The organism is Stenotrophomonas aracearum (genome assembly GCF_031834615.1).
Classification (GTDB): domain Bacteria; phylum Pseudomonadota; class Gammaproteobacteria; order Xanthomonadales; family Xanthomonadaceae; genus Stenotrophomonas; species Stenotrophomonas aracearum.
In genome coordinates, this window is the sequence record NZ_CP115543.1 from 1 (window position 1) to 57,069 (window position 57,069).

53 protein-coding genes and 2 pseudogenes (1 of these 55 only partly in view) are annotated in these 57,069 nt (G+C 62.1%); 36 read left to right on the forward strand and 19 right to left on the reverse strand.

Annotation, left to right across the window (positions count from 1 at the left end; translation table 11 throughout):
* From dnaA to PDM28_RS00075, 15 genes and pseudogenes are all read left to right on the forward strand, one after another.
* Positions 1–1,335, forward strand: coding sequence for a chromosomal replication initiator protein DnaA (gene dnaA, locus PDM28_RS00005; protein WP_311183290.1), 1,335 nt, complete (start codon positions 1–3; stop codon positions 1,333–1,335).
* Positions 1,336–1,611: 276 nt separating this feature from the next.
* The gene (dnaN, locus tag PDM28_RS00010) at positions 1,612–2,712 is read left to right on the forward strand and encodes a DNA polymerase III subunit beta (RefSeq protein ID WP_070208036.1); all 1,101 of its coding nucleotides are present in this window, start codon (positions 1,612–1,614) and stop codon (positions 2,710–2,712) included.
* Between the two features lie 832 nt (positions 2,713–3,544).
* Positions 3,545–4,642, forward strand: a complete 1,098-nt coding sequence (gene recF / locus PDM28_RS00015; RefSeq protein ID WP_311184737.1) for a DNA replication/repair protein RecF — start codon at positions 3,545–3,547, stop codon at positions 4,640–4,642.
* Between the two features lie 112 nt (positions 4,643–4,754).
* Complete coding sequence (gene gyrB, locus PDM28_RS00020) at positions 4,755–7,214, forward strand: DNA topoisomerase (ATP-hydrolyzing) subunit B (RefSeq protein ID WP_311183291.1); 2,460 nt, start codon at positions 4,755–4,757, stop codon at positions 7,212–7,214.
* A 73-nt stretch (positions 7,215–7,287) separates the two neighbouring features.
* Positions 7,288–8,127: a CPBP family intramembrane glutamic endopeptidase gene (locus PDM28_RS00025; protein ID WP_102947112.1), complete on the forward strand. Its 840-nt coding sequence runs from the start codon at positions 7,288–7,290 to the stop codon at positions 8,125–8,127.
* A 71-nt stretch (positions 8,128–8,198) separates the two neighbouring features.
* Entirely contained in the window at positions 8,199–9,005 is an 807-nt protein-coding gene (locus tag PDM28_RS00030) for a M48 family metallopeptidase (protein WP_312327355.1), read from the forward strand.
* 132 nt (positions 9,006–9,137) lie between these two features.
* Positions 9,138–10,340: a heme biosynthesis protein HemY gene (locus tag PDM28_RS00035; protein WP_311183293.1), complete on the forward strand. Its 1,203-nt coding sequence runs from the start codon at positions 9,138–9,140 to the stop codon at positions 10,338–10,340.
* 144 nt (positions 10,341–10,484) lie between these two features.
* Positions 10,485–11,153, forward strand: a complete 669-nt coding sequence (locus PDM28_RS00040) for an energy transducer TonB (RefSeq protein WP_102947115.1) — start codon at positions 10,485–10,487, stop codon at positions 11,151–11,153.
* Between the two features lie 82 nt (positions 11,154–11,235).
* Positions 11,236–11,997, forward strand: a complete 762-nt coding sequence (gene exbB / locus PDM28_RS00045) for a TonB-system energizer ExbB (protein ID WP_068848033.1) — start codon at positions 11,236–11,238, stop codon at positions 11,995–11,997.
* Positions 11,998–12,054: 57 nt separating this feature from the next.
* On the forward strand, positions 12,055–12,480 hold the full coding sequence (locus PDM28_RS00050; RefSeq protein ID WP_102947116.1) for an ExbD/TolR family protein: 426 nt from the start codon (positions 12,055–12,057) through the stop codon (positions 12,478–12,480).
* A gap of 3 nt (positions 12,481–12,483) precedes the next feature.
* Positions 12,484–12,900: an ExbD/TolR family protein gene (locus PDM28_RS00055; protein ID WP_102947117.1), complete on the forward strand. Its 417-nt coding sequence runs from the start codon at positions 12,484–12,486 to the stop codon at positions 12,898–12,900.
* A 101-nt stretch (positions 12,901–13,001) separates the two neighbouring features.
* On the forward strand, positions 13,002–14,471 hold the full coding sequence (cls, locus tag PDM28_RS00060) for a cardiolipin synthase (RefSeq protein ID WP_311183294.1): 1,470 nt from the start codon (positions 13,002–13,004) through the stop codon (positions 14,469–14,471).
* Between the two features lie 67 nt (positions 14,472–14,538).
* Positions 14,539–14,817 carry a hypothetical protein gene (locus tag PDM28_RS00065; protein ID WP_070209677.1) on the forward strand — a complete coding sequence of 93 codons (279 nt, stop codon included), beginning with the start codon at positions 14,539–14,541 and terminating at the stop codon, positions 14,815–14,817.
* The gene (locus PDM28_RS00070) at positions 14,814–15,557 is read left to right on the forward strand and encodes a pyridoxine 5'-phosphate synthase (protein ID WP_311183295.1); all 744 of its coding nucleotides are present in this window, start codon (positions 14,814–14,816) and stop codon (positions 15,555–15,557) included. Before PDM28_RS00065 ends, PDM28_RS00070 begins: the two co-directional genes overlap by 4 nt.
* Before the next feature lie 196 nt (positions 15,558–15,753).
* Positions 15,754–15,990: pseudogene (locus PDM28_RS00075) on the forward strand (PA0069 family radical SAM protein); the annotation flags it as partial.
* 159 nt (positions 15,991–16,149) lie between these two features.
* On the opposite strand, the gene PDM28_RS00080 reads toward PDM28_RS00075, so the two are convergent.
* On the reverse strand, positions 16,150–16,374 hold the full coding sequence (locus PDM28_RS00080) for a helix-turn-helix domain-containing protein (RefSeq protein WP_012478633.1): 225 nt from the start codon (positions 16,372–16,374) through the stop codon (positions 16,150–16,152).
* A gap of 80 nt (positions 16,375–16,454) precedes the next feature.
* On the opposite strand from PDM28_RS00080, the gene PDM28_RS00085 reads away from it, so the two are divergent.
* The 7 genes from PDM28_RS00085 to PDM28_RS00115 all read left to right on the forward strand — a co-directional run bounded on the left by PDM28_RS00085 (position 16,455) and on the right by PDM28_RS00115 (position 25,676).
* Positions 16,455–16,790 carry a hypothetical protein gene (locus PDM28_RS00085; protein WP_012478634.1) on the forward strand — a complete coding sequence of 112 codons (336 nt, stop codon included), beginning with the start codon at positions 16,455–16,457 and terminating at the stop codon, positions 16,788–16,790.
* 150 nt (positions 16,791–16,940) lie between these two features.
* A complete protein-coding gene (locus PDM28_RS00090) occupies positions 16,941–18,032 on the forward strand; it encodes a PA0069 family radical SAM protein (RefSeq protein ID WP_021204599.1) in 1,092 nt (363 codons plus the stop codon).
* Positions 18,033–18,229: 197 nt separating this feature from the next.
* A complete protein-coding gene (locus PDM28_RS00095) occupies positions 18,230–19,120 on the forward strand; it encodes a hypothetical protein (protein WP_012478636.1) in 891 nt (296 codons plus the stop codon).
* 118 nt (positions 19,121–19,238) lie between these two features.
* Positions 19,239–19,712: an NIF family HAD-type phosphatase gene (locus PDM28_RS00100; RefSeq protein WP_021204601.1), complete on the forward strand. Its 474-nt coding sequence runs from the start codon at positions 19,239–19,241 to the stop codon at positions 19,710–19,712.
* A 619-nt stretch (positions 19,713–20,331) separates the two neighbouring features.
* The gene (locus tag PDM28_RS00105; protein WP_012478638.1) at positions 20,332–21,633 is read left to right on the forward strand and encodes a tyrosine-type recombinase/integrase; all 1,302 of its coding nucleotides are present in this window, start codon (positions 20,332–20,334) and stop codon (positions 21,631–21,633) included.
* 90 nt (positions 21,634–21,723) lie between these two features.
* Positions 21,724–23,565 carry a hypothetical protein gene (locus PDM28_RS00110; protein ID WP_021204602.1) on the forward strand — a complete coding sequence of 614 codons (1,842 nt, stop codon included), beginning with the start codon at positions 21,724–21,726 and terminating at the stop codon, positions 23,563–23,565.
* 44 nt (positions 23,566–23,609) lie between these two features.
* Positions 23,610–25,676 carry an integrase gene (locus PDM28_RS00115; protein ID WP_311183298.1) on the forward strand — a complete coding sequence of 689 codons (2,067 nt, stop codon included), beginning with the start codon at positions 23,610–23,612 and terminating at the stop codon, positions 25,674–25,676.
* On the opposite strand, the gene PDM28_RS00120 is transcribed toward PDM28_RS00115, so the two are convergent.
* The 11 genes from PDM28_RS00120 to PDM28_RS00170 form a co-directional block, all read right to left on the reverse strand.
* Complete coding sequence (locus PDM28_RS00120) at positions 25,639–26,064, reverse strand: hypothetical protein (protein WP_125892599.1); 426 nt, start codon at positions 26,062–26,064, stop codon at positions 25,639–25,641. The genes PDM28_RS00115 and PDM28_RS00120 overlap by 38 nt on opposite strands.
* Before the next feature lie 244 nt (positions 26,065–26,308).
* Positions 26,309–27,730: a UvrD-helicase domain-containing protein gene (locus PDM28_RS00125; protein WP_012478642.1), complete on the reverse strand. Its 1,422-nt coding sequence runs from the start codon at positions 27,728–27,730 to the stop codon at positions 26,309–26,311.
* Positions 27,720–29,447 carry an ATP-dependent nuclease gene (locus PDM28_RS00130; RefSeq protein WP_005414983.1) on the reverse strand — a complete coding sequence of 576 codons (1,728 nt, stop codon included), beginning with the start codon at positions 29,445–29,447 and terminating at the stop codon, positions 27,720–27,722. Before PDM28_RS00130 ends, PDM28_RS00125 begins: the two co-directional genes overlap by 11 nt.
* 686 nt (positions 29,448–30,133) lie before the next feature.
* Positions 30,134–31,468: an MFS transporter gene (locus tag PDM28_RS00135; protein WP_005414984.1), complete on the reverse strand. Its 1,335-nt coding sequence runs from the start codon at positions 31,466–31,468 to the stop codon at positions 30,134–30,136.
* A 165-nt stretch (positions 31,469–31,633) separates the two neighbouring features.
* A complete protein-coding gene (locus PDM28_RS00140) occupies positions 31,634–31,873 on the reverse strand; it encodes a hypothetical protein (protein ID WP_005414985.1) in 240 nt (79 codons plus the stop codon).
* Positions 31,874–31,912: 39 nt separating this feature from the next.
* Positions 31,913–32,551 (reverse strand): hypothetical protein, encoded by a 639-nt coding sequence (locus PDM28_RS00145; RefSeq protein WP_046272255.1) that lies wholly within the window; start codon positions 32,549–32,551, stop codon positions 31,913–31,915.
* 19 nt (positions 32,552–32,570) lie between these two features.
* Complete coding sequence (locus tag PDM28_RS00150) at positions 32,571–33,302, reverse strand: HupE/UreJ family protein (protein ID WP_012478644.1); 732 nt, start codon at positions 33,300–33,302, stop codon at positions 32,571–32,573.
* Positions 33,299–36,436: an efflux RND transporter permease subunit gene (locus PDM28_RS00155; protein WP_012478645.1), complete on the reverse strand. Its 3,138-nt coding sequence runs from the start codon at positions 36,434–36,436 to the stop codon at positions 33,299–33,301. Before PDM28_RS00155 ends, PDM28_RS00150 begins: the two co-directional genes overlap by 4 nt.
* 9 nt (positions 36,437–36,445) lie before the next feature.
* The gene (locus PDM28_RS00160; RefSeq protein WP_005411786.1) at positions 36,446–37,681 is read right to left on the reverse strand and encodes an efflux RND transporter periplasmic adaptor subunit; all 1,236 of its coding nucleotides are present in this window, start codon (positions 37,679–37,681) and stop codon (positions 36,446–36,448) included.
* Entirely contained in the window at positions 37,678–38,928 is a 1,251-nt protein-coding gene (locus PDM28_RS00165; RefSeq protein WP_311183300.1) for a TolC family protein, read from the reverse strand. Before PDM28_RS00165 ends, PDM28_RS00160 begins: the two co-directional genes overlap by 4 nt.
* A gap of 90 nt (positions 38,929–39,018) precedes the next feature.
* Positions 39,019–39,411, reverse strand: coding sequence for a hypothetical protein (locus PDM28_RS00170; RefSeq protein WP_229298500.1), 393 nt, complete (start codon positions 39,409–39,411; stop codon positions 39,019–39,021).
* 397 nt (positions 39,412–39,808) lie between these two features.
* Here PDM28_RS00170 and PDM28_RS00175 point away from each other — a divergent pair, with 397 nt between their 5' ends.
* Both PDM28_RS00175 and PDM28_RS00180 read left to right on the forward strand, forming a co-directional pair.
* A complete protein-coding gene (locus PDM28_RS00175; RefSeq protein WP_012478648.1) occupies positions 39,809–40,396 on the forward strand; it encodes a cyclin-dependent kinase inhibitor 3 family protein in 588 nt (195 codons plus the stop codon).
* A gap of 120 nt (positions 40,397–40,516) precedes the next feature.
* Positions 40,517–41,371: pseudogene (locus PDM28_RS00180) on the forward strand (PA0069 family radical SAM protein); the annotation flags it as partial.
* A gap of 12 nt (positions 41,372–41,383) precedes the next feature.
* On the opposite strand, the gene PDM28_RS00185 reads toward PDM28_RS00180, so the two are convergent.
* Positions 41,384–41,641 carry a putative hemolysin gene (locus PDM28_RS00185; RefSeq protein ID WP_311183301.1) on the reverse strand — a complete coding sequence of 86 codons (258 nt, stop codon included), beginning with the start codon at positions 41,639–41,641 and terminating at the stop codon, positions 41,384–41,386.
* Positions 41,642–41,807: 166 nt separating this feature from the next.
* Here PDM28_RS00185 and PDM28_RS00190 point away from each other — a divergent pair, with 166 nt between their 5' ends.
* The 3 genes from PDM28_RS00190 to PDM28_RS00200 are packed head-to-tail and all read left to right on the forward strand — an operon-like array spanning position 41,808 to position 44,574.
* The gene (locus tag PDM28_RS00190; protein ID WP_311183302.1) at positions 41,808–43,247 is read left to right on the forward strand and encodes a GntP family permease; all 1,440 of its coding nucleotides are present in this window, start codon (positions 41,808–41,810) and stop codon (positions 43,245–43,247) included.
* A gap of 34 nt (positions 43,248–43,281) precedes the next feature.
* Positions 43,282–43,875 (forward strand): HupE/UreJ family protein, encoded by a 594-nt coding sequence (locus PDM28_RS00195; RefSeq protein WP_102946897.1) that lies wholly within the window; start codon positions 43,282–43,284, stop codon positions 43,873–43,875.
* A 15-nt stretch (positions 43,876–43,890) separates the two neighbouring features.
* Positions 43,891–44,574, forward strand: a complete 684-nt coding sequence (locus PDM28_RS00200) for an urease accessory protein UreF (RefSeq protein ID WP_102946898.1) — start codon at positions 43,891–43,893, stop codon at positions 44,572–44,574.
* Here PDM28_RS00200 and PDM28_RS00205 read toward each other — a convergent pair whose 3' ends face one another.
* From PDM28_RS00205 to PDM28_RS00225, 5 genes are read right to left on the reverse strand one after another with little or no spacing between them, the layout of a single operon-like run.
* Positions 44,575–45,576 carry an urea transporter gene (locus tag PDM28_RS00205; protein WP_311183304.1) on the reverse strand — a complete coding sequence of 334 codons (1,002 nt, stop codon included), beginning with the start codon at positions 45,574–45,576 and terminating at the stop codon, positions 44,575–44,577. It lies immediately after the preceding gene.
* 9 nt (positions 45,577–45,585) lie between these two features.
* Positions 45,586–47,289 carry an urease subunit alpha gene (gene ureC / locus PDM28_RS00210; protein ID WP_311183305.1) on the reverse strand — a complete coding sequence of 568 codons (1,704 nt, stop codon included), beginning with the start codon at positions 47,287–47,289 and terminating at the stop codon, positions 45,586–45,588.
* A 10-nt stretch (positions 47,290–47,299) separates the two neighbouring features.
* Entirely contained in the window at positions 47,300–47,605 is a 306-nt protein-coding gene (locus tag PDM28_RS00215) for an urease subunit beta (RefSeq protein WP_102946981.1), read from the reverse strand.
* 10 nt (positions 47,606–47,615) lie between these two features.
* Entirely contained in the window at positions 47,616–47,918 is a 303-nt protein-coding gene (ureA, locus tag PDM28_RS00220; RefSeq protein WP_311183307.1) for an urease subunit gamma, read from the reverse strand.
* A 22-nt stretch (positions 47,919–47,940) separates the two neighbouring features.
* Positions 47,941–48,768: an urease accessory protein UreD gene (locus PDM28_RS00225; RefSeq protein WP_311183309.1), complete on the reverse strand. Its 828-nt coding sequence runs from the start codon at positions 48,766–48,768 to the stop codon at positions 47,941–47,943.
* Positions 48,769–48,865: 97 nt separating this feature from the next.
* Between PDM28_RS00225 and PDM28_RS00230 the strand changes: the two genes are divergently transcribed.
* From PDM28_RS00230 to PDM28_RS00245, 4 genes are read left to right on the forward strand one after another with little or no spacing between them, the layout of a single operon-like run.
* The gene (locus PDM28_RS00230) at positions 48,866–49,345 is read left to right on the forward strand and encodes an urease accessory protein UreE (RefSeq protein ID WP_311183310.1); all 480 of its coding nucleotides are present in this window, start codon (positions 48,866–48,868) and stop codon (positions 49,343–49,345) included.
* Positions 49,342–49,959: an urease accessory protein UreG gene (gene ureG / locus PDM28_RS00235; protein ID WP_311183311.1), complete on the forward strand. Its 618-nt coding sequence runs from the start codon at positions 49,342–49,344 to the stop codon at positions 49,957–49,959. The genes PDM28_RS00230 and ureG overlap by 4 nt, the downstream gene beginning before the upstream one ends.
* On the forward strand, positions 49,913–50,950 hold the full coding sequence (gene cobS / locus PDM28_RS00240) for a cobaltochelatase subunit CobS (protein WP_311183312.1): 1,038 nt from the start codon (positions 49,913–49,915) through the stop codon (positions 50,948–50,950). The genes ureG and cobS overlap by 47 nt, the downstream gene beginning before the upstream one ends.
* Positions 50,947–52,713, forward strand: a complete 1,767-nt coding sequence (locus PDM28_RS00245; protein WP_311183313.1) for a cobaltochelatase CobT-related protein — start codon at positions 50,947–50,949, stop codon at positions 52,711–52,713. Before cobS ends, PDM28_RS00245 begins: the two co-directional genes overlap by 4 nt.
* Here the strand turns inward: PDM28_RS00245 and yczE are convergent.
* A complete protein-coding gene (gene yczE / locus PDM28_RS00250) occupies positions 52,668–53,336 on the reverse strand; it encodes a membrane protein YczE (RefSeq protein WP_311183314.1) in 669 nt (222 codons plus the stop codon). The genes PDM28_RS00245 and yczE overlap by 46 nt on opposite strands.
* A gap of 60 nt (positions 53,337–53,396) precedes the next feature.
* Between yczE and yczR the strand changes: the two genes are divergently transcribed.
* The 5 genes from yczR to PDM28_RS00275 form a co-directional block, all read left to right on the forward strand.
* Positions 53,397–54,851, forward strand: coding sequence for a MocR-like transcription factor YczR (yczR, locus tag PDM28_RS00255; protein WP_311183316.1), 1,455 nt, complete (start codon positions 53,397–53,399; stop codon positions 54,849–54,851).
* Positions 54,852–54,949: 98 nt separating this feature from the next.
* Positions 54,950–55,699, forward strand: a complete 750-nt coding sequence (locus PDM28_RS00260) for an SDR family NAD(P)-dependent oxidoreductase (RefSeq protein WP_311183317.1) — start codon at positions 54,950–54,952, stop codon at positions 55,697–55,699.
* A gap of 50 nt (positions 55,700–55,749) precedes the next feature.
* The gene (locus PDM28_RS00265) at positions 55,750–56,115 is read left to right on the forward strand and encodes a DUF6404 family protein (protein WP_311183318.1); all 366 of its coding nucleotides are present in this window, start codon (positions 55,750–55,752) and stop codon (positions 56,113–56,115) included.
* 67 nt (positions 56,116–56,182) lie between these two features.
* Positions 56,183–56,560, forward strand: a complete 378-nt coding sequence (locus PDM28_RS00270; protein ID WP_343236714.1) for a DMT family transporter — start codon at positions 56,183–56,185, stop codon at positions 56,558–56,560.
* A gap of 96 nt (positions 56,561–56,656) precedes the next feature.
* On the forward strand, positions 56,657–57,069 hold the 5' portion of the coding sequence (locus PDM28_RS00275) for a response regulator (protein WP_311183320.1). The gene runs 10 nt beyond the window's last position; 413 of the gene's 423 nt are visible here — the first part of the coding sequence; the start codon lies at positions 56,657–56,659; its stop codon lies beyond the right edge, outside the window.

The following is a 57,069-nucleotide window of genomic DNA, read 5'->3' on the forward strand; positions in this document are numbered from 1 at the left end:
ATGGATGCCTGGTCACGTTGTCTCGAACGCCTTGAGGCGGAGTTCCCGCCCGAAGATGTTCACACCTGGTTGAAGCCGCTGCAGGCCGATCTGCGCGCGGACAGCCTGGTGCTGTATGCCCCGAATGCCTTCATCGTGGACCAGGTCCGGTCGCTGTACCTGCCCCGGATCAAGGAACTGATGTTGCATTTCTCCGGTTCGGGCGACGTTTTTCTTGATATCGGCTCGCGTCCGCGCGCCGTGGAGGCGCAGATCGCGCCAATTTCGACCGTTTCCGCGCCTGCCGCGGCGGCCGAGCCGCTGGTGCCGTTCGCCGGCAACCTGGATTCCCACTACACCTTCTCCAACTTCGTGGAAGGCCGCAGCAACCAGCTGGGCCTGGCCGCGGCGTTCCAGGCGGCGCAGAAGCCCGGCGACCGTGCGCACAACCCGCTGCTGCTGTACGGGGGAACCGGCCTGGGCAAGACCCACCTGATGTTCGCCGCCGGCAACGCCATGCGCCAGGCCAATCCGGCCGCCAAGGTGCTGTACCTGCGCTCGGAGCAGTTCTTCAGCGCGATGATCCGGGCCTTGCAGGAAAAGACCATGGATCAGTTCAAACGCCAGTTCCAGCAGGTGGACGCGCTGCTGATCGACGACATCCAGTTCTTCGCCGGCAAGGACCGCACGCAGGAAGAGTTCTTCCACACCTTCAACGCCCTGTTCGACGGCAAGCAGCAGATCATCCTGACCTGCGACCGGTATCCGCGCGAAGTGGAAGGCCTGGAAGCGCGCCTGAAGTCGCGGCTGGCCTGGGGCCTGTCGGTGGCGATCGAGCCACCGGACTTCGAGACGCGCGCGGCGATCGTGCTGGCCAAGGCCCGCGAGCGTGGTGCGGAGATTCCCGACGATGTGGCGTTTCTGATTGCCAAGAAGATGCGCTCCAACGTTCGCGACCTCGAGGGCGCGCTGAATACCCTGACCGCCCGCGCCAACTTCACCGGCCGCGCGATCACCACCGACTTCGCCCAGGAAACCCTGCGCGACCTGCTGCGCGCCCAGCAGCAGGCGATCAGCATTCCCAACATCCAGAAGACCGTGGCCGACTACTACGGGCTGCAGATCAAGGATCTGCTGTCCAAGCGTCGAACCCGCTCACTGGCCCGTCCGCGACAGGTCGCCATGGCCCTGACCAAGGAACTGACCGAGCACAGCCTGCCTGAGATCGGCGATGCCTTTGCCGGTCGCGACCACACCACGGTGCTGCATGCGTGCCGGCAGATCCGGACGTTGATGGAGACCGACGGCAAGTTGCGGGAAGACTGGGACAAGCTGATCCGGAAGTTGAGCGAATGATGCACGCACGCCACCCAAGCGTCATCGCATAAAACGGTGCAAAATCCGGGTGTAAGCGAGGGACAGGTTGTGGATAAAAACGCCGTTTGAGTCGGGCCGGTTTTTATCCACAGCTTTCCCCACCCCTTGGGGGGCAGTAGTGCAGAGGGTTTCAAGGCTATAAAGTTCTTTATTTACAAAGACTTAGCTATGTTTTCCAGCGATTCTGGCGCTACCAGCACCACCAAGCTTTTGATTTATTCCACATTTTTTTAAAGCATAGGGGCACGGAACCACATGCGTTTCACACTGCAGCGCGAAGCCTTTCTCAAGCCGTTGGCACAAGTCGTCAACGTGGTCGAACGCCGCCAGACCTTGCCGGTTCTGGCTAATTTCCTGGTCCAGGTCCAGAACGGCCAGCTTTCGCTGACCGGTACCGACCTGGAAGTGGAGATGGTGTCGCGGATCGCGGTGGAAGATGCCCAGGACGGCGAGACCACCATCCCGGCACGCAAGCTGTTCGAGATCATCCGCGCCCTGCCCGATGGCAGCCGGATCACCGTCTCGCAGAGCGGCGACAAGATCACCGTCCAGGCCGGGCGCAGCCGTTTCACCCTGGCAACCCTGCCGGCCAACGACTTCCCGTCGGTGGACGAAGTGGAAGCCACCGAGCGCGTTGCGATTGGCGAGGCGACCCTGAAGGAGCTGATCGAACGCACCGCGTTTGCGATGGCCCAGCAGGACGTCCGCTACTACCTCAACGGTCTGCTGTTCGACCTGCGCGGTGATGCCCTGCGCACCGTGGCCACCGACGGCCATCGCCTGGCGCTGTGCGAAACCGACCTGGAGAAGGCCAGTGGCGCCAAGCGTCAGATCATCGTGCCGCGCAAGGGCGTGACCGAGCTGCAGCGCCTGCTGGAAAGCGGCGATCGCGAGATCGAACTGGAAGTCGGCCGCAGCCACGTGCGGGTCAAGCGCGACGATGTGACCTTTACCTCCAAGCTGATCGACGGCCGTTTCCCGGATTACGAGGCGGTGATCCCGATCGGCGCCGACCGCGAAGTGAAGGTGGATCGCGAAGCCCTGCGCGCCTCGCTGCAGCGCGCCGCGATCCTGTCCAACGAGAAGTACCGCGGCATCCGCGTGGAAGTCTCGCCGGGCAACCTCAAGATCAGCGCGCACAACCCGGAGCAGGAAGAAGCCCAGGAAGAGATCGAAGCGGACACCACCGTCAGCGATCTGGCCATCGGCTTCAACGTGAACTACCTGCTGGACGCCCTGTCTGCCCTGCGCGACGAACATGTGGTCATCCAGCTGCGCGATTCGAACTCCTCGGCCCTGGTGCGTGAAGCCAGCAGCGAGAAGTCGCGTCACGTGGTGATGCCGCTGCGCCTCTGACCTGTTCCACGTGGAACAGCGTTGAAAGAAACCCGGCCGAGTGCCGGGTTTTTTTTTTGCCAGCACGTTCCACGTGGAGCATCGCCGCCCAGGCACGAGCCACGAGCCATCTAGCGTAGAGCCACGCCACGCGTGTCCGGCTCTCAACGTCAGAAACCGCACCCCGGTAGAGCCACGCCCTGCGTGGCTGCCCTTCCCGCTTTGGGTTGCCTGGTCCAACGCAGACACGCACGGCGTGTCCCTACGCGTGGTCTCGGCGGTGCGGGTTTTTCAAACCCTTGGATCACAGCTCTATGCTTTAAAAACTGTATATAAATCTAAAGCTAGGTGGTGATGGTAGGCCCAGATTTGGTTGAAAACTACCTTATCTTGTTGAATGTAAAGGAAAATGTAGGGCTGAAACCCCTGTAAAAAGGCCCCTGAAGGTGGGGGTCAGCCTGTGGATATGTTTCAGGCGCGGATTTGGCGGACTTTTTATCCACAACCTGCCCAGCGCTTGTGCATAAGTCATACAGGCCGCGTGTGGGTAAGTCGAACCGCATTTCGCTGGATGTTTCACGATCTCTGGAACCTGGCCGGGGCGTGGCTCGCAGATTTCAAAGAATGTGGTCCTTGGATAAACCGATGTCCTTCCCAGCGGCCTGGTAGAGCCTCAAATTCTTTGAAATCTGCAAGGCAGAGGCCCTGCCCGTCCTCCAGATTTCAAAGAATTCCGGGTCGGTGCACGCCATGCGTGTCCGGTGAAGAGCAGCCACGCAGGGCGTGGCTCTACCGGTCGGTTTCGATTTGGGCGGGAAGGCAGACACGCATGGCGTGCCTCTACAATGGCGGGATGCATATTCGCCGTCTTTCCCTCCACAACGTTCGTCGCTTCGACAGCGTGGAATTTGCTCCACAACCCGGCATCAACCTGATTACGGGCGACAACGGCGCCGGGAAGACCAGCGTCCTGGAGGCTTTGCACGTGATGGCCTATGGGCGGAGTTTCCGCGGACGAGTGCGCGATGGCCTGGTGCGACACGGGCTGGAGGCGCTGGATGTGTTCGTCGAGTGGGACGAACAACGCGCTGGCGCCGAGTCCCCCACCCGCCGCAAGGCCGGCCTTCGGCATAGCGGCCAGGACTGGAAAGGCCGATTGGATGGCGAAGACGTCGCCCAGCTGGGAAATCTGTGCGCAGCGCTGGCAGTAGTAACCTTCGAGCCTGGGAGCCACGCATTGGTGAGTGGCGGCGGTGAACCACGTCGCCGTTTCCTCGATTGGGGACTGTTCCACGTGGAACCAGACTTCCTGGCGTTGTGGCGGCGCTACTCGCGCGCGCTCAAACAGCGCAACGCCCTGCTCAAGCAAGGTGGGCACCCGCACGCGCTCGATGCCTGGGACCACGAGCTCGCCGAGGCGGGCGAACCGCTCACCAGCCGCCGCCAGCACTATCTGGACAAACTGCAGGACCGTGCGGTCAGCCTGGCGCAGGATCTGGCGCCGAATCTGGGCATGCAGTCGCTTAACCTCAGCCCGGGCTGGCGCAAGCAGGACCTATCCCTGTCCGACGCACTGCTGCTGGCCCGGGACCGCGATCGCCTGGCGGGTTACACCTCCGTCGGTCCGCACCGCGCTGACTGGAGCGTGGGCTTCGCGAGCATTCCCGGCCGGGACGCGCTCTCGCGCGGGCAGGCCAAACTGACCGCCCTCACCTGCCTGCTGGCCCAGGCGGAGGACTACGCCGAGCAGCGCGGGGAATGGCCGGTGATCGCACTGGACGACATCGCGTCCGAGCTCGACCGCACCCACCAGGCCCGGGTACTGGACCGTCTGCGGACGGGCCCGGCGCAGATCTTCATCACCGCCACCGAAACCCCGACGGCACTCGAAGGCCGCTCCGACATCACCCGGTTCCACGTGGAACATGGGCAGGTTCAGCCTGTGCCATAGTGCGGGCAGGGGCGGAAGCGCCCGGCTGGTATAATTGCTGTTGCAACCCCTAAACCCATCGGCGCCCTGCCCCACGGCGGTGGCCCGACCTGCGGAGCCTATGGCAAGCGCGATGACTGAAGAACAGAACACTCCGGCACCTACCGGCAATTACGACGCCAACAGCATCACCGCACTGGAAGGCCTGGAGGCGGTCCGCAAGCGCCCCGGCATGTACATCGGCGACGTCCATGACGGCACCGGTCTGCACCACATGGTGTTCGAAGTCGTCGACAACTCGATCGACGAAGCGCTGGCCGGCCATGCCGACCACGTCGCGGTGACGATCCACGCCGACGGCTCGGTCTCGGTGTCCGACAACGGCCGCGGCATTCCCACCGGCAAGCACGCGCAGATGAGCCAGAAGCTCGGTCGCGAAGTGTCCGCTGCCGAAGTGGTCATGACCGTGCTGCACGCTGGCGGCAAGTTCGACGACAACAGCTACAAGGTCTCCGGCGGCCTGCACGGCGTGGGTGTCAGCGTGGTCAACGCGCTGTCGCAGAAGCTCACCCTGGATATCTTCCAGGGCGGCTTCCACTACCATCAGGAATACGCCGATGGCGCGGCGGTCAGCCCGCTTGCCCAGGTGGAAGCCAGCACCAAGCGTGGCACCACCCTGCGATTCTGGCCGTCGGTGACCGCGTTCCACGACAACGTCGAGTTCCACTACGAGATCCTGGCGCGTCGCCTGCGCGAACTCTCGTTCCTGAATTCCGGGGTCAAGATCGTGCTGGTTGACGAGCGCGGCGATGGCCGTCGCGACGATTTCCACTACGAAGGCGGCATCCGCAGCTTCGTGGAGCATCTGGCCCAGCTGAAGACCCCGCTGCATCCGAACGTGATCTCGGTGACCGGCGAGTCCAACGGCATCACCGTGGAAGTGGCGCTGCAGTGGACCGATTCCTACCAGGAAACGATGTACTGCTTCACCAACAACATCCCGCAGAAGGACGGCGGTACCCACCTTGCCGGTTTCCGCGGCGCGCTGACCCGCGTGCTCAACAACTACATCGAGCAGAACGGCATCGCCAAGCAGGCCAAGATCAACCTGACCGGCGATGACATGCGCGAAGGCATGATCGCGGTGCTGTCGGTGAAGGTGCCCGATCCCAGCTTCTCCAGCCAGACCAAGGAAAAGCTGGTCAGCTCGGACGTGCGTCCGGCGGTGGAAAGCGCCTTCGGCGCGCGCCTGGAAGAGTTCCTGCAGGAAAACCCGAACGAAGCCAAGGCCATTGCCGGCAAGATCGTCGACGCTGCCCGTGCCCGCGAAGCCGCGCGCAAGGCGCGCGACCTGACCCGCCGCAAGGGCGCGCTGGATATTGCCGGCCTGCCCGGCAAGCTGGCCGACTGCCAGGAGAAGGATCCGGCGCTGTCCGAACTGTTCATCGTCGAGGGTGACTCGGCAGGTGGTTCGGCCAAGCAGGGTCGTAACCGCAAGAACCAGGCGGTGCTGCCGCTGCGCGGCAAGATCCTCAACGTGGAACGCGCACGCTTCGACCGCATGCTCGCCTCCGACCAGGTCGGTACCCTGATCACCGCGCTGGGCACCGGCATCGGGCGTGACGAGTACAACCCGGACAAGCTGCGTTACCACCGCATCATCATCATGACCGACGCCGACGTCGACGGCGCGCACATCCGTACGCTGCTGTTGACCTTCTTCTACCGGCAGATGCCGGAGCTGATCGAGCGTGGCCACGTCTACATCGGCCTGCCGCCGCTGTACAAGATCAAGCAGGGCAAGCAGGAGCTGTACCTGAAGGACGACCCCGCGCTGGACGCTTACCTGGCCAGCAACGCGGTGGAAAACGCCTCGCTGATTCCGGCCGAGAACGAGCCGGCCATCGAAGGCGTTGCACTGGAGAAGCTGCTGCTGGCCTACGCCTCGGCGCAGGAAGCGATCGGCCGCAACGCCCATCGCTACGACCGCCAGCTGCTCGAAGCGCTGGTCGACTTCACCCCGATGGACCTGGAGCACCTGCGCAAGGCGGGCGAAGGCGAAGGTCTGACCGCATTGGCCGCGCGTCTCAACCAGGGCAGCCTGGGCTCGCCGCGCTTCAGCCTGGAACTGCAGGAACCGACCGAGCAGCGCCCGGCCGCAGTGCTGGTCACGCGTCGCCACATGGGCGAGGAACTGGTCCAGGTGTTGCCGCTGGCCGCCTTCGAAACCGGCGAACTGCGTGCCCTGCACCAGTCGTCGCTGCTGCTGCACGGCCTGATCCGCAGCGGTGCGAAGATCGTGCGTGGCGCCAAGTCGTCGGAGATCACCGGCTTTGCCGAGGCGCGCAACTGGCTGCTGGACGAAGCCAAGAAGGGTCGCCAGATCCAGCGCTTCAAGGGCCTGGGCGAAATGAATCCGGAACAGCTGTGGGACACCACGGTGAATCCGGATACGCGTCGCCTGCTGCAGGTACGCATCGAAGATGCCGTGGCTGCCGACCAGATCTTCAGCACCCTGATGGGCGATGTGGTGGAGCCGCGCCGCGACTTCATCGAAGACAACGCCCTGCGGGTCGCCAACCTGGATATCTGACACAATCGGGCCAGGGCCGGCCGGTTGCGACCTGCAACCGGGCCGGCTGCCGCCTCTTGCTGCCAGGAACCCGATGTCCGCTACCGCCCCGGCGTCCACGACGCCTCCGCTGCCCCCCGCCGTTCCCAAGGCGCCTCAACGGAAGCCCGGTTCCCCGATCGCGGGGTTCCTGATCGATCTCGGCATCGGCACGCTCGCCCTGCTCGGGTTGAGCATGGCCAGCGGCCTGCTGTGGGGCATGTACCGCGCGATCATCGTAGTGCGCGACACCGGCGCGCAGCCGGCCGAAGCGCTCGCCCAGCACGTGGGCCAGCCGGGCGCACTCGCGCAGATCCTGATGGCCCTGTTCGCCACCGGTGGCGCTGCGGTATTCCTGTACTTCCTGCGCCGGCGCGCCGATGCCGCCGAACGCAGCGCCTCGTTCCAGGCCGCGCGCCGTCCTTCGACCTGGGGCTGGACCCTGCTGGTAGCGGCGTGCGTGGTGATCGGCAGCAATGGCATTGCCTGGCTGGCCCGGCAGGCGGGCATCGAACCGGTGCCCACCAACCTGGCCCTGATGGAACAGGCGCTCGCCCGATTCCCCTGGTTCCTGGCCCTGTTCGCCATCGTGCTGGCACCGGCCTACGAAGAGCTGCTGTTCCGCCGCGTGCTGTTCGGCCGTCTGTGGAAGGCCGGCCGGCCATGGCTGGGCATGCTGCTCAGCAGCCTGGCTTTCGCATTGGTCCATGAAGTGCCCGGCACCAGCGCCAACGGCCCGTGGGAAATTGCCCAGCTGTGGCTGGTGTACGGCGGCATGGGCGCGGCATTTGCCTGGCTTTACCAGCGCACCGGCACCTTGTGGGCGCCGATCGTCGCGCACGCGCTGAACAACGCGATCGCCCTGGCGGCATTGGTTTTCCTGGGCATCCACTGACCTCTCGCCGGCTTGACGAAACCTTACGTACAGTCGGCCACACTGCTGACATGAACACGGGAGTCCCCGCTTTGAAACCCCTGCTGCTCGGACTTGTCATCACCCTGCTGGTCAGTGCCTGCGCCACCACCACCTCGCCCACCGGGCGACGCCAGATGGTGGGCGGCGTTTCGCAGGCCGAGCTCGACCAACTCGGTGCCAAGGCATTCGCCGAAACCAAGCAGAAAGAAAAGATCAGCAGCGACGGCCGCCAGAACGCGTACGTGCAGTGCGTGGTCAACGCGCTGGTTGCGCAGTTGCCGCCTCAATACCAGGGCGTACGGTGGGAAACCGCCGTGTTCGTCGATGCCGAGCCGAATGCCTTCGCGCTGCCCGGCGGCAAGGTCGGGGTGAACACCGGCATCTTCACCGTGGCCAAGAACCAGGACCAGCTCGCGGCCGTGATCGGGCATGAGATCGGCCATGTCATCTCGCGCCACCACGAAGAGCGCCTGACCCGCCAGATGGGTGCGCAGACCGGCTTGGCCGTGCTCGGCGCGCTGGCCGGCGCCGCCTACGGCGACGGCGCCGCGAGCACCGTCAACCAGCTCGGCGGTGCGGGCGCCCAGGCGGCGTTCCTGCTGCCCGGCTCGCGCACCCAGGAAAGCGAGGCAGACGTGGTCGGCCAGCGGCTGATGGCCGAGGCGGGCTTCGACCCGGCGCAGGCGGTCAACCTGTGGCAGAACATGATGGCGGCCAGCGCGGGGCGCTCCCCGCAGTGGCTGTCGACCCACCCCGACCCGGCCAACCGGATCCGCGAACTCCAGCGCGATGCACCTGCCTTGACCGGTGTCTTCCAGCAGGCCCAAGCCGCCGGACGGCGCCCGAAGTGCGGGTGATTCGACTAAAGGATGCTGTGCTGCAGCATCGGAAACGATTTCTCACGCTGTCGGTTTCTGATACGTTTGGCGGCTCAGATTTTTCTGACAGTCCGTTTTGATGCCGCCACGGCGGTTTGACCGAGGTGAAAGATGATTTTCCGCAACCACAAGCAAGCCGTGCTTACCGTACTCATCGCGACCGCCCTCGGTGGCGTCGTGGTCACCGACGCCGTTGCCCAGAGTCGCAGCAGCGACCGCAGCAGCGATCGTCGTGGCAGCAAGAACGAGGCCAAGGCTGAAGCGTTGTACCCCAACGCCACCCGCCAGGAGCCGACCGTCAAGGCTTCGCCGAAGCTGGGCAAGCAGCTGCAGAAGCTGATCGACAGCTACAACGATCAGAAGTTCCCGGAAACCCTCGCCGCGGCCAATGAAATCCTGGCCAACAGCGCTGCCAACACCTACGACAAGTCGCTGGCCGCGCAGCTCGCCTCGCAGGCGTCCTACCAGTCCGACGACAACGCCGCTGCCATCGGCTACCTGAAGCAGGTGCTGGAATTCAACGGCCTGGACAACAACGGCCACTTCCAGTCGATGCTGATGCTGGGCCAGCTGCAGATCCAGGACGACAAGACCGCCGAAGGCCTGGCCACCCTGGACAAGTACTTCGCCGAGTCCAAGTCGACCAAGCCGGAAGAGCTGATCATCAAGGGCCAGGCCCTGTACCAGCTCGAGCGCTACCAGGAGGCCATTCCGGTGATCAAGGCGGCCATCGCCGGCAGCACCGCGCCCAAGGACAACTGGAACCAGCTGCTGATGGCGGCCATGTCCGAAGCCGGCCAGACCGGTGAGGCAGTCAAGGAAGCCGAAGCGCTGGCGGCCAAGAACCCGAACGACAAGAAGGCCCAGATGAACCTGGCCAGCATGTACCTGCAGGCCGACCAGATGGCCCAGGCCGCTACGGTCATGGACAAGCTGCTGGCGGCCGGTCAGCTCAGCGAAGAACGTGAGTACAAGCACGCCTACTCGATCTACGCCAACACCGAAAACCAGGAAAAGAAAGTCATCCAGGTCATCGATGACGGCCTGGCCAAGGGTGTGCTGAAGCCGGATTACCAGGTGTACCTGGCCCTGGCCCAGGCGAACTATTATCTGGACCCGCCGCAGGTGGACAAGGCGATCGACGCGTGGCAGAAGGCTGCCCCGCTTTCCAAGGACGGTGAAACCTACTTGAACCTGGCACGCGTCTTGCATTCTGAAGGGCGTATCGCAGAGGCCAAGCAGGCCGCCCAGCAGGCGCTGGCGAAGGGTGTGAAGAATCAGGCCGATGCGAAGAAAATCATCAACCTGAAGTAAGTAGGAATAACGCCTGAACGCCTGCGCCAGTGATGCGCAGGCGCTCAGGATTGGTATAAGCTTGGAGGTTCCTGCGGTGTCATGCACCGCTGATCATGGGTTACCTGCCCCGGGTACCCGGCCCCACTAATGAGCTCTTGGCGCATGACGGAACAACTAGTCGTTCACAGGTACGAACAACGCGATGACACCGGCCTCAGCTGGCCGCGCATCGTGGGTATCGCCTTTGTAATCGCATTGCATCTCGCCGCCCTGATGCTGCTCCTCATTCCTGCCGTGGCCCCCAAGGCCGTCGCGGAAAAGGAACGCAACATCATGGTGACCCTGGTCGACGCTCCGCCGCCGCCCCCACCGCCGCCGCCGCCGCCGCCGCCGACCGAACAGCCGCCGCCGCCGGTGAAGAACCTGTCGCCGCCGAAGCCCTCGCCGGTGCCGCCGCCGCCGCAGGCGCCGGTGATCGACGTGCCGGAGCCGCGTCCGAACGACATCGTCACGCCGCCGAGCCCGCCGAGCCCGCCGCAGCCGCCCAGCTCCATCGAGGCCAGCGTCGATATCTCGTCGAAGGCCATGAATCCCCCGCGTTACCCGCCGGCCGCGTTCCGCGCAGGTATCCAGGGTGAAGTCATCCTGATCATTGATGTCGATGCCAATGGCAACGTCACCAATGTGACGGTCGAAAAGTCCAGCCGTAACCGCGATCTGGACCGTGCCGCGATGGAAGCCGCCCGCAAATGGCGCTTTAACGCTGCCGAATCGGGCGGGAAGAAAGCTGCAGGTCGCGTCCGCGTCCCGGTCAACTTTGCGCTGAATTGATGGGTCGGGTGGCCAATGCCACCCACCCCTCACTCGAAACTAGCTACAACATTCATCACCACACACAACAAAGGTAAGCGTCATGCTGCAGGAACTCTTCATCGCCGCTGCTGCCGGGGGCAACCCGTCGAATGCCCTCTCGCAGATGGGCTTCGAGCATCTGATCCACGAAATGACCTCCAAGCCGGGCGACTTCGCCGTCTCCTGGGTCGTGCTTCTGACCCTGGTGATCATGTCGGCCATGTCCTGGTACTGGACCGTCATCAACATCTTCCGCGCCACCCGTCTGAAGAGCGCTGCTGACAAGGTCGTGAGCCTGTTCTGGGATACCCCGAACGCCCAGGACGCCATCCGTGCGATGGAAGAGCAGCCGGCTTCCGAGCCGTTCTCGAAGATCGCCCTGGACGCTGCGCAGGCTGCTGCCCACCACCAGCGTGCCGAAGGCGGCGCCACCGGTGGCCTGGGTGAAAACCTGAGCCGTTCGGAGTTCGTCGACCGCGCCCTGCGCCAGGCCGTGACCCGCGAAAGCAACAACCTGCAGTCGGGCATGACCCTGCTGGCCACCGTCGGCGCAACCGCTCCGTTCGTCGGTCTGCTCGGCACCGTGTGGGGCATCTACGGCGCGCTGATCAAGATCGGTGCAACCGGTTCCGCCTCGATCGACGCCGTTGCCGGCCCGGTGGGTGAAGCCCTGATCATGACCGCCATCGGTCTGTTCGTGGCAATCCCGGCCGTGTTCGCCTTCAACTTCTTCAGCAAGATCAACAGCGCCACGATCAGCAAGTTCGATACGTTCGCTCACGACCTGCACGACTTCTTCGCCACCGGTTCGCGCGTCCGCTAATTGCGACGCGCTGTACCCAGCGAGAACGTAGTCAACACGATCTAGACGGAGCCCGTTATGGCTTTCAGTAGTGGTAACAGCGGCGGCCCCATGGCCGACATCAACGTGACGCCCCTCGTGGACGTGATGCTGGTGCTGCTGATCATTTTCATCATCACGGCGCCCCTGATGTCCCACAAGGTCAAGGTCGAACTGCCCGAGGCCAACCTGGTGCAGAATCCGGAAGATGCGGCCGACCGCAAGGGTCCGATCACCCTGGCAGTCAAGGAAGACGGCTCGATCTACTGGAACGACGAAGAGATCGACAAGCAGACTCTCGAGTCGCGCCTGGCGACCGCCGCCCAGCAGACCCCCCAGCCCCCGCTCAATCTGCGTGGTGACCGCACCACCAAGATGCGTGTCATCAACGAGATGACCAAGATCGCGCAGGAGCAGGGCATGCTCGACGTTGGCTTCGTTGCCACCAAAGAGAAGGGGCAGTAAGCCATGGCATTCAGTTCTGGTGGTGGCAAGGGCCCAATGGCCGACATCAACGTTACGCCCCTCGTGGACGTGATGCTGGTGCTGTTGATCATCTTCATCGTTACCGCGCCGATCATGACGTACCCGATCGCCGTGGACCTGCCGCAGCGCGTGCTCAACCCACCGCCGCAGCTGGTCGAGCCGCCGCCGCCGATCGAGCTGCGGGTGGACGCCAGCAACCAGGTGTTCTGGAACAACAGCCCGGTTGCAGTGGGCGAACTCCAGCAGCGCATGGAGCAGGAAGTGCAGCGTGACCCGACCAACCAGCCCGAGCTGCGCATCGACGCCAGCCCGGACTCCGAGTACGACGTGATGGCCAAGGTCCTGGCCGCCGCGAAGAACGCGCAGATGAAGAAGATCGGGTTCCAGCAGCAGCAGTAATACGCAACACCAAGTCATGACGCGACTGGAAGGCGCCCCTGGAAACAGGGGCGCTTTTTTTGTGCGCGCACCGGACACCCGCGTCCGGCTATGATCCGCGCATGCTTGCCACCTACCCCGCACTGGCCGACTGGCTCCACTGGATGGATGCGATTCCGCACCTGCGTCCGCTGATGATCGCCGCGTACGTGCTGTACCTGCTGTGGCTGATCGGCTGGATCATGCTGCAGAAGCGCGAGCCGGTGGCCACGCTCAGCTGGATCCTGTCACTGGCGGCCCTGCCCTACCTGGGACTCTTCATCTATTACCTGCTGGGTCCGCAGAAAGTGAAGCGCCAGCGCCTGCGGCGCGGCCGTGCGCGCTCGGGCATGGAGCACTACAACAGCGTGTGCCCACCCGATGCCGACTGCACCGAGCTGGCCAAGATCGGCCAGGCCACCACCGGGCTCGCGCCGAGTTCGGCAACCGAAGTGGAATGGCTCGTCGACGGCGCGCAGACCTACGCCGCGCTGTTGAAGGCGGTGGCGCAGGCGCGCGACCACCTGCATGTGGAGTACTACATCTTCAACCCCGACCACGCCGGCACCGCGCTGCGCGATGCACTGGTCGAACGCGCCCGCGCCGGTGTGCGCGTGCGGCTGCTGCTGGATGCGGTCGGGTCGTCGGCGATCCGCAAGCGCTTCCTCAAACCGCTGCTCGACGCGGGCGCGGAAGTGGCGTGGTTCCACCCGCGGCAGCTGCTCAAGCCGTTCAAGCGGCCGTGGATGAACATGCGCACGCACCGCAAGCTGGTGGTCATCGACGGCCGTGTTGCGTTCACCGGTGGCATCAACATCACCGACGAGGAAGACGAAAGCCGCAACCCGAATGCCTACCGTGACCTGCACATGCGCCTGGCCGGGCACGTGGTGCGCAGCCTGCAGCTGGTGTTCGTCGAAGACTGGATCTACGCCACCGGCGAGCCCAAGGAACGCTTCAACATCGCGCAGCTGTGGCCCAACGACATGCCGGCGCGGCAGGACGGTGCCATCACCACCCAGGTGCTGGTGTCCGGCCCGGATTCCTCGTGGGAAACCATCCATCGCCTGCAGGTTGCCGCCATCCACGAAGCGCGCGAACGGGTGTGGCTGGTGACCCCGTACTTCGTACCGGGCGAAGCCGCGCGCATGGCGCTTACCTCGGCAGCGCTCGGTGGCCTGGACGTGCGCCTGCTGGTGCCGAAGATGAGCGACTCCTGGTTCGTTACCCAGGCCGCGCGCTCCTATTTCGACGAGCTGCTGCAGGCCGGGGTGAAGATCTACGAGTACGGCCCGCGCATGCTGCACACCAAGGCCTTCATCGCCGACCACGATGTATGCATCGCCGGCAGCGCCAACTTCGACCACCGCAGCTTCCGGCTCAACTTCGAGCTTTCGATGATGATCAGCAACGAGGCCTGCGTGGCCGAGCTGGAGAAGATCCTGATCGCCGAATTCGCCGCTTCCAGCCCGGTCCGCAACGACCGTCGACGCTCGCTGTGGCTGCACCGGGTCCCCGAAGCCTTCGCCCGCCTCGCCTCGCCGCTGCTGTAGGCGCCGCCACGTGGAACCGGGCCCGGCAGCGGCGCTACACTGGCGCGGTCAACCGGGGAGAATGACAATGTATTGGCTGTTCATGCTGCTGGCGATCGGCTGCTTCGCCTTCGCCGTCAAAACGCCCTCGACCGGGCTGATGATGCTTTCACTGTTCGGCGCCCTGCTGTTCCTGCTGGCCTGGGTCCGCGGCCGCTATGTCGCCACCTTCGGCGGAAGCCAGCGCGACACCGGCAGCGAGATCTACAACGCCATCGACCCCACCGAACTGCGCCGGTTGCGCGAGCAGGCGCAGGCCCGCCGCGACGCCGAACGCGACCCGAACGACCTGCCCCCGAGCCCATGACCCAGCTCAGCGTCAACGTGAACAAGATCGCCGTCCTGCGTAACTCGCGGGGCGGCCACGACCCGGATGTAGTGCGGGCCGCGACCGCCTGCCTGGACGCCGGGGCGCATGGCATCACCGTGCACCCGCGGCCGGACCGCCGGCACATCCACGCCGAGGACGTGATCGCGTTGTCCGCACTGACCCGCGCCCGTGGGGTGGAATTCAACATCGAAGGCAACCCGTTCGCGCCGCCTCGCCCGGGCTATCCCGGCCTGCTCCCGCTGTGCGAGCAGACCCGCCCGGCGCAGGCCACCCTGGTGCCGGACGGCGATGGCCAGCTCACCTCCGATCACGGCTTCGACTTCAGCCGCGACGCCGAGCGGCTGCGTCCGCTGATTGCCGAACTCAAGACGTACGGCTGCCGGGTCAGCCTGTTCGTCGACGCCGGTAACCCGGACATCGCGCAGGCGGCCGCAATCGGCGCCGACCGTATCGAGCTCTACACCGGCCCGTACGCCGAAGCCCACGCGGCGGGCGATGCCGCGGTGATGCTGGCGCTGTTCGCCGAGGCCGCCCGTGCGGCCCAAGCGGCAGGGTTGGGAGTGAATGCAGGGCACGATCTTTCGCAGGACAACCTGCGGGACTTCCTGCAGGCGGTCCCGGACGTGCTGGAGGTTTCCATTGGGCATGCGCTGATCGGGGAGGCGCTGTATGCCGGGCTGGACGCTACTGTGAAGCGGTATCTCGCGCTGGTTTGAGAAAAATCCCTTCTTGTGGATAACCATGGGGAGAAACCCCAACCGGTTCATCCAGAAACCAGACAGCACAACGCCTCCCCTTCCAAACACCCCTGTGGTTAGTAATACTACTAACCCATGGACACCCGGTTTCCGCCCGCTCCCGCCGCCCAGACGTCTCATTCAATGAGACGCCCCAGCCCTACCCTGTAACCACATGGGTATCGCAATCAAAGGCCGCGGCTCCACCACGCACCTCGCAGGCCGCTTCGAGGTCACCGTCAGCGAGGCCATCGACGACGGCTGGGAACCGGACACCGGCGAAGAATTCGCCGCCCCGCGCCTGCGCACTGAAGTCCGTGCCGAAACCGCGCGCAGCATCATCAGCCGAAACAAGTCCCCCGACGTAGGCTTCAGCCAATCGGTGAATCCCTATCGCGGTTGCGAGCACGGTATCAATACCCCCTGATTGTTCACTAGATAAATCCATATAGATCAACAGGTTAGAGAATAATCAGTAAACACATTGCTATCGGCACAATCCCCCGCGCAGTGCCGGCCAAACACGCCCATCCTGGAGAGGTTGGCCAACCTTCGTGGTCTGCAAAGAGTGTTAGAGCCCTGCGGCGCGCAGCAGGGCCGACATCGAGGTACCCATGCCTTTAGCAACTCGCTCCAAGGTAGCGAGAGTGAGGTTCTTTTCGCCACGCTCGATCTTGCTGTAGTAGGCGCGGTGCATCTGGATGTGGTCAGCAAAGGCTTCTTGGCTGACACCCAGATCAATGCGATGCGCGCGGATCACATCTGCAAGTTTCGCTTGGTTCGTATGCTCGACCATACGAAGCAGCTTGTGGTTCCAGTACTTTAAAGACTACGCCTCTAAAGGTAGTCTACTTATAAGTACTAATTGCATCTCCCATGAACTTTTACCTCGTATGTCCGGAACTGGAGTTCACTCTTGAGCTTCCCTTTTCTCCCATGGGCAGGGAGCAGGTCGCTATGCAGATGCGTCGAATGCAAGAAGAGGAAGGGCAAGCAAGAGGCTTTGAGTACCGCCTGGCAGAAGAGCTCTCAAAGCTCATCCCCCAGCTAACGGATTGGGACATCAAGCCGCCCACGGGTGCACAGATGGCATATGCGACTTCGCTCTGCGCACAGTTGGGCATTCCACTGCCTGCAGCAACACGTCGATCGCGGGCATTGATGCAGATCTTCTTGGCGGAAGCCAAAGCGCTCCATGGCCAACGCAGCTGATAAAGGCCTTGCCAGCCGAAGCTGTGGATAAGCCTGGGCAGAACCTACTCGCCAAACGACCGTATGGCCTACAGCTAGCTGAATTTCACGGTGTTGCGGCGCCTGTGGTTAGCAATAATACTAACGGCCCGACCTTCCCAAGTTGTCGCCATGGAACAGGATGCTCGAAAGGCCCAAGTTCCCCTCAAAGGCAGAGGGGCCGCATCGCGTGTCCCAAGCCGTTTCGATACCACTGCAACAGTGGGAGTCGACGACGGCTGGGAGTCGGTCTACCAGGAGATGGAAGACGCGCCACCGCTGAGAACTCAGGTGCAGGAAGAGCGAGCGCGCACAGTGATCAGCCACAACTCATCCCCTGACGTTGGCTTTAGCGCGTCGGTCAACCCGTACCGCGGCTGCGAGCATGGCTGTGTTTACTGTTTTGCTCGCCCTTCTCACTCCTACTTGAGCCTTTCACCAGGCTTAGACTTCGAGACGCGCCTGTTTGCAAAGACAAATGCCCCGGAGCGCCTCAGAGCAGAAATTAGCAAGTCGAACTACAAGTGCACCCCGATTGCGTTGGGGATAAACACAGACGGCTATCAGCCGATTGAAAGGAATTACCAAATTACACGCCAATGCCTTGAGGTGCTTGCTGATGCCAAGCATCCGGTGAGCTTCGTCACCAAGAGTGCCTTGATCACCAGGGACGTCGAACTGCTGGCGTCGATGGCCAAGGATCGGTTGGTTACGGTCTACTTCTCGGTCACCACGCTCGACAGGAAGCTATCTGCAAAACTGGAACCACGAGCTGCTGCTCCCCACGCAAGGCTGCGAGCAATGAATCAGCTGCACGAGGCAGGAGTACCGGTAGGGGTTTTGATCGCGCCGGTCATTCCCATGATCACCGACCATGACCTAGAAGCCATCCTTGAGGCTGCTCACGAACACGGCGCTCGGGCAGCAGGCTACGTGCTTCTCAGGCTACCCAACGAGATTAAGGACATTTGGAGAGAATGGCTCGAGCTGCACTATCCGGACCGCGCTGCGCACGTGCTTAGCTTGATGCGACAGATGCATGGTGGAAAGGAGTATGACGCCAGCTTTGGCACCAGGATGTCCGGAACTGGCCCTGTAGCGGACTTGATCCGGAAGCGCTTTGAAAAGAAGCATCGTGAACTCGGTTTCACTAGGCTGCCAGCGCTGGCCACTCATCTTTTTCAACCTCCCCAAGACAAGTCGCCACAGGGGCAACTTTTCTAGCCGAACGGAAAACGAGGCTAGCATCAGTACAAAGCTATGGATGCAGTCCGAGCGGCGCCTACAGGGACAGAGCGTCCTAGGTTTCTGAGTACTGATAGCATCTCCCCGAAAAGGAAATAGCATCTCCTCCGCAGCAAGCTTAGACGGCTTTCCAAACATATTTGGTTATCCCGCTTCCTCATGAAAAGGACCAGCGTATGCCCAAGCAAGTGAGAGGTTTATCAGTCTACCGAAGCACGATTGAGCGGCTGCCACAGTTTCGCATTCTTAGCGGCCCACTCACAGAACACCAAGCGGCGATGCTGGGATTCGACGACCTTCCGCTCGCAGGCGCTTCCATTGTGCCAAGCGCCGAAGGACCCGCGACGTTATTCAATGCCCGAGGCAAAGAGATCATCCGAAAGGACCTTCCGATGGTCACCAAGTCTCGATCAATCAATACCTCGTGGAAGGACTGGCACGGACACACTCACCACGGTACTCAGACAAGATCCTATGAGACCTATCCCAGGGAATACGTTGCACCACCTGGTGAATTCCTCACTGCTGTAGATACAGACAGTGGTATCGCAATGGCTACTAGGATCATTGACCGGACGGAGCCAGAAGAGAGCATTGCAAACCTCCTCAACATCTACCTGGAATGCTTCCAACACTTCGAAATCGTTGACCCGGACCTCGCGGTGCCGGTCAGGGTCGAGAAGATCAACTGGCGCATTCTCCCTCCGGGGAAGTTCCCGTTCGATAGAGCGATGCAGGTATTGGATAGTTATCTGAAGCAGTTGACCGACAGCGACCGCGCAGTCGCTAAGCAGCGCATCCGGACCATCACTCGTCACGAGCCCGACTTCATGGCAGTCGGATTAGGCGGTTTCAGTGAGTACATCGTTTTTGGGTTCACGGGAAGGAATCGATACGTGTTCGAGAGTCCCGAGTCAGGCAATGCCACTTACATCTTCAGGAACGAGTGGGAGGCGGTGTCTCAGCTCACCAAACGCCAGATCCTTCAAGAGCAGCTGCAGGAGACCAGGATCATCCACACCTCGCGTTGGGCCGTAGAGGTCTCAGAAGCAATCCAACGGAAGTGAAGTGGTTGGGCAAAGTTTCAGAGGGGCGTAGCCCGAACCGGTACCCTGTGACCCACGCCATGGATAGCTACCTACCGATGCGTTTACTCAGGCTTAGAAGCTTAGACAGGAACTCCCAATGAAGCCAACCATCCTGGCACTGGACCTCGAAGGCACGCTCATCTCCAACGCAGTCAGTCAGATTCCTCGCCCTGGGCTTCACCGGTTCCTAGAGGATGTCCGATCGCAGTTCGAGGAACTTGTACTGTTCACTACGGTTCCCGAGGCACTTGCAAGAAGAATTGCCGGACTCCTGGCTAGGGAAGGCAGTGTTCCGGCATGGTTTGTCGAGCTTCGATACATCCACTGGTCTGGAAGGACAAAGGATCTTTCCTATGTCTCCCCCCACGTGGGTGAAGCCCTTCTCTTGGATGACCATGGCCCCTATGTGCATGATGGGCAGGAGAGACTGTGGGTCGAGATCCCGCTGTTCGGCTCCCCGTACTCGTCAGACGATGACGGGTTGCAGATCGCAGCTGAACGCCTGACCGATCGCATCATTGAACTGCAGAGTGCATCCGACCTTGGCCACATGATCGCCGATCATGGCTGAGCAGCGCGTTGTCTCGATGGCTCGTTGAAAGAGCGCGTATGCAGCGGCCGTCCTCTCGCACATTCGGCACAGTTAGGGATCAGCACGCGGGCAGCACTCGAGAAACTCTTTGATAGCGTCGCTCCGGAGAACCCGGAGACGGCCAACCAAAGGTTGCCAGCAATCAAAAGTGGTGCAGTGGCGTTGCGGCAACCTTACCTTTGCCGGCAGCAATTGAATCGGTAGCTCCAGGCGTACCCACTGCCCAGCCAACACGCTTCCCTAAAGAACGCGCAGTAGCAACCGCGGCGTCTCCCGATTGATGATGTCAACTCACTGCCAGCCTTGGGTAGCCATTGACCGCGCGCTACCGATTGCCGCGCCAAGCGGACACCAACATTGGTACTGAAGGAGCAAATCTAGCCTGCGCGACGAACGAACCCACCTCTCTGTTGCGCACTTCCCCCGTACCAGCGAGCAGGTCTTCCTTCACACCGAGCGTACCAGTAGGGTCACGATCACGCGTAAATATATGAATCAATGGAAGTAAAAAGTAGGCATGATTCTCATTTCAGTTGTTAACGTACCGTAAGGCTCACAGCAAAAAAAACTTTCCGTATACCTGATAGCTTTCGGCGCCATGGTCTATGACGTCGAAATATGCACCGCACGTGCAATCGCTTCGGAAGCGACAGGAATCAAGTGTGCGCAAGGCGTACCCTTACCCGAAGGCTTCTGCTTTTTGGTCAGCAGGTCTGATGGAACGATCGTTCAGCCCGCTTTTGAATTCTTTGCAGATGCCCATCTAACGATCGGTCCAAAGCCAAAGCTTGCCTGCAGCAAGAACACAACCGCAGCTATCGCGGCTGACCTCACCGACTTCCATCACTTTCTTGACGCAAGAAAAAAGCTCGTTTCCGACGTAGATGAGGATCTCCTCAGATCCTATGCGGACACCTTGACTGACCTGGACTCTGCGGTGACCTTGGATAAGCTCGCCGCCGCGACTATTCATCGAAGATGGTCGACCGTGACCAAGCTAATCGCATTCTGCGTGAAACGGGGATACCTGAGGAAGGCACCAGCGCTGCTGAGCAAGCAGACGAAGCGAGGAACTGTTCAAGTTCTCGACGTTGGCGTCGACCTTCCCGGGCTGAACGACGCTGACGAACTCATCACTGCGCTCCATCCCGAGACCGTCGTCGGTATTCTTGACGAACTAGGTCCAAACCCTGTGCTCGAGCGAAACGGTCTGGTTGAACTGGCATACGCAACCACGGCGCAGCGATTGATGGCTGAGCTTTGCTATCAAGCAGGACTGAGGCGGGCGGAAGTGTGCGATCTCAAAGCGAAAACCATCCTTCAGGCCCGTACGGAAGGGCGCGATCCTCTCACTGCAGTCGCCATCCCCGTGCTCGGGAAAGGTAACAAGAAGCGCAATGTTCCCGTTCCAGTCTGGCTACTCAACGCGTTGAAGCGCTATGCCAAAGGTGTTCGGCAGCGCCTCGTTGACCTCCGACTGGGATACCACAAGCTCGAGGATCACGGCGTCCTATTCGTCCTCGACGCAAACAACCGCAAGCATGCGGGCAATCCGATAACCCCGCAGATCTTCGACCGGCATTTCGCCCAGGCCAAGGACAGGCTGCTCAAACGGCTCTCCAAAGAGCGTGACCTGGCTCGCTACGAATCCACGCAGCGCGAGCGAATAACCATTCACGCCCTTCGACACACCTTCGCCTTGTACACGTACATGGAGAAGCGCGCAAACGGTGACATGGATGCGATCAAGTATGTTCAGTCGGTACTGGGACACAGTCTCAGGGATACGACTGAGTCCATCTACCTGCGAAGCGCGAACGCATTCGAGAGCGAAACCAGGGAATCGATCAGACTGCACCTTGAAGGTCAACCCTTTATGCGAATCGGCGTCGAGGCCTGACGAGTTGGAGCTCACACGGCTCCACGGCCAGCATACGCACTACTCCTCGCATGTGACCGACTCACCTTATCAAATCAGATTGAACACGGATTGGAGCGTTACGTGGCAGGAAGAAGATCCGCCCAGCTGCGGCACGCCGTAGTAGTTGAGGAAAAGGTAGGCAACACAAAGAAATGGGATGTCCGCGAGAGCGCTGGTCGCCTAGAAGTCGCGTTCAGGCGCGCCGGAGACCTGCGCGACAACATCGTTAATCTCAGCCGGTGGAAGGGCATAGGTGCAGCGGCACCGCTCTTCGCCGAGGCGTTCTGCCGAGCTAACAAGAACAGCAGGGAGACGACTAGATCCTCTTCAGCTAACAACATCGTGAGTGGCCTGGTGCAGTACCTAACCGTAAAAGGGGTAAAGATAAGCGGCCCAGACGACACTCCAATGGATCTCGGCGAGTCCTTTCTAACGTATCTGAAAGGTAGGGATACCACGCACCCGACAGTTCTCTCGGTGGAGACCCAGCGCCACTATTACGGGACCTTCAAGAAGGTCGTTCTTGCGCTGCACGAGATGGATCCACGGTGGAAGGTGATCCGTATTCCGCCAAAGCCGTTCGCAGGACTGCCACGGAAGAGCAAGCCGAAAGAGCTGGACCGTGCGGCTTGGGCCAACGTCATGAAGGCGGCGGTCGAAGAATGCATATCGACAATGGACGAAGTGTGGCCGCTTCTAGATAGGGTTCACAGTGCCCTCGCTCAGAAGAAAAAGGGCGACGCTGTATCGCTAAGCGATCCGGCAGAGGCAATTGCTCAAATATTGGCAAACTTTGACGGTCATCTTCCTCGCCAAGGCGCGGTTCACAAGCTCCCAGGCGTAGGAAAGATCAGCGAAAGCGAGTACTTCCGTCTGAGGAGACTAGCGCACCCGATCGGCGGCGATCTGATCCCATTCTTTCTCGTACTAGCCATGCACTCGGGCTTCAACGAGCAGCCACTTAGAACACTCACCCTGAATGGCATATCGGAGCACTACCCGCTTGGACAAAAGCGAACGGTGATCAAGTCCTCCAAGCGCAGGGCTGGAAGTTCCGCTCAGGGCGCGACACAGCGAGCAGCCTTCCCCGCTAGCGATCACCCGCTAGCGCCTGAAAGATTGATCAGTTTCGTTATTGCTTGGACCAAACGAATCAGAGACTACGCTGCTGGTGAGCTTGCCAATGACTTCTTCCTCCACGCAGTTTCCGAAGGCGGGCGGCACAAGCGCCGAGGAATGCACATCGACTCCTACTCAGCCAGAACCGACGACGTGACCACGCGGGTGACCGGTTACATCACGTTGTTCTGCAAACGAAGGGGGCTTAAGTACTCTGGCTCTCAAGCAAACAGGCTTGCGTTCTCCGAAGCGGTTGATGGGCTGACCGACGGCGACGCCTTCGAGCTCCGAGCAATGCTAGGCCATCGGCTACTGTCAACTGGTCAAGACAGTTACCAGACAACCACGATGCAGCATCGGCAAAAGGAACAGCTGGCAGGAGCCATGACCGCACAGGAGCGCTGGGTGACTTCAAATGGAAAGATCGACACACGCTCCGCCCGAAGTGATCGTGAGCAAACGGCAGCCACGCAGGGCTTCTGCTGTGCAGATCCATTCCAAAGTCCTCAACCAGGGCAGCGCCATGGAAAGCTCTGCACCAGCTATGGTTCCTGTCCTGCATGCCCGCTCGCCGCAGCTGATCCAAACGAAGCCTACGCGCTCGCGCGCTTTCTTCAACTGCAGGAGCTATACGAAGAAGCCAGGGCAGAGCTCGGCAGCGAGATCTGGAGGCGAAAGTTCGAGAATGCCTATCTCGCTCTCCGCGATTCATGGATCCCAGCAGTGAGCACAACTGCGAATCGACAATCAGCGATGATGATCATGCTGACGCCCCTGCCTGGACTTGAATAGTCCGGCTGTACCGCCACTAGCGAATCAATTCTAGAGATATGGCTATGCCCGCAGCAAGAAAGGTCGAAACAGCGCAGGCAGCGACCCTGCATCCTTCCTTCCAAGTTGACTATGACAGTGATGTCTGGACCTTTGCCCAGACCACGGTCGGCCAACAGAAGGAGTTTGTCACAGTTGACTGGGCAATCCCTGTGGCACGCGGAGAGTTGCTCACGGACTACAAGCACAGAGGACTGCTCTCTGAGCTGAAGTGCTACCTCAAGACCGCCATCATTGAGGACACCGTACGTATGACGGTTGGGTCTATCCCTGGCACTTACATGGGCATGAGGGAGCTGGTGAAGTTCATGGGAGAGCGGGAGATCCACTCCCTCTTCGATATCACCACGGCGATGAGCTGGGACTACGTCGAAGGTCTCGAAGAGCAGTACATGACGGCCCGAAGTGATGCCGGTCGAGACAGGGCGTGGACGCATGCGACCGCCTACAAACTCATCCATCCACTTACACAGATCTACGAAATCGCGGACAGCTTGCGCGCCAGAGGCGGACAAGCACCGTGCGAAGCGCCGTTTGACGGAAGAAAGACCTACGACGTCGTGACAGAGCCGCTCGGGCTTGCTCGAACGGGTGGATTGATGCCTGTCCCGGACGAGATCTCGGTACCGATTCTTTCCTACGCATGTGAATGGATTGAGTACGGCTCGGAGGATGTGATCAGACTTCAGGCTGAGGTCATCCCGATGCTGATCGACGCAAGAAGTGCTACGGGACCGAGACGAATCGCCTGCTTTCGTCAGATCAAACGGCACATCGAGGAGTTCCAGATGAGCCCGATCCCAGGGACACTGACACCCTGGCATGAGCCATTGGCCACCATAGATCGGATTGATGACGCTGGTGACGAGCGCGAGATTAGCGGAACTCAGGGCCTGAGACGCCTAATACTAATGACTCAAAGCGCATGCAGTGTCTTGCTGCAGGGATGCACCGGGATTCGAGCTCATGAGCTGATTGGCCTCTCCCTGGACCACGATCCGACGCTACAGCACGGTGTGGTCAAGTCAGTGACGTCGCTAGACGGACTAATGGAGGTGTTCTCCATCTGTGGCATTTCCGCCAAAAGGGAAGCGACTCGCCATGAGTGGACTGCCGGACTGCGCCCGTTGGGCACGAATCACCTGCCGATCGTGCTGAAATTCGTCGAGGTGCTGGTGCGGCTAATGGAGCCTTGGCGAGCACTATCGGGCACTAAGTCACTGATGCTCAGCTTCTCCCACGCCAAGTCCCTTCCATCGGGTCCCGATGGAATCGGCCGAATGACAGCATCCAGAAATTCTCTGCTGCAACGTGAGTTTGCCGTCGAAGCCCTCACGAAGAAGCGTGGCATCGAAACGACGCAAGCTGTTTACGAGGTGAGGTACCTACGCCCGCAGCGATGGAGGATCACCTTTGCGCACTATGTGTTCCGATCCAAGCCGGAACTAATGCCAGCGCTACGGACGCACTTCCGTCACATGAGCGAGCAGATCACGGATCAAGGGTACATTGGAAACGATGCGGCTCTGCTCGAGAACTTGGAAGGAGAGAGAGTCATGGAGACCTCTCGGTTCCTAGTTCAAATCACCCTCGGCAGGCCGATCGGAGGTGGACCGGCGCAGCGTCTTCTCATGCAGCATGCCGAATCAATGACCGAGGCACTGTCCAAGATGGACGGAGAGACGCCGATCGATAAGGCCGTGGCATACGTGAAACTCACCGACCTGCGGATATGGACAGGGACCTACGCAAGTTGCCTGATTGATATGTTGCCTGACCGTTCCAGCTGCAACCCACAAGCAAGCCTCCTCACTGTCCGCGCCTCGCCGAACTTCGGCCTACGGTCGCCCGGCCTGTGCGCGGGGTGCAAGTGCTGCATCATCCTGCCAGAGCATAAGGACTTTTGGGAGGATCGCCTCCTGAAAAATCAGGCCATTGTCCAGATGGAGCGGACCAACTCTAGGGATCAGTATTCCAAGATTGCTATGAGCCGTGTTGTTCAGAGTCGAGCAGTGCTGAGGATGATATCCAACGCTACCGGGGACGCTTCCGATCGTTCCGGCGAAAGTTGACGACATTTGCTCCATCGTCTCTCTTGGTACTCTGCTTCTGAAGCCGGGACACTGCGAGTTGGAGAGATGCGTTGTGGATGTTGGTCTTGTAAAGCAGAGCCTTCAACCTTGCGTTCTCAGCCTTAACCCTGGCGAGCTCTTCAGCTACTGAGCCTCGCCTCTCCTCCTCAGCCAGCTCCTGAATTTTAAGCCAGACGTGCCCAAGTCGAGCGTGCCTTGATCCAAAGCTCCCTCTATTTACTCCTGCCTCTGCCGCGACCGCGGTAGGCGTGATGATCCGATGACCTGCGGCCATCTTTGCCTTCAGCAGTTCATTGGTCGGGCGTCGCTTCACCAGGCGGTCAAGAGCGGCCAATGCCTTATCCTCTACTGAGTTGGGTCTGCTCATTCTGCTGTCCGCTGACGCATCATTGGTAAGCAGATAGCCTACGCCACCTTCGCCGCCCAATCATCTAGGTGGGACAAGGAGAACCTTGAAATCAATCCTGATGCAGTCGCTGCCCGGCGAGACCCACGTTCTTCAGACCCAGATGTTCAGCAACGACTTTGGGACAAGGTCCATTGTGACCATTGCAATGATGAAGCGCCGCAAAGCTTCGTGCCTGATAGGGCGCAGAATGGTTAGGTTGAGGCTATGGGGTCGGGGTCAGCGTTGGGGTACTGGAGCAGATCACCAGCCCTTTCGCACCACGCGTGAGGGCTACATAGAGGTTCTGCACGCTCATGCTCTCCGGATAGAGGACCACGGCAATGTCTGCCTCGAGACCTTTCAGAAGGAGAGTGCTGCCGACTGCTCTGCGCGCAATGGGGCGGCTGAGGTGACGATTTCGCTCGCGGGCATGAAGTGCGGCTCCTAATAGATCTTGCTCTCCGTTGATAACGCTTCGCATGGCTGATCGACAGCAGTGCAGAATCTCGGGCCGATAGACCCGAGTGCCTGTCTGTTCGGCCAAAGCGTCCACCAGCCGCAAGGCGCGCGTCATGGTCCGCTCGGACTCAAAGGCGACTGCCTCAGCTTCTACAGGAGTTGGAGGTGTCCTGGCTCTCCCTCTACGAATGGTACCGACACGCGTCACTAGATTCGCCGTGCCGACGCCCGTCATCATGAGAGCGGAGAAGGTGGCCAAGTCTTGCAGCGCACTAGGAGCCTGAAGATTGAATTGCCTGGCGAAGTTGACGAGGTCTCGCATGTCCACGGCTTCTACCGCCATTGCCCCAGGCGTTTGGCTGGTGAGTTGGTGGCGGCCTTGAACATTCATGGACTCGCCAATTACCAGAACCGTTCCTTGGCTACCAGGCGCATTGGTCCGTGCCGCAGTCAATCTTTGCTGCACTTCACTACCGGCAACCAGCTGGATCCAACGAACGGATGACGGAGCCGTAGTTAGATCAATGGGTAAGCCGGCCGTAAGAGCATGCCTTTGGGATAGCAGCCACTGGCCCAGCTCTTCATTACCTGCAATTTGCCAGCGCCAAGGGGTTCGAAGGCTACCCGCTGCTGGGAAGGACGATTGAACGTCTTGTTCCCAGTGAACCAGCCGATTTCCGCCAAATCCGAAGATGGCCTGCAGAGGGTCACCGAGGACGCACGTGGGCAAAAGCGCAGCGAGGGTGGACACGATGGAGTGCTGAACGGTGCTGCAATCCTGATACTCGTCAACCAAAAGCCGGGCGTAAGTGGCTGCGATGGGTGCAGCGATATGCCCCGAGTCCAAGAGTTGCCGGAATGATTCACGGATCGCGGGGTAGTCGCTACCCGCGTTGTTGAGCTCCAAGAGTTGGGGATGATGGCCACTGCGCGCCGGGAACTTGGCGATGAGACGCATAGCGAATCCATCAATCGTCGACAGCCGATAGGCAGAGCTGGGCACCCCCGCGCGTTTCAAGCGTGTCCTCAACGCGGTGACGCCAGCATTTGTGTGAGTCAGAACAAGGATCGGTCTGTTCCCAGAGTGGGATGCCAGCGCCTCGGCAATCAGCTGGGTTTTGCCGCATCCTGCTGGGGCGGTGATCGATCCGCGTTGGATAGCTAGCAGATCGATTTCAGGCAGCACGGGTAAAGGCCCAGAGTTGGTCTACTACTGCCTTGAAGCTAGCGTCCGCGTTTGCGTAGCCCCGAGAGACGATATCCAGGACGATTGACTGGTAAGTCGTAAGCGACTTGAACCAGCTATTCTTTTTGATACGGGAGACTTCGCCAAGCAGTACGCGAATATCAGGCGGATAGGGTGAATTCGGCCTCAGCGCTTCGATGGACGCCAAAGTTGTTAGACCGTTCGATTTGGCAACCAGCTGTTGGTTCATAAGATCTTCGCCAACACGCTCTTTAGCCTTCAGGAGCAGGGCATCAATCGATGTGTCAGGAAGGCAGAGGAACAGCTCGTCCTCCAACGTCATTCCTGCCCGCCAAGTCACGAGGCTGCCGCCTGATTGAAGATATGCTTCTGCAACACCTGGAGCGGCAGGTTTGTCAGCGTCTATGAAGACGAGGACTCGGTAACCCAGATCCATAAGCGCAGTCGCTCGGGCAAAAGCGTTGTCCGGAGTGCCTCCGCCTGCATTGACGTATGCACCACCTAAAGCCAAGAAAGAGGATTCTTTGCTGGCTACCCCCCATAGATCGAGGCCACGCACAAACCCTACCTCGCTTGCTCCCTCGCACACAATCACAGACTTCGCCAGAAAGGCCTCCGGGTCAGTGCGCAGCGTGCTTTGAATCTCGTCGGTCGAGCCAGCGGAAATGACGACATGGCCAGCCGGTCGTGGCCGAACTACAAGCAGCTGCTCACCTGAAAGCTCACGAAGTGCCACAGGGGAGTGTGTTGTGAGAAACGCTTGGAGAGGCGGCGGCGTCTCCTTGGCTCCCAAGGAATCCAGCAGCCGCATGAGCCGATGGGGCTCTAACCCATATTCCACCTCATCCACCAAGGCAATCGGCGCTGACTCCGCCGCGGCCCGTTGAAGTCCCGTCACCAAGAGTCGAGAAGAACCCGTACCAAGGGACCGAAGGGGGATGCCTGCCTCGCTGTGAAGCGCGATGGCGCCTTCGCCGATGGAGACGGAGTGCGAGTCGAGTAAGGCCTGCGGCATCGATCCGACGTCAACTCCAAGGCTCTGGGCAGTTGTCCGGACGATTCCGAGTGTCTGACTCAGGTGGGGCGATGCTTGAGCGCCAAAGTTGGCGCGCGCCTGACGCGCTGCTAGAGCGAGCTGGGCTCCCAATTCTGCGCGCTCGTCTGTTAGCCGGTTGAGCACCGACCCGCGGCTCCAAGATAAGTTGGAGCTTGTAAAGCTGCCGATGCGTGCCGGAGCTAACACGATGCGTTCTTTCCAAGGCAGGCTTCGTTCCAAGCCTTGTTGAAGCGACCTATCGGAGATCAGCGTCCAGCTGGGCTCAAGGTCCGCCCCGACTTGAAGCAGCAGCGTAAGCACTGTCTCCAACCCCGCGGCGGGTTCGTCTTCTAGGGTGTCAAATACCGAATCGAATCCTCGCAAGAAGTCGCCATAGACATCAATGTCCATCAGCGATGCCGGCAGTTCCCCGAATGTCACGGCAATACGAATGGGCTCTGAGACATCGAGGTCAAAAAAGTCCATGTCGCCGAAGGAAATGCTTCGTCGAGCACCCAAGCACAGGTCGATGGCATCGAGGATGGTGGACTTGCCACTATCGCCAGGACCGATCAAACAGTTGATGCCCGGGGCGGGCGACCAGTCGAGCGCCTTGATGGATCGAAAGTTCCGAATGGCCAAATGGCGAATTCGAGGCATGGGGCGTCCTGTAAGAGGCTTGGTCAACGGTCCGTGTAGGACGCAGACTGACACCAACTCCTACTACGCCCCTGAGGCAATCCTAGCCCTAAAGCGTTCTGCCAGTCATTGGCTCATTGGTGGAACTTGGCGCCACGCCGAGCTGCTTCGCGAACTTCCCTAACCTGTAACGCGGCAACACTGAGAGAGCGGTTCCAGGTCGCTTCTTCCGTGGTCACCTGCCCGCTTGCAGGCGACGGAGGTCCGTTCATCGCCAACAGCGGACTTCCCTGAGCGAAGGAAATTGGTTCGCGAAGCTGAATAGGCTTAAGCTGGTGTCCGCCCGGCGCGCGGCGGTGCTAGGATTCGGCCATGGACATCGGTCGGACAACCTTAACCGTCGGCGTCGCCATAGTCGCGGTTTCTTGCGGCGGGTCCCAGGGGCGCTGGACTGCCTTTGTCTATCCGCCCGGCGCGTCCACTCAGGAAGTCCGTCACGCTGTTTATGGCGATTACGACACCTTCGAGCATTGCCAGGCGGCTGCAATAGCCGCCCTGAGAAATAGCCCTCCACTGCCAGGGGCGCAGGAAGTGGGATCTTACGAATGTGGGCGCGCGTGTCGATATGACGTCGACATGGACTTGTACGTCTGCGACCAAACTCGCAAGTAGGTAGCTCCGTGCTCGCCGCCCGCCTGGCGCCTTGGTCAGCCTGGCCAGCGTGTGTGAAGTTGATCGATGACAAACCGGTGACGGTGCGTGCCATCCACGTCTCGGTGTGCCAAGAGGTGCGGGTCGTCCTCAGCAAGATGTTCGTGCTTATGCGCTATCTCCTCTGGATCGTGCGCCGGCCATCTGCGCCACGCGGCGACCAAACCGAGTGTGGCCAGAATCCCCAAGGCGGCCAAGGCAACATGCAAGCCGTAGCGCGCACCAACCCACCCGGCGAGTGGATAGGCGATCAACCAGCAAACATGCGATAGGGAAAATTGGGCAGCGAAGAGGAATGGTAGATCGGCGGACTCAGCCGAACGCCGCAGCAGCCGCCCGCCGGGGGTAACCAAGCCGGCATACGCCATGCCCAGCAGCGTCCAGGCCGGAATGACCGCCGTCCACCCGGGATGTCCCTTCAGGGCAAACCAGACGCCAAGGAAGGTAACCAGGACAACTGACATGAACAGTCCTGCAGCCAACATTACTGTCCGGTCCGAAATGCGGTCGAGAACCTTCGGAAGAAGAAGTGCGACCAGCATGGACCCGCCTCCGAAGGCCGCCAGCGCCCATGCAACCTGCTCCTCCGCCCCGCCCAGAACGGTGCGGACCATAACCACCGTATTGACGAACACCATCGCGCCGCCGGCTGCGGCGCAGAGGTTCAACGCGAGCAGGCCCTGCAATCGCGGTGTGCGGAGGTAGATTCGCATTCCACGGATGGCTCGGGCATAGGGACCGTCCTTGGAAGAGACCGCAGCGAGGGCCGGGAAGGTGGTGGACGCGACGAGCAGCGCCGAGAGGATGAAACCTACCGAGGTACCAGCGAACAGCCCGTGGAAGCTAATGATCGTCAGCAGTGCGGCAGCAAGCGCCGGGCTCAGCAGGCTTTCAAGGTCATATGCCAATCGGGAAAGTGAGAGCGCACGGGTGTAATCACGCTCTTCTTGAAGAATTTCGGGGATGGTGGATTGAAACAGCGGCGTGAAACATGCCGATGCCGACTGCAGCACAGCGATGAGGACATACACCTGCCAGATCTCGGTGACGAAGGGCAGGCAGACCGCCACAACCGCACGAACCAGATCGAGTGCGATCAGCACCCGCTTGCGCAGCCGTGCAGGGACCAACGCTCCTGAAACGGGCGCCAAGGTCACGTACACGACCATCTTGATCGCCAGCGCGGTGCCCAACACCGCTCCGGCCTGGCTGCCAGCGAGGTCGTAGGCCAGGAGGGCAAGGGCGACAGTCGCCAAGCCGGTTCCGACCAGGGCGACTATCTGGGCACCAAACAGGCGCCGAAACGCCGGGTGACTCAGTACTTCGAGCATGGGATTGTCCTGGTAGCAACGTTCTGACGGCACCAACCCGTGTGCGCCCTTTTGCCCGGATTCAGGGCAGAGGCGGCAGACAGGCGGAGTGTACGCCCACCACTGTTCGGGTCGAGGTGACGACCCCGCCGGAATGGCAGGGTCGTTGGCTAAATCCGAGTGGATTTACTTCTTCTTCGGAGCTGCCTGTGCGTCGCAACGTTCCTTCAGCGCCTTGGTCTGGGCATCCTTGAGGTCCACCTTGTACTTCGAACGGTCGGCAAGCTGTTCGCAAGTCGTCGGCTTGGCCTTGGGAGCAGCCGGGGGAGCCGGATCGGCATGGAGGGCAGGATCATGAGCGGATGCCGTGGTGAAAAGGGACATGCTGAAAAGCAGGCCGGCAATTACTGCGCTATGAGTTTTCATGTTGTTTCTCCTCGGGTTGGGTCGGCGAAGTGCCGGGTGTTACGGCTGATAGATGTCGGCTTGGTAGCCCACAAGTTCGATGCTCACGGTCACCGGCGTGTCGCTTCGGTTCTGCCAGTACCACCCATGAGTTCCTTCAAATGGCGCGACGAAGGTGCCGTGCGCCTCCCGCTGCGCAGCTTCGACGGCGTAGCTGGTCCATGCACCCTTCACGTCGGGCCGCTCACCATGCATATCGACTGCTACATCACCGGTCGCCTTCCAGCTGAACAGCATTCCCGCGCCAGCAGCCATGTGGGATTTGACCTCTTTGCCTTTCCCCGGCTCCAGCGTGATCGTCATCGCGTCCTGGCGAAGCTCACCGTTGGTGAGCGATACCGCGGCTGGATCAAGCGATTGCCCCTTGTTCGCCCCGAACGCAGCCGCAGCCTTTTCCGCCAAGGTGGTCGCTGCGTCCGATGCTGTCGAGGACGTCGGCGTAGCCGGGTCTGCGGCGGTGCTTCCGCCGTCTGCCAGGGCAGTCAGGCCCAGCGCTCGGCCGATCCCGGTGGGATCAATGCCGTACTCCGCCGGCAGAACGGCCGTAACGAGAAGCGCGCCGGCAATGGCGGCAGCGACAAGGGTCGACTTCAGCAGGCGGCCAGTCGTGGGAAGTGGTTGATTGATAGTGATTGACATGATGGGTCTCGGTCAGAAATCAGGAAGCGAAGTAGCCGGTGAGCTGCATGCCGATGAGCACGAAGCCGGCCGTCATCAAGATGGTGTTCACGCCGTAGGCCTGGCGGTTGAAGGAAGGCAGCCGACGCCAGAAGCCCATCACGATCAAGATGCCGGCAAGCGCCAGAAGTTGGCCGAGCTCAACGCCCACGTTGAACGCAAGCATGTTGGGGACCAGCCCGTCCGGCGATAGCGAGAAGTCCTGAAGCTTCGTGGCCAGGCCGAAGCCGTGGAAGAAGCCGAAGACAAGGACTGCAATCTTGGTGTTGGGTTGCACGCCGAACCACCGCTTGAACGCGCCCATGTTGTCCAAGGCCTTGTAGACCACCGAGAGACCGATGATCGCGTCGACCAGATAGGCGTCGACATGAAAGCCGCCGAGCACGCCGAGCAGCAGCGTCGTGCTGTGGCCAATGGCGAACAAGGTGACGTAGATGCTCACGTCCCGCATGCGGTATAGGAAGAAGATCACCCCGAACAGAAATAGAAGGTGGTCGTATCCAGTCACCATGTGCTTGGCGCCAAGGTAGGTAAACGCGATCAGTTGCCTACCGGTGCTTTCTTCAAGGAAGGCCTGGTCTCCCTCGCTTACACCGTGCGCGAACGCCGCAAACGGCAGGAGGACTGCGGCAAGCATCGAAAGCCAAGCAAAGAGCTTGTTGGAAGAAGTCAAAGACAAGTTCCTTGTGCAGAAAGGGGACGGGTGGTTCATGAGGAGCGACTTTCCAGAACAGAATCTTCGCGGTGAACCAATCGATACAGCGCCGGCAGCACGAGAAGTGTCAGCAGCGTTGAAGAGATGATTCCGCCGATAACAACAGTGGCGAGCGGACGCTGAACTTCCGCGCCAGCACCGACGTTCAGGGCCATAGGAAGGAAGCCCAGACTCGCCACCAAGGCCGTCATCAGGACTGGCCGGAGGCGGGTAAGAGCACCTTCGGTGACAGCCTTGTGCAGGGGGACGCCTTCTTCCCGCAGGTTCTTGATGAAGCTGATCATTACCAGGCCATTGAGCACGGCAACGCCCGAAAGAGCGATGAAGCCCACACCTGCGGAGATGGACATGGGAATGTCGCGCAGCCACAGCGCCACCACGCCCCCGGTCAGTGCAAGCGGCACGCCACTGAATACGATCGCAGCGTCCTTCCCTGAGCCGAATGCCATGAACAACAATCCGAAGATCATCACCAGAACCACTGGCACGACGACGGACAGCCGCTTGCTTGCCGAGATCAACTGCTCAAACGTGCCGCCGTACTCGATCCAGTACCCTTCCGGCAGCTGGACCTCCTGTCCGACCTTGGTGCGCAACTCCTCGACAAAGGACCCTAAGTCGCGCCCGCGCACATTGCTTGTGATCACCACCCTGCGTTTACCATTCTCACGGCTGATCTGGTTCGGACCAGGCGCGATCTCGACCTTGGCCAACTGGCCCAGCGGCACGAAGCTGCGCTCTTGGCCTGTGCTCACCCCGGGCGCGACGGCCACAGGTAGTGACGCCAGTGTCCGGACGTCCTGGCGAAGGTTCTCCGACAGACGAACCACGATATCGAAGCGCCGATCGCCTTCGAACACCTGGCCGACCGATTCACCTCCCAGCGCCACCGAGATGGTCTTCTGCACGTCGTCAATGGCTACGCCGTATCGTGCAAGTGCATCCAGGTCCGGCGTGATCGTCATCAATGGCAGACCGGTGATCTGCTCAAGTTTCACGTCGGCCGCTCCCTGGATCTCACTGGCAACGTTCTCTACCTGGCTGCCGATGGTTGCCAGTTGCTCCAGGTCGTCGCCGTACAGCTTGACAGCAACCTCAGCCCGAACGCCCGCAATGAGCTCGTTCATCCGCATCTGCACCGGCTGGGTGAACTCATAGTTGTTGCCAGGAATGGCGCGAACCACTTTCTCGAGCTCGGCAACAAGCTGTGCCTTCGGCTTGCGCGGATCAGGCCATTGGTCCCGATCTTTGAGCATGATGAAGGTGTCGGCTACGGAGGGGGGCATGGGATCGGTGGCCACCTCGGCAGTGCCGATCTTTGCGACGACTTCATCTACCTCGGGGAACTGTTTGATCGCCGCTTCCAGCTGACGTTGCATGCCGATCGCCTGGGTCAAGCTGGTCCCTGGAATTCGAAGCGCATGCAAGGCGATATCGCCCTCATCCAGGTTCGGAATGAACTCGGTGCCGAGGCGACTTGCAAGCAGGCCCGCCAGGACGGTGAGCACCGCAGCAGAGGCCACCACTACCTTGCGTGCATTGACGGCACGCTCAAGCATCGGGCCATACACGTTGGTGACTCGGCGCATGGCTTTGGTTTCCTTCTCCGAAACCTTTCCCGTTACGAACTGAGCCACAGCGGCAGGCACGAATGTCAAGGACAGTGCCATGGCACCGGTAAGCGCGATGACCACGGTAAGCGCCATCGGGTGGAACATCTTCCCTTCCACGCCGGAGAGGGCAAAGATCGGGATGTAGACCGCCGCGATGATGAAAAGGCCGAACAGGCTTGGCTTGATCACCTCTGCACTGGCACTTGCCGCCAAGGAAAATCGTTCTTCCCGAGTCAACAAACGGCCCTGAAGGTGTTGCCGCTCGCCAAAGCGACGCAGGCAGTTCTCTACGATGATGACTGCCCCATCGACGATCAAGCCAAAATCCAGTGCGCCCAGGCTCATCAGATTCGCAGAGACGCGATTCTGGACCATGCCTGTGATCGTCAGCAGCATCGTCAATGGAATGACCGCCGCAGTGATCAGTGCCGCACGAAGATTGCCCAAAAGCAGGAAGAGCACCGCGATGACGAGCAAGGCGCCTTCGAGGAGGTTCTTCTTCACCGTCTCGATGGTCCGATCCACCAGTTCGGTTCTGTCATACACAGGATGCGCCCGAACGCCGTCAGGCAGCGTAGCGTCGATGTCCTTGAGCTTGGCCGCGGTTCGCTGAGCCACGTCCCGGCTGTTTTCGCCGATGAGCATGAACGCCGTACCAAGGACCACTTCGTTGCCATCCTTGGTTGCCGCGCCTGTACGAAGTTCGGTGCCTTCTACAACTTCTGCCAGATCGCCAACACGCAATGGCATGCCATCACGGTTAGCCACTACGATCTTGCGCAAACCCGCCATGTCGGCCACTTGGCCCGGCACGCGTACCAAGTACTGCTCACCGCTTTTCTCGATGTAGCCGGCACCCACGTTAGTGTTGCTGCGGGCCACGGCTTCGAGCACATCCTGCAGCGTCAGTCCGTATGCTTGGAGCTTCTTCGGGTCCGGCGTGATGTGAAACTGGCGAACATAGCCTCCGACGGTGTTGACCTCGGTTACGCCTTTCAAGTGGCGCATCTGCGGTCGGATCACCCAGTCCTGCAGCGTACGAAGCGCCATTGGTGTCCACGTCTCTTCAGCACCGGACTCCGCTTCCACGGTGTACATGAAGATCTCACCCAGGCCCGTCGCTACCGGTCCAAGGCTTGGCTTTAGTCCCACGGGCAATTGGGATCCCGCTTGCTGAAGTCTCTCTGCGACCTGCTGACGGGCGAAGTAGATATCTGTGCCATCTTCAAACACGACCGTGACCTGAGACAGGCCGTAGCGTGAGATGGAACGGGTGTATTCCAGCTTTGCCAACCCGGCCAACGCTGTTTCGACCGGGAAGGTGACCCGTTGCTCGGCCTCCAGCGGTGAGTAGCCCGGAGCTTCGGTGTTGATCTGCACCTGGACATTGGTAATGTCAGGAACGGCGTCGATGGGAAGCTTGCTGTAGTTCCAGATCCCAAGGCCTGAGAGGGCCAGGACCAGAAGGAGCACAAGCCATCTGTGCGCGATAGACGCGCGAATGATTCGCTCTAGCATGGTGCGTCCTTAGTGGTCGTGGCTTGCGCCGGACTTTTCGATGTCGGCACGAATCAGGTAGCTCTGCTCGGAAACGTACCGGGTTCCCGGCTTAAGCCCTTTCAGTACCTCCACGCGATCGCCATCGCGCCTACCCAGTTCAAGCATCCGCACCTCATAGCTGTTGCCCACTTGGGCGAATACCACGGTGAAGTCCCGAAAACGCTGCAGGCCCGATTCCTTTACTGTTAATGGAACCTCCGTTTCCGCGATGACGACTTCGGCGGATACGGCCATTCCTGGTCGCCACCTGCCCTCGCTGTTGGTAAGGGCCACACGTGCCACCACGGTCTGGCCAGCGCTGGCCAACGGAAGGATGCCCTGCAGCTTTCCCGTTGCTTCCAAACCGCCTGTTGCCGAGCGAATGGTCACCATCTGGCCTGGCGACAGTCGCTCGGCATCGCTTCCCAGCGCACGCAGGTCCACCCAGACCTCCGAAAGGTCGGCAATTTCAAACAGCGTGTTGTCGGCAGCGACATCGCCTACCGACGTGCTGCGCGCGAGTACGACTCCACTGAAAGGTGCCGTGACGGAGTAGGTCCGCATGCTGTCATTGCCCTCGACTGTGGCCAACGTCTGACCAGCCGAGACGCGTTGTCCCATCTCGACCGCCACACTGCGGACCACGCCAGGGAAGCGTGCCTTGACCGCAGCAAATCGGCCGGTGTCGACCGCGACGTTGCCCATGAGGGAAACGGTGTCCCGGATGGTCCCCGGTTCGGCGGACTCGACCACGACACCTGCGTCGGCAGCGGCTTTCGGATCTATCGTGGTGCGCCCTTCATAGGAGGCGTAAGACCAGGCGTAGTTCTTTCCACCCACCACCGCATCGGCTTTGACATCAAAGGAATGCGGCTCGACCACCTCCCCGCTGCCGACCAGGTAGTCCTTCTCTGGAATAAAGCTGAAGTTGTTGACTTCGCCGTCCAGACGCTTGAGTTGTATCGTCGCTTTGACTTCTCCAGGTGCCAGCGGTTTGTCGTTGCGATAGGCATACAGCCGGAAATGAGGCGGGGTATTGGTTTCGTAAACAGTTACTTCAAGGGCGAAGTCGCCGTCGCGAAGCATGCGACCGCGATGCGGCCCTCGCTCATAGTCGCCTGCGGTCGCAGCAGTGTCCTCTGGCTTTGCTCGTTGCGACGATTCGTTGCCACCGCACGCAGCCAGGGCAATTGGAAGCAGGATCAGGAATACGTATCGGTTCATGGGCGAATGTCCAAGGCAGAAACGGTGAGGCGGTCGGCCTCGACCAGGAGACGGAGATAGCGCGCGGCGGCTTCGACTTCCCGTTCGCGAAGATCGAAGAGCCTTTGCTGAGCCTGGCTGAGTACCAGGAAGGAGAAGCGTCCTTCCTCAAAGCCCCTGCGGCTCTGATCAAAGGCCTGCTGGGCCTTTGGCAACTGACGCTGGCGCACTGACTCCACTTCCGATTGCGCTTGCTTGAGCTGTTGGTAGATGCCAAACAGCTCCTGACGCATTTCCAGCATCTGCGCCTGGCGCCGGTATTTGAGAGAGGTGAGTTCGTAGTCCGCTTCAGCCACGGAGAAGTCCGATCGCCGACGGCTCCCCAACGGGACGGAGACGGACATCACCAGGCCGCTGTCCTTGGTGGCTTCCAGTCGGCGGATGCCGAGGCCAACGCTGACATCCGGCTTGGCGCTAGCGCGGGCGATCTCCCTCCTTGCATCTATAACTCCGGCTTGAGCGTCCAAGGCGCGCTGTTGTGGTGTCGTGGCGAGGCGCCGGCTCAGATCATCAAAATCATCCAGAGGGGGAAGGACCGCGGTATCCCCTGCAACCGAGCCGAAATCCGGACTTGGCGCCCCCCACGTGGCAGCCAGCGACATTCGCGCGCTTTCCAGAGCCTGCAATGCCTGCTCCCGCTTCAGCTCGGCATCGAGCAGGGCGATCTCGGCGGATCTCAGGTCCGAGTCGGGATTGCGGGCGGCCGCGACCCAACGGGCCACTTCACGGCGCATGGCGCTGGCCATTTTGATGCGCTCTTCGGCGTGCTCGACATGCTCCTGGGCGGCCAGCACGTCGACGAAACGCCCTGCGGCCAAAGTTGCGATAGCGATACGGGTGACGTCCGCTTCGCTTCGGGCAGCGTCCACCTCGGCGCCGCCGAGCGCTTGGCGCGCAGCCCGCTTCCCACCCAGTTCTAGAACCTTGGAGATGCGGAAGGTGGATTCGGCGGCGTCTAGGCCGCTCAGGCCGCCTGAGCCAGCCACGTTTTCAAGCTCGCCGCCCAGCACGAGCGGCGTAGGCAATGCCTCCCGGCCCGCCCGGCTTCTGACAGCTTCCAGTCGAGCGGTGTCTGCCTGGACGCTGGGATGGGTGCCGAGGGCGCGGGCGACCACATCCTCCAAGCGCAGCACTTCAGCGGCATGGCCAGGCACGGCCACACCGTAGGCGCCGGCTATGGCGAGCGCCCACAAACTACGTAATTTCACGGAAAATCTCCGACGATGGTCATGACGACGCGCTGCCGGCCAACATTGGGTGGACAGCGCGCTCAGGCCGCTACAGCGCGGCAGGTGTCGTCAGACGATCGGAGGTCTGAATGGCGAGCCGCGATGACCAGAGGGCTCATCGACGGAGTGCAGGCCGGGCAGTAAAGATGCCGGCGGAACAGTTGCTAGGTTCAGATTCGAAGACACCAGCATGCCGGCAAAGCTCACATCGGCCTGGTGAAGGACGCTGTGCACGCCCGATGCATGCTTCGGATCTACGTTGTCGCCAGTTCCAGGACCGTGTGAGTGCCCGTGCTCTGCCGTTGCAGCGATGTCGTGCTCGGCAGTATGGAGCTCGCCCTGTTGGATCACGATCGGCCGAACAACGACGCTCAACAGCATCAGCACGAAAAGGCTGAACCGGATGAGTCGACGGTGGCGGGCCGAGAAGGCGGACATGAAAGGAAGAATAGAGGCAGTCAAGCTGAGTTGTCGAGAGCCCTGAGTTGGAGCCCCCCCTGATCCAGTTATGGCTTGGCGCTCGAGGGAGGGCGTCGCTTAAGCCCACTCCGATCAGATCGCATTGCCTCAGGTATCGCCGCGCCTGCTGCCGCTTCTGGCCGATAGCGGCCGCCCAGTAAGGATGGTGCCGGCCAGAGGCTGGAACTGGGCCTCACTGCTCTCTGGAACCGCGTCCTCCAGGCTCGTTCCAACGTCGAATGGGGCCTGGCCCCTCTCTCAGGCGTTGGGCGATTCTGCGCTGCTTATGGGATTCAGTAAGACCATATCCGTACCACTAGGCTCACCGTTGGACTTTCAGGTTAAAAGGGCGCAGCGTTCGCTTCTCGCCCAACAGGGCCATTGATTTCGGAGAGCGCAGGTGAGCAGAACAAGTAATTCTCATCCACTGCAGATTGCGACGCTGCCTATCGGCGTGAATGGCGGTGCGATCGGCGTTACCTTTGCACCGGGAAAATATCAGGACGTCGCAATGACGGGGTCTTGGGCCCGAGACTTGGATATCGATCTGGCGTCGATAGTCGCGTGGGGAGCACAGCATCTGATCACGTTGATTGAGCCGTGGGAGTTCGAAGAGCTACGAATTACCTCCTTGGCAGAGCGTGCCAAAGCGCATGGCTTGATGTGGCACGGCCTACCGATTAAGGATGGTGCGGCTCCTGATGCACGGCTGCTTCTGCCATGGCAATCCACAGGACCCCAGTTCGCAGCCGAGCTCTTGTCCGGAAGCAGGATCGTGGTGCACTGCAAAGGAGGCCTAGGGCGAGCGGGGACCGTGGCGTCGATGCTTCTCATTGACACGGGCTGCGCTCCAGACGGCATCGATGCGATCGCTAAGGTGCGCTCGGTGCGCCCTGGTGCAGTGGAGACTGCGGAGCAGGAAGAATTCATCCTGAATTGGCCTGCTCGCAGAGCCTCAAGTCTGGGGGTAGTCGCAATGCCCGGCTAACCTACCCTTTACCGCCTTGGGCTGGAATACAAGAGGACGGAACTCCGCAGGTAGTCTGTAGGGAAGCCGCCGTAGGGGACGCAGTGCTGAACACTTTTCCTCGAACACATATAGTGCTGTTGCTCCTACTGCTTCGCCCGGCCCTCGCACGCATTCCTCAACCTGTCCCCGGGCCTGGACTTCGAAACCAAGCTGTTCGCCAAGACCAACGCGCCGCAGCTGCTGCGCAGGGAACTCTCGCGCCCGGCCTACACCCCGCAACCCATCGCGCTGGGCATCAACACCGACGCCTACCAGCCGATCGAACGCAAACTCAAGCTGACCCGCCAGCTCATCGAAGTGATGCTGGAAACCCAGCATCCGTTCTCGCTGATCACCAAGAACGCCCTGGTAGAGCGCGACATCGACCTGCTCGCGCCGCTGGCGGAGAAGAACCTGGTCAGCGTGCACTTCTCGGTCACCTCGCTCGACCCGCATCTTTCCGCACGGCTCGAACCCCGCGCCTCCGCCCCGCACGCGCGCCTGCGCGCCATGCGCCGCCTGCATGACGCCGGCATTCCAGTCGGTGTGATGGTCGCCCCGGTCATTCCCTGGATCAACGACGCCGAACTGGAGGCGGTACTGGAAGCCGCACGCGATGCCGGCGCCAGCACCGCCGGGTACGTGCTGCTGCGCCTGCCACTGGAAGTAGCCCCGCTGTTCCGCGACTGGCTCGACACGCACCACCCCGACCGCGCCGCGCACGTGATGAGCACCATCAACCAGCTGCGCGGCGGCAAGGACTACAACAGCGAGTTCGGCACCCGCATGCGCGGCGAAGGCGTCTACGCCGACCTGCTTTCGCACCGCTTCAAACTGGCGCGCCGGCGGCTCGGCTTCGACGCACAGAACAGCCATTGGCCGAAGCTGGACTGCACGAAGTTCGTGCGGCCGTTGCCGCCGCGCGAAGACTCACCACAGGGGTCGTTGTTCTAGGCGCGCGCAGGATCATCCCGGCTTCTGCGCCTGGTCGCGGCGGAACAGCTCCCATTCGTCCACCCGGGTGCCGTCCGGAAGATGACAGATGCCTTTCTGGTTCCCCTGCGCGTCCTTCTCGATCTCCACCTTGCCGCCCACCTTCTCACAGTGCACCGAGGCCGGGTTCGCCATTCCCACCTGGCTCTCGTGCACCTCCTGGCTCTGCTGGGAACACCCTGCCAGGCCCGCCACGGCAACGGCTGACAGCACGATCACATAGCTACGCATGACGCTTCTCCAGTGCGGCCGCCATCGGCTCGCCGCAGTCTGGAACCGTGCGCGTGAACGCTTCGTGGGCCGACCAGTAAATCTACTGGGCCCCCGGATGCACCGGCCCTGCGGCAGTATCCTGTCCCCATCCAGCCTCTGCGGGTGCGTCCTTGGGAGTGCATGTATGGGTCTGCTCGCGATTCTGATTTCACTGGCGCTGTTGATGTGGCTGGCCTACAAGGGCTGGAGCGTACTGCTGCTGGCGCCTGCGGCCGCGCTGCTCACTGCCATCCTCTCCGGCGAGGTGGTACTCGCCAACTGGACCACCACCTTCATGTCCGGTGCGGGCAGCTTCGTCATACGCTGGTTCCCGCTGTTCCTGCTCGGCGGCATCTTCGGCAAGCTGATGGACGACACCGGATCCATCACCTCCATTGCGAAGTACCTGACGAAGCAGCTTGGGGTGAAGCGCACCATGCTGGCCGTGGTGTTGGCCTCCGCGGTGGTCACCTATGGCGGGGTGAGCGTGTTCGTGGCGTTCTTCGTGCTGGTGCCGATGACGCGCGAGATGTTCAAGGCCGCCAACATTCCTTCGCGGCTGATGCCCGCGGCCATCGGCCTGGGCGCTTTCACCTTCACCATGTCGGCGATGCCGGGCAGCCCGTCCACCAACAACGCCATCCCCATGCCGTACTTCGGCACCACCACCTTTGCCGCACCGGGATTGGGCATCGTGGCCTCGATCATCACCATGGCGTTCGGCATGTGGTGGCTGCACCGCGCCGAAGCCAAGGCACGTACGGCGGGCGAGTCGTATACCGAAGACGATGGAAAGATCGTCATTCCGGAAAAGACCCGCGAGCAGGCCACGAACTCCGGCGACTTCGACCCGGCCGAACTGGAGCACGGCAAGCGCACCGACGACTACCCCTCCTTCATCGTCGCTGTCATGCCACTGGTCGTGGTCATCGTGGTCAACTTCCTGATGGCGCTGATCGTGCTGCCGCGCGTGGACTTCTCCGCGCTGGAAAGCGCGCCGTGGGGAATCGACGTCAACGCGTCCATAGGTGTCTGGTCGGTGCTGATCGCGCTGGCCACCGCCAACCTCACCGCTGTGGTGCTCAACTTCAAGCGCCTGCAATCGCTGCGCGAAAGCCTGGATGCCGGCGCCAACTCGTCCGCACTGCCTATCCTCACCATCGCCAGCCTGGTCGGTTTCGGCGCGGTGGTGGCGGCCATGCCCACCTTCGAAGTGGTGCGTGATGCAGTCCTGCAGATCCCGGGCGGCCCCCTGGTATCGCTGGTGGTGGCCATGAACTCACTTGCAGCCTTGACCGGTACTGCGTCGGGCGGCATGGCCATCGCGCTCAATGCGCTGGGCAGCGAATACATGCGGATGGCCGCCGAGTACGGTATCGACCCGGCGTTGATGCACCGGCTTACCGTGGTCAGCGCCGGCACGCTGGACGCGCTGCCGCATAACGGCACGGTGCTGCTGCTGTTGCAGATCAGCAAGCAGACCCACGCCAACAGCTACTTCGACATGTTCATGACGGTGATCGTCGGCGTGCTGATCTCGCTGGTGGCGATCTTCTTCCTCGGCGCCACATTCGGTTCCTTCTGAACCCAACATCGCTTCCGTATCTGGAGAGTCAGCCATGAAAACGTTGGTGAAGTTCCTCGCGGCCACATCGCTCCTGCTGGCCTTCCCCGCGTTCGCGCACGTCAGCGCGACCGACCACGCGCACACCGACTTCGCCGCAGGCCTGGCACACCCCTTCCTCGGGGTGGACCACATCCTGGCCATGGTCGCGGTGGGTCTTTGGGCGAGCACCCTGGGCAGGCGAGGACTGATCGCGGTGCCTGCCGCGTTCGTGGGGGTGATGGTGCTGGGCTTCCTGGCTGCGCTGGGCGGCCTGTCGCTGCCGTTGGTGGAGCCGGTGATCCTGGCGTCGGTGGCGGTGCTCGGGCTGGCCATCGCCTTTGCGCTGCCGGTGTCCCCGTTGTTCGGCGCTGCAGTCGCCGGCTTCTTCGGGTTCTTCCATGGCTACGCGCACGGCGCGGAAATCGGCAGTGCGCACATGCTCACCTACGGCGCCGGGTTCGTGCTCGCAACCGTGGTGCTGCATGCGGTCGGCCTGGGCCTCGGCGTGGGTGCCGGGCGTCTGATGAATGCCAGGGCCGGACGCCTGTCGCTGCGCGTGGCGGGGGGCGCCATCGCCGCCTGGGGCCTGCTGATGATGGTGGGCTGAAGCGGATTCCAGAACGTGGACTGCTTCGATCCCTCCTCTGCACTGCCCCTCCACCTGCTGCGGCTGATCAGCCCCAGCCAGCCGGTCGGCAGCTTCTCCTATTCCAGGGGACTGGAACCGGCCGTGCATGCCGGCGTCGTGCACGATGAAGGCACGGCGTCCTGCTGGATACTGGGCGTGCTGGAGCACAGCTACGCGCTGCTCGACGGCGCACTGTTCTGGCGCATGGCCCACGCTTTGGAGCAGGACGATGGCGCAGCGTTCCGATCAGCCAACGCGTGGCTGGCCGCCGGGCGCGAGAGCAGGGAGCTGGAGCTGGAGGACCGGCGCATGAGCGAGTCGCTGCTGCGCCTGCTTATCGACCTCGGCGTGAGGCGGGCCAGCGACGCTGCCAACGTGCGCCTCACCTACCCCGCGTCCTTTGCGCTGGCCTGCGCGCACTGGGATGTTGCGCCACCCACGGCGCTGCGCGGGCTGATGTGGAGCGTGGTGGAGGCCCAGGTCGCTGCCGCGATGCGACTGGTGCCGCTGGGGCACACCTCGGGCCAACGCATCCTGATTGCTTCGATGCCGGTCATCGAGCGCGCCGCTGGCCGGGCGATGACGGTGAGCGACGACGATATCGGCAACGTCTCCCCCGCGCTGGCGATGATGAGCGCGTGGCACGAGACCCAGTACAGCCGGCTGTTCCGCTCCTGATCAGGGCGGGGAGTGCGCGACGTGGCGCCGCCGGTTGTCTTCCGGCGTGGTCGACTCCGCCGGTGGTACCGGTACCAGCGCCTTGAACGCGTACTGCCCGATCAGCATCAACCAGGTCACGATCACGAACGACGAGGTCAGCACCGGCATGCCGATCGGCTTGAGGAAGATCGCCACCGACGCCCACAGCCACGCCGACACCGCTGCGCCGAACAGCGCATAGCAGAAGCTGCGCCAGGTCAGCACCAGGAAGATGCCCCCCAGCGCCATCGCGGTCAGCGCCGCGTTGTAGCCGAACAGGCCATCGCGGATCGCCCCTTCCGGGCCACCGAACAGCGCGGCGACCACCGTACCCACCACCGCGCCCAGCAGGCACATCCCCGCCGCAATGCGCGAATGCAGCGCGATGCCCAGCAGAATGATGTAGCCGGTGATCCAGTTGTCCTGGAAGAAGATCTGCCCCACCGACGCGCCGATGCCCATGTACCACGTGGGCAGCACATACGGCGCGACGTACGAGAACTGATCCGGCGACACCGGCTTGGCCATGGGCCCGGCCTCGATGGCGTCGAACTTCAGGATGGCGAACAGGAACAGCCAGCCGATCAGCACGAACGGCATGGTCAACGGCGCCACTTTGTGCGGGCCCAGCAGTGCGGCCAGGCTGGCGAAGGCCAGGGTGCTCATGGCCGCGCCGCAGACCAGGTAGACGAACATCGCAACGGACGGGACCGCGCCGCTCTGGAAGTCCTCACTGGTGAACGCAATCAGGGCGAGTGCCACCAGCGCGCCGTTGAAGCCGAACAGCCCATCGCGGATCAGCCCGCGGTCGGCCTTGAGGACGATTGCCGTCAACGTGCTGGCCAGCACGCCGACCATGCAGATGGCGGCGTAGATCCAGGAGTTGAACGCGATGCCCAGCAGGATGACCAGGCCGCTCCAGGGGTTATTCTGGAAGACGACCTGGCCGATCCCCCGCAGTGTCCAGCTGGCCACGTTCATCGCGCGGGTCTAGAACAGGAAGTAGCGCTGGGCCATGGGCAACACATCCACCGGCTCGCAGGTGATCAGCTCGCCATCCACGCGGACCTGGTAGTTCTGCGGATCGACTTCCAGCTTGGGGGTGAGCCCGTTGTGGATCATGTCCTTCTTGCGCAGCGAACGGATGCCCTTGACCGCCACCAGGTGCTTGTTGAGCTTGAGCTTCTCGCCGATGCCATCGGCCAGCGCGCTCCGGGACACGAACGTGACCCCGGTGGAGGCACCGGCACGGCCCATGCCGGCGTACATGGGCCGGTAGTGCACCGGCTGCGGCGTGGAAATGGACGCGTTCGGGTCGCCCATCGGGGCCACCGCGATCATGCCGCCAATCAGCACGGCCTTGGGTTTCACCCCGAAGAAGTCGGTCTTCCACAGCGCCAGGTCGGCGCGCTTGCCGACCTCGACCGAGCCCACCTCGTGCGCCAGGCCGTGGGTGATCGCCGGGTTGATCGTGTACTTGGCCACGTAGCGCTTGACCCGGAAGTTGTCATTACGCGCGTTGTCCTCGGGCAGCGGCCCACGCTGCACCTTCATCTTGTGCGCGGTCTGCCAGCAGCGCAGCGTGGTTTCACCGATGCGGCCCATCGCCTGCGAGTCCGAGGACATCATCGAGAACACACCCATGTCGTGCAGGATGTCTTCGGCGGCGATGGTCTCGCGACGGATCCGCGACTCGGCAAATGCCACGTCCTCGGGCACCTGGGAACTGAGGTGATGGCAGACCATCAGCATGTCCAGGTGCTCGTCCACGGTGTTGATCGTGTACGGCCGGGTCGGATTGGTCGACGAGGGCAGGATGTTCTCTTCCCCGGCGGCGGTGATGATGTCCGGCGCATGGCCACCGCCGGCCCCTTCGGTATGGAAGCTGTGGATGGTGCGGCCCTTCATGGCGGCGAAGCTGTCGCGCACGAAGCCGCTCTCGTTGAGCGTATCGGTATGGATGGCGACCTGGATGTCTTCCTCATCGGCCACGGTCAGGCAGTTGTCGATGGTCGCCGGGGTGGTGCCCCAGTCCTCATGCAGCTTCAGCCCGATCACGCCCGCGCGTATCTGTTCGCGCAGCGGCTCGGGTTGGCTCGCATTGCCCTTGCCCAGCAGGCCGATGTTGAGCGGCAGCACGTCGGCGGCCTCCAGCATGCGGTGGATCGCCCAGGGTCCGGGCGTCACCGTGGTGGCCAGGGTTCCCACCGTGGGGCCGGTGCCGCCGCCGACCAGCGTAGTGGTGCCGCTGGCCAGTGCCTCGTCGGCCTGCTGCGGGCAGATGAAGTGGATATGGGTGTCGATGCCGCCGGCGGTGACGATGTTGCCTTCGCCGGCGATGACGTCGGTACCGGGACCGATCACGATGTCCACGCCGGGCTGGATGTCCGGATTGCCGGCCTTGCCGATGCCGGAAATGCGGCCGTCCTTGATTCCGATGTCCGCCTTGATGATGCCCCAGTGGTCGAGAATGATCACGCTGGTGATGACCACGTCGGCCACCTCGCTGGCCAGGCGTTGGCCTTGGCCCATGCCGTCGCGGATGACCTTGCCACCGCCGAAGATGACCTCCTCGCCGTAGATCGTGCGGTCTTCCTCGATCTCGATGATCAGCTCGGTGTCGGCCAGCCGTACACGGTCGCCCCTGGTCGGGCCATAGAGATTCGCATAGGCGTCGCGGGTGATGGTAACCATATGCCTGCCCCTACAGTTTGCCCATGATCAAGCCGTTGAACCCATGGACCTCGCGCGCGCCCGCGAGCGCCACAAGCTCCACCGTGCGGTCCTGGCCCGGCTCGAAACGAACTGCGGTGCCGGCAGGGATGTTCAGGCGGAAGCCGCGGGCCTGGTCGCGGTCGAACAGCAGTGCCGTGTTGGTTTCGAAGAAGTGGTAATGCGAGCCGACCTGGATGGGACGGTCGCCGGAATTGCTCACCTGCAGGCTGCGGCGTTCGCGTCCCTGGTTGAGCTCGATCGATCCTTCTTCGATGAAATACTCTCCGGGAATCATGACGACCACCTCACGGGATTGGATTGTGGACGGTAACGAGCTTGGTGCCGTCCGGGAACGTGGCTTCCACCTGGATGTCGTGGATCATCTCCGCCACGCCCTCCATTACATCGCTGCGGGTCAGCAGCGTGGCGCCATACGACATCAGGTCGGCCACGGTCCTGCCGTCACGTGCGCCCTCCACCACCGCTGCGGAAATCAACGCCACCGCTTCGGGGTAGTTGAGCTTCACGCCCCGCGCTTTGCGTCGTTCGGCGACCAACGCCGAAGTGAACAGCAGCAGCTTGTCTTTCTCACGTGGCAACAGGTCCATGGCTCTGCTCTCGTTGGTTGTCTCAGGTCGCCAAGATACGCGGTGTGACGCCACCCTTGCCGATACCGCCCTCACGCAGCACGTGCCACGCCCTGCGGAACAGCGACTTGGCCTGCGACATGTGGTCGCCCAGGTAACGGCAGACCACCACGCGCTCCAGCGCGCTCACCGAGAACACATGCTGCGCGTCGTCGCCGAGTGTGTCGCGGACACGCGCCGCCGCGTCTTCAATGGACGGTCCGGCGTACACCAGCGTGCCCATGATCGGTTGGCCTGCCAGCACGAAGGGCTGGTCTTTCACCGCCTCCGGCCCTGACACGCAGAAGCGTTCGAACCAGATTGGTTCGCCGTCGCGCACGATCTCCACGCACTGCCGGAACGTCCCTGCGCCGAAACGTTCGCCCGCCGCTGGCCGTCCGAAACTTACGAAGTCCCAGCCGATATACACGGCATCAGCCGCAAGCACGGCCTGTGTCTTCATGGAGGCGGTGGCACCGGCGAACACGATGGTCTCCTGGGGAAGGTATTCACAGACCGCTCCAGCGCCGACCTCGATGCGAACTTGCTGCATGCTGGTCCGTTCTTCGCTGCGGTAGAACTTGGTTGCGCCCGGTGTAGTGAGCACCGTCCGCGCCTGCTCGGCCAGGTGGCACTCGATCGCCAGCTGGTCGCCACCGGCAATGCCACCGGGTGGGTGGAGTATGTACACATGTGCGGATCCGTCGGTTTCTGGATAGAACGCGCGCTGCACAGCCAGTGGCCCAACATGCTGGCGTCGCATGAGGCGGGTCTTGCCTTCCTGGTGCTCGAACCACAGCTCAAGCTTGCCACGCCAATCGTTCGCAGCCATCAAGGACTCCCTGTGACTTGCAGGCCAACGACGCATTCGAATCAACTGCGCTAGAGTAGATTCATTGGACACCCGTCATGTTCAGCCGGAGTGAAAGATGCTTAAGGCCATCGCGGTAGAAGACGGTTCCATCGAATCCGGCTGGTTGCCCCGCGTTTCACTTGGCACGCTGGTGCTGAGTTACGACGAACGGCATGTGCGTCGGCGCGCACTCACACTGCCGAGCGGCCAGAAGATCCTGCTGGACCTGCCTGAGCCGGTGGTGCTCGCTTCCGGCGCGCAGCTGCTGCTGGAAGACGGCACGGTCGTCCACATTCATGCAGCAGAAGAAGCGTTGCTGGAAGTCACCGCCAAGAACCCGCTGCACCTCACTGAACTGGCGTGGCACATCGGCAACCGGCACCTCGCCGCCGCCATCTATCCCGACCGCATCCTGATCGCGCGCGACCACGTCATTACCGCCATGCTGGAAGGTCTGGGCGCGGTGGTGCGCGAAGTCAATGAACCGTTCAGTCCAGTGCGTGGTGCCTACAGCCACCAGCACTCGCATTCGCATTCGCACGGGCATACGTCATGAGCTCACAACATGGTCCCCTGCGTATCGGCATCGGCGGGCCCGTCGGCTCCGGCAAGACCACGCTGACCGAGAAGCTGTGCAAGGCACTGCGTGATCGCTTCTCTATTGCGGTGATCACCAACGACATCTACACCAAGGAAGACGCGATGATCCTTGCGCGTCGGCAGGCATTGTCCGAAGACCGGATCATGGCGGTGGAAACCGGTGGTTGCCCGCACACCGCCATCCGCGAAGATGCCTCGATCAATCTGCAGGCGATTGCCGAGATGAACCGCGCGTTCCCCGATCTGGACGTGGTGTTCATAGAGTCCGGTGGCGACAATCTGGCCGCTACATTCTCACCGGACCTGGCCGACCTTACCCTCTACGTCATTTCGGTCTGCCAGGGAGAGGAAATCCCGCGCAAGGGCGGCCCCGGCATCACCAAGTCGGATTTCCTGGTCATCAACAAGAGCGACCTCGCGCCATACGTGGATGTGGATATCGAGGTGATGCAGCGCGACGCGCTGAAAATGCGCGGCACCCGTCCGTTCGGCTTCACGGACCTTTCCAGAGGAAAAGGGCTGGATGAAATTGTCGACTTCATCATGGAAAACGGCGGGCTCCACGCCTGATGCGGTGACGTCGGGCGATGCGACCGCGTTGCCCGATTCCACGGTCGAGGTGGCGCAGCTGTTCGGCTTCGATAGCGGCATGCGTGTGCCCGCCTATGCGGAAGCAAGCGCGCACGTACCGGAAATCGATCCGGACTACGTGTTCCATCGCGAGACCACGCTGGCCATCCTCGCCGGCTTCGCCCATCGGCGCCGGGTGATGGTCTCCGGTTACCACGGCACCGGCAAGTCCACGCATATCGAACAGGTTGCGGCGCGGCTCAACTGGCCGTGCGTGCGCATCAACCTGGACAGCCACGTCAGCCGCATCGATCTGATCGGCAAGGACGCCATCGTGATCCGGGACGGCAGGCAGGTCACCGAGTTCCGCGATGGCATCCTGCCGTGGGCCTACCAGAACAACGTGGCGCTGGTACTCGACGAGTACGACGCCGGGCGGCCTGACGTCATGTTCGTCATCCAGCGCGTGCTGGAATCGTCCAGCCGGCTCACCCTGCTCGACCAGGCGCGCGTGCTGCTGCCACACCCGGCATTCCGCCTGTTCGCCACCGCCAATACGGTAGGGCTTGGCGACAGTACCGGCCTGTACCACGGCACGCAGCAGATCAACCAGGCGCAGATGGACCGCTGGTCGATCGTGGCTGCGCTCAATTACCTGGCGCAGGACGATGAAGTGGCGATCGTGCTGGCCAAGGCCAGGCACTACCGCAATGACGCTGGGCGCGAGACGGTGGTGCGGATGGTGCAGGTGGCGAATCTGACCCGCGCCGCATTCACCCATGGCGACATCGCCACGGTGATGAGCCCGCGCACGGTCATCACCTGGGCCGAGAACGCGGAGATCTTCGGCGACATCGCGTTTGCGTTCCGGCTCACCTTCCTCAACAAGTGCGACGAACTGGAGCGCGGCATCGTCTCAGAGTTCTATCAGCGCGTCTTCGGCGAGGAGCTGCCGGAGTCGATAGCCAACGTGCAGTTGCCTTTGACATGAAAGCGCAGCGCGGGGCGGAACAGGATGCGGTCCGGCTGGCCCTGGACGCATGCTCACGCGCCCTCGCAGGTGACCGCAGCGTCGAACAGTCCGCTCCGCGAAGCAGCGCCGCGCTGAGCCAACTTGCCGTCACCCGAGGCATCAGCGATGCCCGTGCGCTGCGCCGGGCCCACCATGACGCGCGCATGCATGAGGACATGGCACCGAACAATCCACATGCGCGCGCGGTGTACGACGCATTGGAGAGCGTCCGCATTGAAGCCGTGGGAGCCGTTCGCATGCGCGGCGTAGCGCGAAACCTGGCTGCTGCACTGGAGAACGCGCTGGACGAGCGCGAGGCGGACGCAACGACGGTGCTTGCGCTGATCCTTCGAACGCGGCTGACCAGTGAGCCGTCGCCAGTGACTGGAGCGGCGGCACTCGCGAAGCATGGAGCGTGGGTGCACGACCAGTTCGAAAATATGCTGCAGGAACTTCCATACGTTATGTACGAGCAGTCCAGCTTCGCACGGGTTGTCACCAGGCATCTGGATGCACTGACGGCTGACGTGTTGCTGGAAGCGCACATGCATCGCGCACCATTGAACTACGCGTCCATCAAGGGGGCGGATGAACCTGGCCAGACCGATGCGGTGCGTGAGAAGCAGCATGAGCACTTTGAGGATGCGACCGGATTGGACCAGCCCGCCATCGTAGATGTGCCCTCAACCCTGGACCGGCGGGATGGACAGCCATTGAATCCGGCGCGGCTACGCGCGGCCAGCCGAACGATAGCCGCTGATACCGGCTACCGCGTGTTCACTACCGAGTTCGATCAGATCGCGAACGCGCGGGACCTTCGCACCCCGGAGGAGCTTCAGCGGCTACGCGGTGTACTGAACCGGCATCGCGCCGCGCACCGCGTTACCGTAGGGCGGCTGGCGGCGCGCCTCCAGCGGCATCTGATGGCACGCCAAAAGCGCGATTGGGCATTCGATCTCGAGGAAGGCGAGCTGGACACCGCCCGGCTTGCGCGCATCATCATCGACCCGACGCAGCCGCTGTCGTTCAAGCAGGAGCGCGAGAGCCGCTTCCGCGACACGGCGGTCACCCTGCTGATCGACAACTCCGGCTCCATGCACGGTCGCCCCATCGCCGTGGCTGCGGTCTGTTGCGACATCCTTGCCGCCACGCTGGAGCGCTGCGGTGTCAGCGTTGAGATCCTCGGCTTCACCACAGGGGCGTGGAACGGCGGACAGCCACGGGAGCGGTGGTTGAAGGCGGCTAGGCCGGCCGCACCGGGCCGCCTCAACCAGACCCGCCACATCATCTACAAATCCGCGCGGCAGCCGCTGCGTCGCGCCAGGAGCAGCCTCGGCCTGATGCTCTGCAACGAGCTGCTCAAGGAGAACATCGACGGCGAGGCCCTGCTATGGGCGCACCAGCGCCTCCTTACCCGGCCCGAGCAGCGCAGACTTCTCATCGTCGTATCCGACGGCGCGCCCGCCGATGACGCCACGCTTTCAGCCAACCCACGTGACTTTCTCGAGCGCCACCTGCGGGCGGTGATCGACATGATCGAAAAGCGCTCGCCTGTAGAGCTGGTGGCGATAGGCATGGGCCATGACGTTGGCAGGCACTACGCGAGTGCAGTCACCATCCGCGAGCCGGAGCAACTGGCAGGCGCGCTGACAGATGAGCTTGGCGGGCTGCTCGTGCAACGCGCCGCCCGTCGACATCACTGCGCCGGTGTCGGCGCCACATCCAGCCGCAGCACCAGGTAGCGCATGAAGAACTGCGTGATCGGCCCCACGCACAGTGCGAACACCACCGTTCCCACACCGGCAATGCCGCCCAGGGCGAAGCCCAGCGCCAGCACCACCAGCTCGATGCAGGTGCGGACCCGCTGGATGGACCACCCCGCACGGCGGGCAAAGCCGGTCATCAGGCCGTCGCGCGGGCCGGTGCCCAGCTGGGCGCCGACATACAGCGCAGTGGCGATCGCGCAGACCACTACGCCGGTGAGCAGGTAGAGCCAGCGCAGCCCCAGGGCCTCAGGCGCGTCGAACAACTGCAGGTTGATGTCGGTGAACGGCCCCAGCAACAGGGTGTTGGCCAGCGTGCCCAGCCCCGGCATCTGCCGCAAAGGGATCCAAAGCAGCAGCACCACCAGCGCCACCAGCACCATGATCGTGCCCAACGACAGCGGCAGGTGCCGCGAAGCGCCTTCGTGGAACACCACCCACGGGGAACCGCCGAGCGTGCTGCGCATCAGCAGCGCGTTGGAAATGCCGTACAGATACAGCCCGACCAGCAGCCGTACCAGACGTTCGGGCAGGCGGCCTGCGCGGAGCTGGGCGAGAGGGCCGAGATTGGCCAGTCCAAGCGGAGAGGTATTCAGGTTCATGGGGCCAGTATCCCGACAAGTGGCACTTCCACGTAGAGCCAGTTCAGCCATAGTGGCTCCATGAATCGCACCCTGACTCCCCAGCACCTGGCCACCCTGGTCGGCCAGTTCCCGCGCAAGCCGGCGTATCGAGGGTTGCGCCAGGTCCTGCAGGAACTCATTGGCGACGGTCGCATCCCGCTCGACACCCGCCTGCCGAGTGAGCGCGCGGTCTCCGTGCAGCTCGGGGTGTCCCGCAACACAGTCACGCGTGCCTACGCCGACCTGGTGGCTGCCGGTTTCGCCAGCACCCGCCACGGCGCCGGCACGTTCGCCGCGGTGCCTGCCGAACGCCGCCGCGCGCACGACCACGCACTGCGTTCGGTCGCCAATCCGCACGACCCGCAAGGCAGCATCGACCTCACCTGCGCATCCACCACGGCCATACCTGGCATAGGCGCTGCGTATGAGCGCGCCATGGAGCGATTGCCCGGATACCTGGGCAGCGATGGCTACCGTCCCACCGGCCTGCCCGCGTTGCGTGCCCTGATCGCGCAGCAGTTCGCCCAACGCGGGCTGCCCACCGATCCCGGCCAGATCATGGTGTGCTCAGGCGCCCTCGCCGCTACCGCCGTCGTAGCTCGGGCGCTGTCGCGTCCCGGCGACCGGGTGATGATCGAATCGCCGGTGTACCCCAACGTCATCGAAGCGCTTCGGCTGGGCGGCGCGCGGCTGGTGGCCTCTCCCATGGGCGACGCGCTGGGCGAAGAAGGCTGGGACCTGGACGGCGTCGCCGCCACCCTGACCCAGACCCGGCCGCACCTGGCATACCTCATTCCCGACTTCCAGAATCCCACCGGCTTCCTGATGCGCGACGACCAGCGCGCACGCTATGCTGCCGAACTGCAGGCCACACGCACCGTCCCCATCGTCGACGAATCGTTGCAGGCGCTATCGCTCACCGACACGCCAATGCCGCTGCCGTTCGCCGCGCATGCCCCGGAGACGATCACCCTGGGCAGCGTGTCCAAGTTGTACTGGAGCGGTCTGCGCGTGGGCTGGATCCGCGCGCCGCAGGGAATGATGGACGCGCTCATCAAGGCACGGCTGCAGTTGGACCTGGGCACCGCCCTGTTCGACCAGCTGGTGGTGACCGAACTGCTGCAGGACGACGCGTTGCTGGCCGCCCGCCGCACCCAGCTGCGCGAGCGCCGCGACGCGCTGGCCAACGCCATCATCGAATACCTGCCGGAATGGCGCTTCCGTCTCCCGCAGGGCGGCATGACGCTGTGGCTGCAGCTGCCGGCGGGCACCAGCGCAACCCAGTTCGCGACCCGAATGGACGCCGCCGGCGTCCACATCCCGCCCGGCCCGATGTTCAGCGTGGAAGGTGGTGGCGACCACTGGCTGCGCATTCCCTTCGTGCGGCCCGAGGCGGATCTGATCGAAGCCGTGCGGCGTACCGCTGAGGTCTGGTCGAGCGCGCCGTTACGCCCATCCGCGCGCAGGCAGGGTGCGCAGGTCGTGATTCTCTGATTGGTTCATCGCGTTCAACACGCCGTTTCCCGTCCACTGTCTACCGTGCGTCCCCCCGTCTGCCTATCGTGTTCCGACCCCCACGTTCCGGAAACACCATGCAGACCCTCCATGGCAAAACCGCCCTGATCACCGGCGGCAGCAGCGGCATTGGACTGGCGACCGCGAAGCTCTTCGCAGCGCAGGGCGCCCACGTCATCATCACCGGGCGGCGAAAAGATGTCGTTGACGCTGCAGTGGCCTCCATCGGCAGTGCGGCCACCGGCCTCCTTGGAGACGTCGCGGACATCGCCCACCATGACGCAGTGGCGGCCGAGCTGAAGCAACGCTTTGGCGGCCTGGACATCTACATGGCCAACGCGGGCTTGAACACCATCAACGACTCGGCCCAGGTCAGCCCGGACGAATTCGATGCCCAATTCAGTGCAAACGCGCGCGGCGTGTTCTTCGGCGTGCAGAACATCGCGCCGATCATGCGCGACGGCGGCGCCATCATCATCACCAGCTCGATCGCCAGCCAGAAGGTGCTGGACGGCCACGCCGTGTATGCAGGTTCCAAGGCCGCCATCGAAGCCTTCGCACGCAGCTGGATGGTCGAGTTCCGCGCACGCCGCATCCGCGTCAACGTGCTCAGCCCCGGTCCGGTCAACACCCCGATCCTGGACAAGCTCGGCATCCCGCCGGAACAGCGCGGCGACTTCGAGCAGCAGGTGGCAAGCGCCATCCCATTGGGCCGGCTGGGAGAGCCGGAAGAGCTCGCCAGCGCCGCGTTGTTCCTGGCCTCGGATGCGGGCAGCTTCGTCAACGGCGTGGTGCTGCGCGTAGATGGCGGGATGTCTGTGCTGTAGATCAGAAACCTCTGATACACCGTGGCGAAGGTTCCGACTAGCATTCTTGCATGACGATTCAATCAGAACCCGCCGAGCCATTCCGCGACAAGGTACGGCGCCTGCGTCGCAATTTGACCTCTCGCGGTGAGCATCTCAGCTTTACGGCACCACCGATCTATCGGCTCGCATGGCTGCTGGGTTGGAACTGGAAGCCTCCACTCTTCAACAGCTTTCTGGCCAACGCTGTAATCATGGGCACCGCGTTCGCACCGTGTCCGCTCATGCTGGGATTCCTGCCGGGCTTCACGCCACGAACCGGGTTGGAGCTGACATGGTCAACGCTGCTTGGCATGACCATTTTCGGGCTTATCATGGCTTGCAAGGTAGCGATTCAACAAAGGCGATTGAAGCTGCCGAACTGGGACACGTATTAGGCGATGGAAGAGCGAGGCCGAAAGCTTTGCTCACATAATCCGCCAGCGGACAAGATTCCCCTTTCCAATGCCTTCGGCCAAGATCGGCCGATCCAGACAGAGGGCAACGGGAATGAATGCATGGATCTACCTGGCGGTGGCGATCCTCAGTGAGGTCATCGCCACCAGCGCATTGAAGGCCAGCGAGGGCTTCTCCAAGGTGGGACCTTCCATTCTGGTCGTGTTCTTCTACGGCGTTTCCTTCTACTGCCTGTCGCAGACCCTCAAGAGCGTTCCAGTCGGGGTGGCCTACGCCATCTGGTCCGGTGTCGGGATCGTGTTCATCACGCTGGTGGCGTGGGTCCTGCATGGCCAGAAGATCGACCTGTGGGGCGTGATCGGCATGGCGATGATCACCGGCGGGGTGGTGGTCATGAATACGCTCTCCAAGACGTCGGGCCACTGACGAGGAAGATGTATGGTTCAGGGAAAAGCCGTTGAGCTGCGCCAGCCCACCGGACACACTGGCTTCCAGACCACCTACTGACGTATCGGAATCTGCATGTTGAGGCGGCCCCGCGTTCTACTGGTTGAAGACCAGCTGGACCTGCGCGATCTGATAGGTAATGCACTGGCGGACCACGGCGTTGACGTCGTCCTGGCAGAGGACGGCCGCTGCGCCGAGGAACTGATCAGGCTCCACGGCGATTTCGATGTCGTCTTCAGTGACATTGAGATGCCGAACGGTGTATCGGGAATCGAACTGGCCGAAACCGTGGCACGTTACCTGCCCCAGGCCCAGGTGATCCTGGCCTCGGGTTACGCCCGGAGCCAGCTGCCGCCGCTGCCGGAGGGCGTCACCTTCCTGTCCAAGCCCTATCGTCTCAAGCAACTCATGGCGCTGTTCAATGCTGTCACGCGCGCTGAGGGTGGACGCAACGCTCCAGGAACCGACCCGTTCGTTTCGACACCGGA

What these genes read in the sequence shown, in the direction of transcription:
- PDM28_RS00155 (WP_012478645.1), bottom strand. Translation starts at nt 36,436, where the DNA reads ATGCTAGAGCGAATCATTCGCGCGTCTATCGCGCACAGATGGCTTGTG.
- ureC (WP_311183305.1), bottom strand. Translation starts at nt 47,289, where the DNA reads ATGGTTACCATCACCCGCGACGCCTATGCGAATCTCTATGGCCCGACC.
- PDM28_RS00265 (WP_311183318.1), top strand. Translation starts at nt 55,750, where the DNA reads ATGACGATTCAATCAGAACCCGCCGAGCCATTCCGCGACAAGGTACGG.
- PDM28_RS00215 (WP_102946981.1), bottom strand. Translation starts at nt 47,605, where the DNA reads ATGATTCCCGGAGAGTATTTCATCGAAGAAGGATCGATCGAGCTCAAC.
- PDM28_RS00245 (WP_311183313.1), top strand. Translation starts at nt 50,947, where the DNA reads ATGAAAGCGCAGCGCGGGGCGGAACAGGATGCGGTCCGGCTGGCCCTG.
- PDM28_RS00025 (WP_102947112.1), top strand. Translation starts at nt 7,288, where the DNA reads ATGTCCGCTACCGCCCCGGCGTCCACGACGCCTCCGCTGCCCCCCGCC.
- PDM28_RS00070 (WP_311183295.1), top strand. Translation starts at nt 14,814, where the DNA reads ATGACCCAGCTCAGCGTCAACGTGAACAAGATCGCCGTCCTGCGTAAC.
- dnaA (WP_311183290.1), top strand. Translation starts at nt 1, where the DNA reads ATGGATGCCTGGTCACGTTGTCTCGAACGCCTTGAGGCGGAGTTCCCG.
- PDM28_RS00135 (WP_005414984.1), bottom strand. Translation starts at nt 31,468, where the DNA reads ATGCTCGAAGTACTGAGTCACCCGGCGTTTCGGCGCCTGTTTGGTGCC.
- PDM28_RS00230 (WP_311183310.1), top strand. Translation starts at nt 48,866, where the DNA reads ATGCTTAAGGCCATCGCGGTAGAAGACGGTTCCATCGAATCCGGCTGG.
- cobS (WP_311183312.1), top strand. Translation starts at nt 49,913, where the DNA reads ATGAAATTGTCGACTTCATCATGGAAAACGGCGGGCTCCACGCCTGAT.
- ureG (WP_311183311.1), top strand. Translation starts at nt 49,342, where the DNA reads ATGAGCTCACAACATGGTCCCCTGCGTATCGGCATCGGCGGGCCCGTC.
- PDM28_RS00050 (WP_102947116.1), top strand. Translation starts at nt 12,055, where the DNA reads ATGGCTTTCAGTAGTGGTAACAGCGGCGGCCCCATGGCCGACATCAAC.
- PDM28_RS00225 (WP_311183309.1), bottom strand. Translation starts at nt 48,768, where the DNA reads ATGGCTGCGAACGATTGGCGTGGCAAGCTTGAGCTGTGGTTCGAGCAC.
- ureA (WP_311183307.1), bottom strand. Translation starts at nt 47,918, where the DNA reads ATGGACCTGTTGCCACGTGAGAAAGACAAGCTGCTGCTGTTCACTTCG.
- exbB (WP_068848033.1), top strand. Translation starts at nt 11,236, where the DNA reads ATGCTGCAGGAACTCTTCATCGCCGCTGCTGCCGGGGGCAACCCGTCG.
- PDM28_RS00120 (WP_125892599.1), bottom strand. Translation starts at nt 26,064, where the DNA reads ATGAGCAGACCCAACTCAGTAGAGGATAAGGCATTGGCCGCTCTTGAC.
- gyrB (WP_311183291.1), top strand. Translation starts at nt 4,755, where the DNA reads ATGACTGAAGAACAGAACACTCCGGCACCTACCGGCAATTACGACGCC.
- PDM28_RS00065 (WP_070209677.1), top strand. Translation starts at nt 14,539, where the DNA reads ATGTATTGGCTGTTCATGCTGCTGGCGATCGGCTGCTTCGCCTTCGCC.
- PDM28_RS00190 (WP_311183302.1), top strand. Translation starts at nt 41,808, where the DNA reads ATGGGTCTGCTCGCGATTCTGATTTCACTGGCGCTGTTGATGTGGCTG.
- PDM28_RS00040 (WP_102947115.1), top strand. Translation starts at nt 10,485, where the DNA reads ATGACGGAACAACTAGTCGTTCACAGGTACGAACAACGCGATGACACC.
- PDM28_RS00130 (WP_005414983.1), bottom strand. Translation starts at nt 29,447, where the DNA reads ATGCCTCGAATTCGCCATTTGGCCATTCGGAACTTTCGATCCATCAAG.
- PDM28_RS00115 (WP_311183298.1), top strand. Translation starts at nt 23,610, where the DNA reads ATGCCCGCAGCAAGAAAGGTCGAAACAGCGCAGGCAGCGACCCTGCAT.
- PDM28_RS00270 (WP_343236714.1), top strand. Translation starts at nt 56,183, where the DNA reads ATGCCTTCGGCCAAGATCGGCCGATCCAGACAGAGGGCAACGGGAATG.
- PDM28_RS00160 (WP_005411786.1), bottom strand. Translation starts at nt 37,681, where the DNA reads ATGAACCGATACGTATTCCTGATCCTGCTTCCAATTGCCCTGGCTGCG.
- PDM28_RS00100 (WP_021204601.1), top strand. Translation starts at nt 19,239, where the DNA reads ATGAAGCCAACCATCCTGGCACTGGACCTCGAAGGCACGCTCATCTCC.
- dnaN (WP_070208036.1), top strand. Translation starts at nt 1,612, where the DNA reads ATGCGTTTCACACTGCAGCGCGAAGCCTTTCTCAAGCCGTTGGCACAA.
- PDM28_RS00080 (WP_012478633.1), bottom strand. Translation starts at nt 16,374, where the DNA reads ATGGTCGAGCATACGAACCAAGCGAAACTTGCAGATGTGATCCGCGCG.
- PDM28_RS00260 (WP_311183317.1), top strand. Translation starts at nt 54,950, where the DNA reads ATGCAGACCCTCCATGGCAAAACCGCCCTGATCACCGGCGGCAGCAGC.
- PDM28_RS00105 (WP_012478638.1), top strand. Translation starts at nt 20,332, where the DNA reads ATGGTCTATGACGTCGAAATATGCACCGCACGTGCAATCGCTTCGGAA.
- PDM28_RS00145 (WP_046272255.1), bottom strand. Translation starts at nt 32,551, where the DNA reads ATGTCAATCACTATCAATCAACCACTTCCCACGACTGGCCGCCTGCTG.
- PDM28_RS00205 (WP_311183304.1), bottom strand. Translation starts at nt 45,576, where the DNA reads ATGAACGTGGCCAGCTGGACACTGCGGGGGATCGGCCAGGTCGTCTTC.
- PDM28_RS00185 (WP_311183301.1), bottom strand. Translation starts at nt 41,641, where the DNA reads ATGCGTAGCTATGTGATCGTGCTGTCAGCCGTTGCCGTGGCGGGCCTG.
- yczR (WP_311183316.1), top strand. Translation starts at nt 53,397, where the DNA reads ATGAATCGCACCCTGACTCCCCAGCACCTGGCCACCCTGGTCGGCCAG.
- recF (WP_311184737.1), top strand. Translation starts at nt 3,545, where the DNA reads ATGCATATTCGCCGTCTTTCCCTCCACAACGTTCGTCGCTTCGACAGC.
- yczE (WP_311183314.1), bottom strand. Translation starts at nt 53,336, where the DNA reads ATGAACCTGAATACCTCTCCGCTTGGACTGGCCAATCTCGGCCCTCTC.
- PDM28_RS00150 (WP_012478644.1), bottom strand. Translation starts at nt 33,302, where the DNA reads ATGAACCACCCGTCCCCTTTCTGCACAAGGAACTTGTCTTTGACTTCT.
- PDM28_RS00035 (WP_311183293.1), top strand. Translation starts at nt 9,138, where the DNA reads ATGATTTTCCGCAACCACAAGCAAGCCGTGCTTACCGTACTCATCGCG.
- PDM28_RS00195 (WP_102946897.1), top strand. Translation starts at nt 43,282, where the DNA reads ATGAAAACGTTGGTGAAGTTCCTCGCGGCCACATCGCTCCTGCTGGCC.
- PDM28_RS00140 (WP_005414985.1), bottom strand. Translation starts at nt 31,873, where the DNA reads ATGAAAACTCATAGCGCAGTAATTGCCGGCCTGCTTTTCAGCATGTCC.
- PDM28_RS00090 (WP_021204599.1), top strand. Translation starts at nt 16,941, where the DNA reads ATGGAACAGGATGCTCGAAAGGCCCAAGTTCCCCTCAAAGGCAGAGGG.
- PDM28_RS00055 (WP_102947117.1), top strand. Translation starts at nt 12,484, where the DNA reads ATGGCATTCAGTTCTGGTGGTGGCAAGGGCCCAATGGCCGACATCAAC.
- PDM28_RS00085 (WP_012478634.1), top strand. Translation starts at nt 16,455, where the DNA reads ATGAACTTTTACCTCGTATGTCCGGAACTGGAGTTCACTCTTGAGCTT.
- cls (WP_311183294.1), top strand. Translation starts at nt 13,002, where the DNA reads ATGCTTGCCACCTACCCCGCACTGGCCGACTGGCTCCACTGGATGGAT.
- PDM28_RS00095 (WP_012478636.1), top strand. Translation starts at nt 18,230, where the DNA reads ATGCCCAAGCAAGTGAGAGGTTTATCAGTCTACCGAAGCACGATTGAG.